We start from the raw sequence: 55,706 nt of genomic DNA on the forward strand, positions 1-55,706 counted from the left end.
GCAGCTCCCCGCGCATGCCGGGCAGGACGCGGAGCACGGGGCGTCCGCTGGGGTCGAGGGCGACGAGGGCGTGACGGCGGCGGCCGGCGAGCACCTCCTTGGTCGCGCTGCGCTCGTCGAGGACGTAGCGGTCGCGGCGAGGGGCGTCGCGCTTGGCCCCGGCGAACAGCGCGATCAGGCTGCCGCGCAGGCCCGGGGGCAAGGGGCGCAGTTGGACGTGAGCGCCGGGCTGCTCGGGATCGACGCCCTCGCGCACGACCACGACCTCGGGCGGCGGGATGTGTCCAGTGCCACGCGGGCCGTGACCTCCGCCCGCTTGGGGCGGCGCCTCGACCATGGTCCAGACCTCGATGTCCCCCTCCACTCAGGCCTCGTCGCCCGCGTGGGCTCGCTCGCGCCAGTGCTCGGTCAGCTCGCGCCACTTGAGCGGGGACTCGGTGGGCAGGACCAGCTCGTAGAGCTCGCTCTCGGTCCGGAAGGTCAGGCGCCGGCGCAGCTCGACGGAGGCGACCATGAGCTCGCGCAGGGGGATGGTCAGGCGCGGGCGCCCGGCGTCGTCGATGAACGCGACGGCCTCGCGGGTCAGCCGGGCCCGGACCATGCCCATGGGCTCGGCCTGGTCGCCGGAGATGTTCAGCAAGGGCGCGCGCTGGCTCTCGGCGACGAGGCCCTCGCGCTCGAAGCGGTGCTCGTTGACGAAGAAGTTGTCCGCCGTCGCCTCGCGGATCCGGGCGCGGGCCTCGACGATGGTCATCGAGCTCGCCCCGCCGCCCTCGGCGAGGAGCTCGTTGTGGGTGTTGACCCGCCAGCTCGCGCCGCAGCGCATGCAGCTGGCGACGTTGCGCTGGGGGCTCAGGGCGTCCCAGGCGAAGCAGTGGGGGCAGCGAAACAGGGGGTTCTCGATGCCCAGGGCCAGACGCACGCCGCGGACGGGGAAGTGGTTGGCCTCGTCGCGCTGGTCGATGCGCAGGCTCTGCTCGAGCCACGCGCGGACCTCCGCTGGCGGGGCCTTGCGCGGGAACTTGCGGGCCTCGCCAAACTGGATCTCGACCCGGCCGTGGCGGCGCACGGAGGCCCAGCGGGGCAGGACGCGGTCGGCGTTGAGGATGCGGACCGGGACGACCGGGAGCTTGAGCAGGCGGACCAGGGCCTCGATGCCCGGGAGCAGGGGCAGCAGCTCGCCGTCCCAGCTGCGCTCGCCCTCGGGGTAGGAGCCCACGGAGGCGCCGAGGTCGGCCCACTTCTTGAGCGCACGGATCGCCCCGGCGTCGACGGTGAACTTGCGCTTGGGCACGCTGCCCCAGGTGCGCAGGACGAAACCCATCACCGGCTGCTGCATCGCCGCGGCCGTCGCCAGGTAGTGGATGGGCTTGCCGGCGGCGGTGATCGTGAACCAGGGGTCGAACAGGCTGACGTGGTTGCTGAGGATGAGCACGGGCTCATCCGGCAGGGTCTCGCGCCCCGACCACGAAAGCGGCGCGACGCCCATGAGCGCGGCGCGGCTCGGGCCGAGCGCCCGCTGGGTCACGCGCTCGATCCAGACCTTGTTGTCTTCGGTCGGCTCGCGGTGCGGCAGACGCTTGCGTCGCATGCCTCGGAATGTGCCTTGGGCCGCTGGCCGGGTCCAGTGCGATGCGTCGTCGATGAATCCGGAACTCGGTTCGCGAAGACGGATTGCCCGACAGCGGCCATGGCTCGGGTGCGATGGCTGAGTCGAGGACGTGGGGCAGGGAGGGCGTGGCGTCGTCCACGACGGCTAAAACAGACAGAGGGTTGGCCAGGACTCGCTTTGGCCCACCCTCTGAAATGGCGTGGAGAAAAAGCGACGGGTGGCGTGGACCCGTGGGGAAGTTTGGGGCAGCCGGGCGGGGCGGCCCGGGGCGCGCGGGGTCGATCGTGCTCGGGTTGACACTCGTCAGTAGCGCGGGCTGTCCAACCGAGGACGGGGGCTCGGTCGGCGACGACGAGCTCGGGACGGAGGAGGGCGGCGACGAGGCGGACGCGGACACGGACGACACGGAGGGGAGCGCGGACACCGAGGGCGAGGCGGGCCTCGGCCCGGCGCTGGCGCTGGACTACGTACCCATCAAGGGTTTCGCGCTCAGCTGGCAGGCCGAGCCCGAGGTTGAGCCCGAGGTTGAGGTCGACACCTACGTCGTGTTCGAGCGCCTGTGGCCCGGGATGCCCTTCTTCCCCGTCGCCGAGCTCGCCGAGGACGGGAGCGCGGACTACCTCGTCGAGCTCGAGGTCCCGCTGCACCTGCGCGCCTCCGCGGGCTACTACCTGCGGGCGTGCGCCGACGGGGCCTGCGTCGACTCGGACATCGTCGACGTCGACGCGGACATCCGCGAGGCGGCGGGCTACGTCAAGGCCGTCAGCCCCGGGGAGAACGACGGCTTCGGGGCGCGGGCGGTGGTCTCCGGGGACGGGCAGACCCTGGCGGTCTCGGCCTGGTCTGAGGACGGGTCCTCGCAGGGCTTGGGCGGGGACCCCAACGACGACGCCGCCTCGCAGGCGGGGGCCGTGTACGTCTACCGCAAGGGCGCGCAGGGCTGGGCCTTCGACGCCTACATCAAGGCCTCGAACGCGGGGGCGGCCGACTCCTTTGGTCGTTCCCTGGCGGTCTCGGAAGACGGAGATGCTTGTGATCGGCACGCCTTTCGAGGACAGCGCGGCACCACCGTGGGCGGGGACGAGCTCGACGACTCGGCCGCGAACGCGGGGGCGGCCTACGTGTTTCAACGGATCCAGGGCGAGTGGCAGCAGCGGGCCTACCTCAAGGCCGCGGACGCCCACGCCGGGGACGAGTTCGGGGCCAGCGTCGACATCTCGGCCGACGGGGAGCGCGTCGTCGTGGGGGCCCCCTTCGCCGAGCTCGAGGACGCCTCGGGCACGACCTCGCCCGAGCAAGAAGACGCGGGGGCGGCCTACGTGTTCGAGCGCGAGGGGCTGGATTGGCACGAGCTCGCGCGCCTGGCCTCCCTCGCGCCCGAGGCCCACGCCCGCTTCGGCTCGGCCGTGAGCGTGGCCGGGGAGGGGAGCTTCGCGGCCGTGGGCGCCCCGCACAACCAAGCGGGCGGGTCCGTCGAGGTGTTCGCGGGGATGTTCGGCGCGTGGTCGACGAGCTCGCAGCTACAGCTCACGGCCCCCGAAGGCGGCGCGCGCTTTGGAGCCGCCCTCGACCTCGACGTGGCCGGCGAGACCCTCGTGGTTGGGGCGCCCCTGGCCGGCGGGCAGGGCTTCGAGGGCACGGGCAAGGCCCACGTGTTCGTGCGCGAGGACTGGAGCTGGTTGGCCCACTCCGTGCTCGAGGCCAACGCCGGCGAGGGCAGCAGCGGCGACGAATTTGGAGCCTCCGTCGCGCTCTCGGCCGACGGGGAGTTCGCGGCCGTCGGCGCGCCGGGGGACGACAGCGCCTTCCCCAGCGTGCTCCGGGGCACGGGCGCGGGCCTGGGCATGGGCTGCGTCGACTCCGGGGCGGTGCACCTGTTCGAGCACTCCATCCTCGACGACGGCTGGTCCCAGCGCAGCTACGTCAAGCCGGGGGTGCCCGGAGTCAGCGACGGCTTCGGGCGATGGGTGAGCCTGTCGGCCAGCGCCCTCGAGCTCGTGGTCGGGGCGCCCCAGGACGACGGCTCGGCCAGCGGCATGGAGGGCTTTAGCGACGACGAGCTCCCGGGCGCCGGCGCGGTGTGGATGTTCTGAGGTCGCGGGGAGCAGCTCAGGGACTGTGAACTTTTCACAGTCCCTGCCCACTCTAGCCGTCGCGGGCGACGCCACGCCCTCCCTGCCCCACGTCCGCGACTCAGCTTGAGGCGCGCTCGCGCCTCAAGCAGGTTGCGAGGGCCTCCCGCAGCGAGCGGACCGTGGTCGCCTCGCCGAGGTCCACGCCGAGGCCCACGAGGGTCTGGGCGATCTCGGGCCGGATCCCGCTGAGCACGCAAAAGGCCCCGAGCAGCGCCGTCGCCCGGACCATCTGCAAGAGCAGCTTGGCCGTCATCGTGTCGATGAATTCGATGCCGGTGAGGTCGAGGATCACCGAGTGGGTGTTGGCCGTGGACACGCGCTGGAGCAGGCGCTCGGTCAGCTCGACGCTGCGCTCGCTGTCGAGCAGGCCGACGAGGGGCACGGCGATCACCCCCTCCCAGACGTCGATGAGCGGGGCGGACAGGGCCGCGATCGCCTGGCGCTGGCGCTCGATGGTCTCGAGCCGTTGCTCGGCGACCTCGATGGTCTCGCGCAGCTCGAGCTCGGTGCGGCGACGCTGGTCGCTCTCCGTGGCCAGGGCGATGAAGTCGGCCAGGGCCCCCGCGAACTGGGTCTGAGAGGGCGTCCACGCCCGGCGACGACCCTCGTGCTTGAAGCAGATGACCCCGAACAGGCTCCCGGCCACGCGGATCGGGGCGTCGACCATCGCGGTCACGGTCTCCGGCGCGCCCTCGCCGAGCTCCGCGGTGCGCGGGTCCTCGCGCAGGTCGGGCGTGGCGATGAGCCGCGCTTGCTCGAGGGCCGCGAAGTAGCGCGGGTACTCGGCGCTGAGAAACTCGCGCCCGCCGCGGTGGAGGGCCTCGCCCGAGCTGTACTCGTCGAGGCAGAGCAATCCGCGGCGATCGTCGAGGTAGCGCCACACGCCGCAGTGCGGGACGCCGAGGATCGCCGCGCCGGTCTCGGTGATCTCGCGCAGCGCCTCGTCCATGGCGCCCTGGGTGATCGCCTCGGAGCGGGCGAGCTTCAAGAGCACGGCCTGATGGCTCTGGAGCTGGGTCTCGAGGGCGGCCTGCCGCCTGCGCGCGCGCAGCTCCTCGATCAGCGCGGCGATCTGTGGACCGTCTGCTCCATCGGCGGTGCGGAGCGCCAGGGCGTCGAGGGCAGGGTCATCGAGGGGGAGGTCCATCGGCGTCGAGCGAGCAATCCTGCAACCAGGATACTGGATGGGAGCGCTCGACGAGGCGGGGTCGAACCCGCCGAACGGGCCCCTTCCCCGGGGTTGGTGTCGGCGGCGGCCTCGGAGTCTGGAGGACCGCAGGATCCGAGTTCGGTCACGGGCGGCGCCCGAGCTCCGGACAGCGCGCTGAACCGGTGTTTCGATTGATCGATGGAGGTGGGCTGGGCGACCGTGGGTTCATGTCTGCTCGAACTTCCGGTGTGTTGCTCTCGTTCGCGCTCGTGTGCGCCTGTACCAGCGACGACGTCGCCGACGGCGTGGGCGACGAGGCGACGGACTCGGACGCGACGGCGGGGACCACGGACTCGACGGGCACGGACTCGTCGACGGACGGCACGGGCGAGACCGAGGACGCGGACAGCACGAGCACCGACGCGGACACGGAGACCACGGACACCGACGCCGACATGGGCGAGACCGAGGGGGAGACGGGGGGCGGCGACGAGCTCTACGAGCCCGACGACGGGCCCAGCCACGAGGGCGGGAACGTCGTCGAGGTGTGCAGCGAGGCCGAGATCCTCGCGGCGATCGCCGCCGCGACCAGCGGGGACGTGATCACGGTGTGCCCGGGCAGCTTCGACTTCAACCAGCTGATCTCGGTCACCGCCAACGGCACGGACTCGGGGCGGATCTTCCTGCGCGCCGAGGCGCCCGAGACCGTGACCTTCAACCTCTCGCACATCGAGAACTTCAAGGTCAGCGGGAAGTTCTGGATCTTCGAGAACATCACCTTCTTCGGCGACTGCGACAACGCCAGCGCCTGCGAGCACGCCTTTCACCTCGTCGGGGACGCCGACGACCTGATCTTCCGCCACAACGAGGTCGTGAACTTCGCCTCGCACGTCAAGCTCAACGGCGAGGTCGTCGGCGGGGGGCCGGCCAAGAGCTTCCCGGACCGGGTGTGGTTCATCGACAACTTCTGGCACAACACCAAGTACGTCGAGAACGACGCGCCGCACAACATCCTGAACCTCGACGGCGGCAAGGATCACGTCGTGCGCGGCAACATCTTCGCCGACTACAGCGCGCCGACCTCGCTGCCCAAGTCGGCCTCGGCGGTGTACCCGAAGGCCTCGACGGTGGGCATGCTGATCGAGCAGAACCTGATCGTCTGCGAGAAGTCCCGCCCCGAGGGCGAGACCAACCGGGGGATTCAGCTCGGCGACGGCGCGCCGGCCTCGATCTGCGACGGAGACGACGATCAGGACGGCAACGGCGACTGCATCGAGAACGGCCAGAACCAAGAGGCGCTCGTGCGCAACAACATCATCATGGGCTGCAACAACGGGGGCAGCTCGGGCGGGATCATGATCAACAGCGATCGGGAGTCCTGGGTCGCCCACAACACGGTCTACGACTCCGAGCCGCGCAGCGCCGTGTTCTATCAGGGGCACCCCGACTACACCACGCCGCATCGCTACAACATCCTCGAGAACGGCTTCAACACGGACTACGCCGACGGAGTCCTCGACGAGGCGGACAACTTCACGCCCGCGAAGAGCGAGCTCGACGCGGCCTTTGGCTCGCCGGGCACGGGCGACTTCTCGCTGGCCGATGGGGCCGCGATCGTCGAGCAGCACGCCGCTGATCTCGCCGTCCCCCACGACTTCTGCGGTTACCCGCGGGGGGAGATGGCCGACCTCGGCGCGATCGAGTACTCGACGACCTACGAGGGTACTCCGTGCTCCGAGATCGTCCAGGAGATGTACGACCGGATCCCCTGATGCTGAGGTCGTGACAGCCGAAGGGGGTGCTCATGGCAACGCCGACCGTGCCCGATGACCGCGGACTCCTGGGCCAACCATCCCCAACGATCGGTGAGGTCGGCCACGTCCATACGGACGCGACGCCCGACGGAACGCGGCGCTTCGACGACCACGCCGGCACCCGCAGCGCCGTCGCCTTCGCCGGCATGCTCTTTCGTGGTCAACGACGCGGCGACCTTGCCGGCGTCCCTGCCCGGGCACGCGTGGATCGAAGGGCGCGCCGAGGCCATCGAGCTGCGCCTGCTCGGCCCGGTGGGGGTGGACGAGGACCGGTGGCGGGCGGTGGTGTTCGGCGGCGGCGACTGGCGCGAGGACACGGACGAGCGCCCGGCACCGCCGCGCCTCGAGCTGGGCACGAACCTCGTCCTCGCGGGCGGCCTCGGGGCCCGGGTGCTCGAGCGCGCGTCGGCCAGCCCCCGGTTGATCGAGCTCGCCTTCGACCGCGCGGGCGCGTCGCTCTACGCCGCGCTCTACTCGGCGGGCCGGCCCATCCAGTACAGCCACCTCGAGCAGCCGGAGGAGCTGTGGTCCTTCCAGACCGTGTTCGCGGGGCGTCCGTGGGCGGCCGAGATGCCCTCGGCGGGCCGGGCCCTGAGCGCGTCGTTGCTGGGGAAGCTGCGGGCCAAGGGGGTCCTGGTCGAGCGCCTGACCCACGCCGCGGGGCTGAGCGCGACCGGGGACCCCGAGCTCGACGCGCAGCTGCCCCTGCCCGAGCGCTACGACATCCCCGCGCGGACCGTCGCGGCCATCACCGCCGCGCGGGCTCGGGGCGCGCGGATCATCGCCGTGGGCACGACGGTCGTGCGCGCCCTCGAGGGCGCGGCCCTCGAGCACGGCGACGGTGTCCTGCGCCCGGGTCCGGGAGAGACCGCGCTCGTCGTGACCGCGGCGACGCAGCTGCGCGTCGTCGATGCCCTGCTCACGGGCATGCACGCGCCGAGCGAGAGCCACTACCGCTTGCTCCGGGCCTTTTTGCCCGAGGCCCTGCTCGAGCGGGCCTGGGACGCGGCCCTGGGCGCGGGCTACCGCTCCCATGAGTTCGGTGACCTGGCGCTGCTGGTGCCGGGTTGAGGGGCTCAGCCGCCAGGCCGGATGCGGTAGACGGTCACCGCCTCGCGCACGCCCTTGAGCTGCACCCGCTCCGGCTCGAGGGCGAGGGCGTCGGCGTGCTCGAGGGCCTTGCGCAGGCTCGGGTCCTCGCGGACCTCTCGCCACACGGCCTCGGTCACGCACAGCTCGTCGCTGCCCGCCGCGCCCTGGACCCGGGCGGCGATGTTCACGGTCTGGCCGAAGTAGTCGACCATGTCGTTTTGGTTGACGACGATGCACGCGCCCCGGTGGACGCCGAGCTTGGGCTCGAGGCGGTCCTCGTCGGGCTGCTTGGGCGCGTGGTCGTCGAGGATGGCCAGGGCCGCTCGCGTCGCGTCGACGGGGCGGTTGAAGGAGGCCATGATCGCGTCGCCCATGGTCTTGACCACGACCCCGCCGCAGCGGGTGATGGTCTGGGCCATGGTCTCGAAGTGCTGGCTGACCAGGGCGAACGCGGCGCTGTCGCCGATGCGCTCGTACATCTCCGTGGACCCGCGCAGGTCCGTGAACAGCAAGGTGTTGTCCTTGATCGGGATGCCGGTGCCGGGGCGGACCACGTCGGTGCCGAGGCAGCGGCGGAACTCGCTGTCGTTGAGCAGGCGGTGGCCGCTGAGGTGGGGCAGGTAGTCGAAGAAGGTGACGATCGGGGTGAAGTAGAGGAACACCCGCACGCGCGCGTCGGTGGGGTTGCGCAGGGTCAGGCGCACGGGGCCGGGGGCCAAGGTGGTGCGCGGCAGGAAGGCCCGGGCGCCGTAGTCGAGGCTCAGCTCGCGGACCTGCGTGGTCGCCTCGCCCTCGATGGCGATCATCGTGCGCGGGTTGCCGACGACCCAGCCGATCTCTGGCAGGTCGAGCTCAAAGCGCTGCTCGCCGCCGGCCTCGAGCCAGGTCAGGACTTCCTTTTGCTCGCGCAGGAAGGGGATCAGGTCGCGGTCGATGCCGCGGATCGAGATGTTGCGGCTGAACCGGAAGTCGAAGAAGTAGTCGGCGAGGCTGAGGCTCTCGGGCTCGTGGAAGCGGATCGAGCGGAGCGCCGGGCTGATGGTGAAGCTGACCTCCACGCTCTCGTCGAGGGTCGTCGGTCGGCTGCGCGCGCACGAGTCACAGTAAAAGTCGTGCTCGAGCTGGTTGAGGCCGCCGGGCGTGGCGACGAGCTCCCCGCAGCCGCCGCAGCGCACGTTCCAGTGGATCTGCAGCAGGCCCACGCGGGTGGCGTGGAGGAACAGGGCGATGGTCTCGTCGGTCTCGAAGCCGCGCGCGCTGGCCCACGCGATCGGGTTGAGGAGGATCAGCTGGGCCTCGTCCTCGCCGTCGAGGGCGTCGACGAGGGCGTCGACGAGGCCAGCGGACCAGGCGCGGGCGCCCTCGAGCTGGGGGCGCAGCTGCGCCAGGCGATCACCATCGACTCGGTCAACCCCTGAGCTCGTGGACATCGAGGGTCAGCATATCACTCGGCGCGGTGTGCCAGGCCCCGGCGGCTCGCAAACCACACGCCCTCGGCGTCGGGGAGCACGACGGTCGCGTCTTCGAAGGGCGTCACGCCTTGGAGCGTGCGCCAGCGGCCGCCCTCGTGGGCGAGGACGCCCTTCATGGTCGCGGCGTGGAGGGTGCCGTCGACGAAGCTCAGCCCGCCGGGGTTGATGCGCCCGCCGCCGAGGGCCTCGCTGGTCCAGCCCTTCTCGGTCTGCACCAGGCGGTCGACTCCGCCGGCGTAGGTGCCGACGTAGAGCGATCCGTCCTCGCCCCAGGTCAGCGCGGTCACCCAGTTGTCGCGCAGGTGGTCCGAGAGCATGGACAGGTGGACCCAGCGCCCATTGGGGAGCCAGTGGATCAGGCCCTGGGTGGTGCCGAGCCAGTACTCGCCCTCCGCCTCGCCCTCGGCCACGGCCCACACCGCCCAGCGCCGAGACCGGGTGCCCAGGGAGCGGAGCTCGCCCGCGTCGTCGAGGAGCACGGCGCCCGCGTGGGTGCCGACGAGCAAGTTGCCGTCGCGCAGGGTCGTCAGGCTGAGCACGTTGTCGTGGGGCAGGCCGCGCTTTTTGGTCCAGCGCTCGGCCGCGTCCTTGGTCTTGGAGTCGTCGTCGACGCGGTAGAGGCCGCGGGCGGTGGCGACGAAGATCGAGCCGTCGTGGGCCGCGAGGGCGTTGGCCTGGGGGTCGATGGCGGCGGCGGTCCCCGGGCGGGGATCGAGGGCGCGCCAGCGGCCGTCTTCCAGGACGTGCACGCCGCGGTCGAAGGTCGAGACGTAGAGGCGCGCGTGCTCGCCGGAGCCGACGCGGAGCAGGTCGGTGACGTCGCCCGAGGGGAGCCCGGCGTCGAGCAGGCGGCGCCAGTCTCCGTCGGCCTCGCGCAGCCACAGGCCCTCGTCGGTCGCGACGCAGGTGCGGCCGCCGAGGGTGTCGAGGCCGTTGACGGCGCGCAGCTGCGGGGGGAGCTCGAGGGTGTCGTCCACGGGGTGCACGTCCGCGAGGCCGGCGTCGGGGCTGGCGACGAGCAGCCGGCCGTCGACGCTGGCGAGGGCGCGGGCGTCCTGGGTGCCGAAGGTCCGCGAGCGCGCGCCGTCGAGGCGGACGACGCCGACGAGGGTGCCGGCGTAGACGGCCCCGTCGTGGGTGGCGAGGCTCCACACCCAGTCGGTGCCGTGGCCGAGCTGCTCGAGGTCGGGGGCGAGGCTGCGCCGGCCGTCCTCGACCTGCCACACGCCGGCGCCGGCCGTGGCCGCGAGCAGGGCGTCGCCGCGGCTGAGCAGGGCGGTGACGCGCTGGGCCTGGGCGCCCCAGGGCTGTTGGGTGTCGGGGAGGGGGACGGGGCGCAGGGCGTCGCCGTCGACGACGAGCACGCCGGCGTCCCAGGTGCCGACGTAGGTCTCGCCCGCGTGCTCGACGACGCTGCGCACGGGCGCCGAGGCGAAGCGCTGGCGGACGCGGAGCCGCTGGCCGTCGACCTGGACCCGGGCGAGGCCGGTCTCGGTGCCGACCCACAGCTGGTCGGCGTGGCCGGCCCGAGGCGTGGCCACGCGGACGCGGGTGCCGGGCAGGCCGTCGAGCTCGGTGAGCGGGCGGGCGAGGGGGCGGCCGTCGTCGTCGAGGATGAGCAGCCCGCCCTCGGTCGCGGCGGCGAAGCGGGCCGGGGGGCCCTCGGATTGGGCCTCGGATTGGCCCTCGAAATTGGGCAGCGCGGCGCAGCCGTGGACCCGCCGCGTCGCGGTGTGGACCGCGTCGAGCTGGGGATTGGCCGCGAGGACCAGCAGCGCCGAGACGGCCGCGACGCTCATCGCTCGCTCCGTCCGGCGGTCTCGCTGACCGCGTCGATGACCAGCTCGACCCGGCGGCTGTTGAGGGCTCGGTCGGCGACCACGGCGGTGACGTCCATGGGGAAGCTCAGCCGCGCGTCCGCCCGCGGCTCCCAGCGACGGATGAAGCGGCCCTCGGTCCCCGGGCGCAGGGTCAGGGTCTGGCCGTCGGGCATCAGCACCTCGACGCGGCGGGCGTCGAGGGTCGAGGCCGGAGCGCCCGCGTCGACGCCCTCGATGGCTTCGCGGGCGGCGTCGGCATCGGTCAGCTCCTGGATGGCGAGCAGGTCGTAGGCGCCGTCGCTGCGCTGACGCAGCTCGAGGCGCATGGTCGGGGCCTCGACGTCGACGGTGTACTCGAGCTCGAGCAGCTCGACGCGGCCGTCGCCGTGGGTGACCCGGGCGAGGACCTGGTAGATGCCCGGCTCGACGTCGTCGTCGACCAAAAAGCGCACGGTCCACTGGCCCAGCTCTTCCTCCCAGCGCGCGCTCTGGACGTGGCCGTCGGGGAACAGGATGTCGACGCTGCGGGCGTCTCGGGGCGCGGGGATGTGGACCTCGGGGTCGCCGGGCTGGAGGTCGCCGGGGCCGAGGTAGGGGGCCGAGCCGTCGCCGTCGAGGTCGCGCCCGGTGATCTGCGGGTCTTGGCCATTGGCCGCCTTGGCGGCCGCTTCCCGGGCCTTCTTGGCCCGGCGCTCGATGGCGTAGCGCTCGTAGGCCTCCTCGCTCTCGAGCACGAGCAGGGCGGTGTGCTTGCTCAGCACCTGGTGCTCGACGCTCAGGGCCACGGCCGTGGGCTTGTCGCTGACGTGGCGGAGCATCTCGGCGATCCACTGCTGGCGCACGCCGGGGACGTCGCGGACCTCGCCCAGCTGCAGGCTGCGGGTGATGGTCTGCCCGCCCGCGAGGGTGCCCTGGACCTCGACCTGCTCGGGCAAGGGCGCGTCGGCGGCGAGGCGGAGGTGGACCACGGGGCGCTCGCCCTCGTACCAGGTGGTGTTGATGGGGGTCAGCAGGGTCGGGAGCTCGACGCGGGTCCCGTCGTTGTCGTCGCTCTCGTCGTCGTCCGCGTCGGTCTCGACGCCGAGGTCGAGCTCGAAGGCCGCGTTACCCTCGAGCCCGGGCACCGCGACCTGGACCCCCGCGAGGCGGCGCAGCTGGGGCGCGCGCTCGAGGAAGCTGGTGAAGCTGCGGACCTGGTCGAGGGTGCGCGGGCGCAGGGTCCGGCCGCCCGTGGCCCCGCTCATCGCCTCGAGCACGTCTCGGCTGTCGCGCTTGCCCAGGCTCAGGGCGTAGAGCGGCGCGTCGCCCAGGGCCGCGCGGGCGCGGGTCGCCAGGACCGGGGCCTCGGTCTGCCCCCAGGTCGGGGTGCCGTCGCCGATGTAGATGACCTGGTCGAGGGTGCCGTCCTTGGCCGGGGCCTGGGCGAGCAGGGCCTCGACGGCGTCGAGGGTCGCCCCGAGGTCGCTGGCGCCGTCGGGCTCGAGGAGTTCGAGGTGGGTCAGGGCGGCGGTCCGCTCGGCGACGCCGTTGCGCGCAAAGCCGGCGGCCGCGATGGCCTCGGCCCCGCGCTCCCCGGCGTAGCTGCGCGCCTCGAGGTCGGCGCTGAGGACCATGAAGGGCGCGCCCTCGTCGAGGCTGGCGAGCACGGCCGAGACCGCCTCGCGGGCCAGGGGCCAGGACTCGAGGGCGCTGCGCGAGCTGTCGACGACGATGACCGTGCGCCGAGCGGTCTTGGTGTCGGCCGCCGGGGCGGGGATCTGCGACCAGTCGAGCTCGAGGCGGGCGGCGAGGTAGCGCTGGCCGGCGTCGGCGTCGAGCTCCTGGACCACCGCGGGCACCGGCGCGTCGTCCAGGCCAATGCGCAGGTTGTCCGTGGCCGTGCGCCGGTCCTCCGCGAAGCGCTGCTCCCCGTCGACGCGCACGACCACGCGCTCGATGGCGTCTTGCATCGCGGGTCGGGCCGTGGGCACCTGGACCGCGAAGCCGCTGCTCGCCGCGGCGTCGGGGACCAGCGGCGCCATGTAGCGCATGACCACGCGCTTTTTCTCGCCGGGGGCGATGGGGAATACGCGCAGCTTGAAGGTCTGCCCGGCCTCCCACTCGAGCAGCGCCGGGTCGCGCATGCTGTCGACGATCTCCTCGTAGATTTCCCGGGCCTTGCTGCGCTCGAGGATCTCGCCGTCCATCATCTGGCCGTCGATCTCCATGGCCAGGCCGGTCACGATGGCGCCGTGGGGCAGGGGGAAGCGGAAGGTGCCCTCGAGGGTGGCGTCGCCGGGGTTCTCGAAGATGTGCTCGACCTCGTAGCGGGCCATGGAGCCGACGACCTGGGCGTCGACGCTGAGGGTGCGCAGGGCGAGGTAGTCCGCGCCCGCGTCCTGGCCGACCGCGATGGTGTCGGGGCTCGCGTCGAGCTCGGCGGTCCGGACCTCGAGGCTGCCGGCGCCCAGGGGCACGCCGCCGCTCTCCATGGCGTAGAGCCATCGCGCCGTCTCGGCGCCGGATTCGACCCCCGCGCCGGGGTGATTGGCGGCCTCGCGGGTGGCCGCGCTGGCGGGGGCTTGGGTCACGCACGCGCTCGCGCCGGCGAGGAGGGCGAGGCTGAGCAGCGAGGACAGGGTCAGGGGGGAGGTCTTCATGGCGGGGTCCAGGTGGGGGCCGGGTCGGGAAGGGGGGGTCACTCGGCGACGGCGATCTCGGCCACGCGGACCTTGTCGCCGCGCTTGGGCAGGACGTAGTGGAAGGTGTGCTGCTGCTCGTCGGGGCGGCCCTCGTTGGTGACGACGAGCACCTCGCCGCGGGCCTCCTTCATCGAGCCGCCGTTGTTGCCGAAGTAGTGGACCTCGACGGCGTAGGTGCCGGCGCGGGCGTCGTGCAGGGTGTAGCTCTCGGGCCCGTAGCCCGTGGTCACGTCGTGGAAGAGCACGCCGCCGAGGGAGCCGCGCTTGTGGCTGTAGAACACCTTCTCGCCCCGGGGGTTGATGACCCACAGGTCGACGTCGGTGCGGTCGGTGTCCCAGCTCAGGTAGACCTTGACGTCGTTCTCGGATCCGCCGGGGAGCTCGAGGGCGTCGACGCGCGCGGTCCACTCGGCGCGCTCGGTGGCGCCGGCGCTGGCCCGGCGGAAGTTGGAGTAGACCTGGGCCAGGCGCTGCTTGGCCGGGACCTCGAGGGCCTCGGGGACCTCGGGGTGGGCGACGATGGCCTCGAGCCCGGCCCGGGCCTCGTCGAGCTGCCCCCGCCGCAGGGCCAGGTCGGCGAGCTCGAAGGCCAGGCGCAGGTCCTTGGGCCGCAGCTGCGTGGCGACGCGCATGCGGGCGTAGGCGTTGTCGAGATCGCCCTGGACCTCCAGCACCGAGGCCAGGGCGCGCTGGGCCTCGGGGTCCTCGGGCAGCAGCTCGGTGACCGCGGAGTAGGTGCGCAGGGCCTCGCGCTGGTTGCCGAGCTCGCTGTGGATGTCGCCGATGAGGCGGACGACGATGAGGTTGTAGGCGTCGATCTCCCGCCAGGCCTCGGCTTCGACCAGGGCCTCGTCGAGCTCGCCCGCGTCCATCAGCGCGCGGATCAGGGCGTGCCGGTGGCGGCGCTCCCGGGGCTCGGCGGCGACGGTCTCGCGCAGCTCGGCGATCTGCGCGTCGAGGGCCTCGCTCGCCTCACGCTCGGGGCGTTCGGCGACGCCCGTGACCTCGAAGCTCGTTTCAGGCGCGCTCGCGCCCGCTTTGGGGGGAGCGAACACCAGGGCGAGGGACATCCACAGGGCGGGCCAGAGCGAGGGCGTCATGGTGCCGGGCTCACGCGCAGACCCCCCGGGCTATTCCGCCTTCACACCCCGGTGGCACCGAGCTTGCGCAGCAACCATCGCATTGCCACGCGCCGAGCTTTGGCGCGATGATTCGCCCGATGACCGACGCTCGCCAGTGGATCGACCTCGAGGATCGCTACGCCGCCCACAACTACCACCCCCTGGACGTGGTCCTGAGCCGGGCCGAGGGCCCCTGGGTGTGGGACGTGGAGGGCAAGCGCTACCTCGACTGCCTCGCGGCCTACTCGGCCGTCAACCAGGGCCACAACCACCCCAAGATCGTCGCCGCGCTGGTCGAGCAGGCCAAGGTCCTCGGGCTCACCTCCCGGGCCTTCCGCAACGACAAGTTCGGGCCCTTTTGCAAGAAGCTCAGCGAGCTGTCGGGCTACGAGCGCGTGCTGATGATGAACACCGGCGCCGAGGCGGTCGAGACCGCGATCAAGGCGGCGCGCAAGTGGGGCTACGAGGTCAAGGGCGTGCCCGCGGGCCAGGCCAAGATCCTCGTGTGCGACGGCAACTTCCACGGCCGGACCACGACCATCGTCGGCTTCTCCACGGACGAGGAGGCCCGCGGCAACTTCGGGCCGTTCACGCCGGGCTTCGAGGTGGTGGCCTACGGCGACCTCGAGTCGGCCAAGGCTGCGTTCGACGCCAACACCGTGGCCATCCTCGTCGAGCCCGTGCAGGGCGAGGGCGGGGTCATCATCCCGCCCGCCGCGTACCTCCAGGGCCTGCGCGCGCTGTGTGACGAGCACGACGCGCTGCTCATCTGCGACGAGATCCAGGCCGGCCTGGGCCGCTGCGGCTCGCTCTTCGCCCACACCCTGGCGGGCGTCCGGGCCGACGGCGTGACCATCGGCAAGGCCCTGTCCGGCGGCCTCTACCCCGTCTCGGCCTTCCTCGCCGACGGCAAGGTCATGGACGTGTTCACCCCCGGCACCCACGGCTCGACCTACGGCGGCAACCCCCTGGCCTGCGCGGTCTCGGACGCGGCCTTGGACGTGCTGGTGGACGAAAAATTGATCGAGCGCTCGGCCGAGCTGGGCGCGTGGATGAAGGGCGAGCTCGAGGGCATGAACTCCCCGCACGTCAAGGAGCTGCGCGGGGTCGGGCTGTGGTACGGCGTCGAGCTCCACCCCGAGGCTGGCGGCGCCCGGCGCTTTTGCGAGGCGCTCAAGGAGGAGGGCATGCTGGCCAAGGGCACCCACGAGCACACCATCCGCCTCGCGCCCCCGCTGGTGGTCGAGCAGGCGGACCTCGAGTGGGCGCTCGGGAAGATCAAGAAGGTCCTGGCTTGAGCGGCTCGGGTCCAGACGAGCCCGGCTTTCCCTTGGAGGCCCTCGGCGACGAGGGTCCTGGCCTCAACCCGGGCCTGGATATCGAGGCTCTGCTCGGCGGGATGGGCGAGCCCAGAGAGCACCACTACGTGTTCGCCCACGTCGCGCTGCCGAGCGTGGTGCACCGGGGCATGAACGCCAGCAGCGTCGACCTGCGCGAGCTCGCTAGCTCGGACATGTTCCGGGACTTGTGGGCGAAGGTCGGGGAGAACGTGGACAGCCAGCGCCTGTCCGAGGCTGGGCTGCGCGCGGAGTACATCGCCACGGACGACGGGAGCGTCGAGGGGATCTTGATCACCATGCCGGAGGTGACCCAGATCAGCGAGGCGATCGCCGCGGCGATCGTTCGGGTGACGCGCAAGCGCATGTTCGTGTTCAAGCGCTGCGAGCTGCGTTATTTGACGCTCGAGCTGGGCATGGACTTCGACGACCAGATGCAGGTGTCGGGGTCGCGGACGGTGCTGTGCGAGTGGACGGCCGACGGGGCGCACCACAACATGGGGACGGGGCCGGTCGTGGGGGAGTTCGGCGACTTCGCGTTGGCGCAGTGCGGGGCGGGGGGCTAGGACGCCGCGAGGGCCGAGGCGATCGCGATCTGCAGCGTCGCGTGGATGGTCGTGTCGCCGAGATCGAGGCCGAGCCCGACGAGGGTCTGCGCGACGGCGGGTTGGATGCCGGTCAGGATCGTCTGGGCTCCGATCAAGCGCAGCGCTCGCGCGGTCCGGATCAACGAGCCGGCGACCATCGTGTCGACCGAGGTCAGGCCCGTGATGTCGAGGATCACGACGCGGGCGCCGCTCGACTGGACCCCGTCGAGGGCGACCTGCATGATCTGCTCGGCCCGCTCCCCGTCCATCTGCCCGATCAGCGGCATGACGACGATCTCGCGGGTGATCGGGATGAAGGGCGTGGCCATGGCCTGGAGGGCGTCCGACAGGCGCTGGGTCCGTTCGCGCAGCTCGGCCTCGAGCTGCTTGGCGCCGCTGATGTCGCGGATGATCGTGCCGACGCCCCGGACCCCGCCCGACGCGTCGCGTAGACCCACGACCACCTGGCTGATCGGGAGCACCGTGCCGTCGCGGCGGAGCAGCTCGCCCTCGCTGCTCCACACGCCTCGCTCGAGGGCGTGGGGGATGCCCTCCTCGGCGAGGCGGCGCATGTACCTGGGCGGGTGGAGGTTGGTGACCGGGGCGTTGGCGATGTCCTCGCCCTCGCCCCAGCCGAGCATCCGCCGCCCCGCCCGGTTCATGTAGAGGACGCGCTTGTCTGGGGTCGCGAGGCCGACGAGATCCGTGGTCGCCTCCATCAGGTCGCGCAGACCCTTGAGCTCGGCGAGGGCCTCCTCGAGCTTTCGCTGGGCCTCGTACTGCTCGGTGATGTCGTGGGCCGAGGCGTAGACCAAGCGCGCGGAGGGGTCCGTGTCTGGGTCGACGCTCGAGATCCAGGCGATCCACTTGTACGAGCCGTCCTTGCAAGCGTAGCGGTTGACGAAGTGGGTGAGGTCGCTGCCCTGGGCGAGGGTTTGGGTCGCCTCGAGGGTCGCGGCGCGGTCGTCGGGGTGCACGAACTCGACGTAGGGTTTGGCGAGGAGCTCCTCGCGGGTCCAGCCCAGCACGCGCTCCCAGCCCTTCGACAGGTGCAAGAACATGCCGGTGTTGGGGTCGGCCGTGGCGATCAGCCCTTTCCAGGTGTCGAGAAAGCCCTGGGTGTCCATCGCTGGAATTGTCCCGTATTGGTCAGGCCCGCGTCCGTGATTCTGAAGGTGTCTACGAAACTGTGTTTGCGCGGTGGGCGCGCGGGCGTGTGGCGCTGCTTGGCCCGACGCCTCCCCAACCCACTGTGGCTTTCGCCACGCCTCGCCCTCGGGCCTCAGCTCCACCCGGCGGCGTGGGTCCAGCTCTAGCCTGCGCTCGGGGGGAGCTGGGCGAGGAGGTCGGCGTAGTGCTTGGCGCGGGCGAGGTCTCCGGCGTGCTCTTCGAGCTGTTGGAAGGCCGTGAGCACCCGGCGGACCTGGGCGGTGTCGGGGAGGTCGGTGATGCTCGGGGTGGGCCAGCCGAGGGCGACGAGGGCCTGGGAGAGGTGGGCGCGGGCCTGCCGGAGGTTGCCGTCGTCGAGCTCGACGTCGCTGAGGCGGATCAGGCTGTTGATCTGCTCGGGGATGAGCGCCGTGGCGGAGGGGTCGTGTTCGAGGGCGGCCTCGAGGATGCCCAGGGCCTCCTCGAGCCGGGCGCGGGCGCGGTCCAAGGCGCCACGTTTGAAGGCGACGGAGGCGATGAGCCGTAGGGCGAGCGCGAGCTGTGCTGGACCTTCGCTCATGGACAGCGCCCGCTCGAAGTGCTGCGTTGCGCGCTCGAGGTTGTCGGCGGACAGCTCGATCGTCCCGAGTCGAATCTCGAGCCCACGGGACTCGCCAAGGAGCGAGCGGACTTCATCACCGGTCCGTCGGGCGGTGGGAAGGTCGCCTCGGGACAAGGCGTCGAACATGGCCTCCGACGCCGCCAGGAAGTCGACGCGCCTCGGGTCTCCGGCCGCGAGCTGGTAGATGCGTGCCCACTCTTGTTCGCGTGGGGACGGTGCTCCGAGGGGGTGAGCGGAGCGTGATACGGGCGCCATGGGGACGGCCTCCCGCATCCCCCACCGCGGCACGGGCAGGTCGGCCGTGAAGCTGCGGATCGTCCACAGGTCGGGGGCGTCGACGAAGACCTGGCCGCGCAGCGACAAGGGCAGCACCAGGACGATCGGCAGCCTCAGCTCGTGCTCGAGCTTGCTGCGCGCTTCGTTGAGCCCGCGCAGCAACGCTGTCATCGCCTCGTCCCACCCTGGCCCGCCGCTGCCGCGCCACAGCTCGACCCAGATGGCGCCGACCCCTCGAGCTGGCGCCGTCTCCAACACGGGCCCGAGCCCTCGCAGCTCCTCGACCGTCGTCGGCACGTGCTCGCCCAACACCTCCCCGCGCTCGCGCATCAACGCGGCGACGCGTCCTTTCAAGAAGTCCACCGCCCACGGATGCGTGGCAAACAACACCGACAGCGCCAGCCCCTCGGGCCAGTCGATGTGCGGCTCGAGCTCGAGCCACAGCGCCTCGAGGGTCGGGTCCGTCTTCGCGGGCTCGGCGGGCGCGCTCACGCCAGGCCGAGCTCCTCGCGCAGCAGCGGGTGCACGGCGTACCAGTCGTCGCCGTTGCGGTACTGCAGCACGTACTTGCCCTGCTGCAGCCGGGCAAACTCGGGCAGCTGATCCAGGCTCGGCAGGCAGGGTCGGTGGCTGTGCTCGATCTTCGCCAGCCACGCCCGGTCGTCGTCGGCGATGGGCAGCATGTCGCGGCGCACGGCGTCCTCGGCCGCCTCGAGCACGGCGTGGGCGTGGTCCGTGCCGCGCCGGGCGATGCCGGTGATCGCCAGCCGCAGCATGCGGAAGTAGTCGCGCAGATCCCCGCCGGAGCGCTCGGCGAGGCGGCGCAGCTGGGCCTCGGTGAAGAACTCGGCGCGCCATTTGTAGCGGCGGTCGACGATCTCGACGAGCTTGCCCACGCCCTCGGCGGAGCTCACCGGCGGCTGGCCCTCGGCGGGCCGGCCCTCGTAGACGTGCACGCTCGGCAGGGCGTAGATGCGCCCGCCGGCGTAGAGCGAGCCCAGGCCCCCGGCGAGGGCCTGGAGGTAGGGCGGCACGGTGTAGACCGCGCTCAGCCCGACGAAGCGCAGCAGCTCGGCGTTGGAGGCGAACAGCTGCTCGGCGCTGTGGAACACGGCGCGGACCTCCTTGGGCGTGCCGTTGCCGCGCAGCCGCTCGACGGAGTCGACGATCATCACGACCTTGCGGTCGGGATCGCCCCGGCGCGCGCGCACGAGCTCGACGACCTCCAGGGCGAAGCCGCGGGCCTCGTCGACGAGCACCTGCACGTGGCTGCGGGTGCGCTTTTGCAGCTCTGCTTTGAAGCTGGGCGTGTGGACCAGGGCCGCTCGCAGGCCTGCGGGCCCGGCGGGCAGGCTCAGGCCCTCGAACTCGACCCCGGACTTCAGGAAGGACCAGGTCCGCTCGAAGAAGGTGGGCTTGCCGACCTCGCCCCCGAGGGTGCCGGGGAAGCGCTGGTTGACCTTCTCGGACAGGGCCCCGAGCACGCTGATGAGAAAGTCCGTGACCTCGACGCGCTGGGTGAGCATGAGGTAGCGCGAGAGGTCGACGTAGAAGACCTCGCAGCCGTAGCCGTCGAGGAGCTTGGCCAGGCGCATGAGCTCGGTGGTCTTGCCGGTGCCGCGGTTGCCGGTGAACAGGTAGGCCCCGGCGCTGAGCGAAAAGTCGATCTGGTCGGCGAGCTCGACCACGGGGTCGAGGCTGGGATCGACGCCGTGGATGGCCTCGACGTAGAGCCCCTCGGGCTGGGCGTCCTTGGCCGCGACGAGCTGATCGAGGCCGAAGGTGATCGGCTTGTCGAAGTCGAGGTGGTTGTAGAAGGCCTTGGCTTTGGAGCGCAGCTCGCTCATGGGGTGCTCGCGGCCATCCTAGCAGTTACCATCGCGGCATGAGGATCATCGGGGGCGCGGGGGTGCTGCTGGAAGAGCGCCTGGGGACGCAGCGCTGGTTGTGGTGGAGAGGCCCGCAGCTCGACGAGGCGCGCGCGCGTTGGGGGGCGCGGGCTCGCAGCCTCGAGGGGCCCGTCGCGGCGAGCGAGCTGGCGCGCTGGACTCGATCTAGACCGGAGCTCGGGGCGCGGGTGCGGGCCCACGTGGCGCGAGAGTGGGGCCCCTGGGCGGGGCGCGGGGCGGTCGAGGGGGCGCTGCGGCGGGGCAGCCTCGTGGTCGTCGAGGTCCGGGCGGCGCTGTCCGAGGGCGGCCACGCCCGGATCTTCGAGCTCGAGCTTCCTGCGCCGCCCGGGCCCGCGACGGACGACACGCCCATCGACGAGGGCCCAGGCCTGGCTCAGGCCGCTCCGCCGCCGACGCAGCTGCGCGTGCTCGATCGCTGGCACCGGCCCGTGGAGGCGCTGACCCTGGCCTTGCCTTCGACCCCCGAGGCGGCCAGCGACATGGGCGGCGGCGTGGCCCTGGGCAGCGACGAGCAGGGGGCCTGCAGCGCGAGCCTGGTGACCGTCGAGGACGCTCGCTGGGCGCCGGAGCCCGCCGAGGACGAGGCGCCCCAAGAGCCCCCCGAGGGGATCGCCGTGCAGACCCGGACGCTGCGACTGTCGGGAGCGAGCTGGGAGCCCGAGGCCGCCGTCGCGCTGCACCTCGCGCGGATGAACTGGCTGGTCCTCGAGCGGCCGGTGGTCGAGCGTCTGGTCCCGGCGCAGGCCCGCTCGGACCACGGCTCGGGGCTGAGCGTGCCGGGTCCGTGGACGCAGCTCGAGGGCGAGGACAACCCTCGCCACCCGCTCGCGCCCTTCGTCCACGGGCTGCGCCGCCTCCTCGACGAGCCCGGGGCGCAGCTGTTGGTCGTGGGTCACGCCAGCGCCGACGGCGGGGCCAAGGCGAATCAAGCCCTGAGCGAGGCCCGGGCCGCGGGCTTTCGCCATCTGCTCGAGGGCGCCCGGGAGGCCTGGGTCGAGCTGGCTCGGGACCACGGGAGCCTGCGCGACGTCGTCGCCTACCTCGACTACCTGGGCACCCGGCGGGCGTGGACCTGCGTGTGCGAGGAGCCCGTGGCCGAGCTGAGCGCCAAGCCCAGCCCGGCGTCCAAGGCGACGGTCTCGGCCTTCCAGAGCGACTACAACCAGCGCTTCGAAGCCAGCGAGGCCCTCGCGGTCGACGGCGTGTGCGGCGGGAAGACCCTCGGCGCGGTCTTCGACGTGCTCCGCGACGAGCTCGCGCGCTGGCTCGACAAGCTCGGCACGCACCCCGACGCCCTGCCCCGCGAGCGCATCGTCTATCTGGGACACGGGGCCGAGCTCGCGGGCCAGACCAAGGACGGCGAGGCCTCGGCCCACGAGGACGAGGCCGGCGACCGGGCCGTGGAGTTCCTGCTCTATTGGGGACTCGCGGCCGACGTGGACGAGGGCCTCGACGCCCCCGCCGTCTACACCAGCCCGGTCTTGCGCTGGCGCGAGTGGGCGTTGCCCGACGAGCCCGACGAGTGGACCACCGGGCCGTTCACCATCGTCTCCGACCTCACCCCGGAGGAGCCCGCCTTGCCCGAGACCTACCGCCTCGAGGGCGACGACGGGCTGCTCATCGAGCGCGTCCTGCCCGACGAGGGCGTGGTCGAGGCGGGCGAGCTGACCCTGCACTACGAGGCGCTGCCGACCCACCTGCGCTACACGCTGACGGTGATCGCCCACAGCGGGAACGAGAGCGTGATCTTCGCGGGGCTGCGCTACGGACAGCTGCACCCGAGCGCGCTCTAGGAGTTCGCAATGGCCAAACCCAAGCACCACCCACAGGCCCGAACGAGCCACGAGGCCAAGCCCGAGATCCCGCGCGGGGGCTACTCGGCGAGCACGCCGATCCACCCAAAGTGCCGCGTGGGCGACGATGGGCGCTCGCCAGAGGAGCGGGTGGACCTGCGGGTCACGCCGAACTTGACGGGGCAGTGGCGCGACACGAAGGACCGCTACCACCTGTTCATCAACCAGGCCGGGGAGCACATCGAGTTCATCTTGGCGCTGGTCGAGAGCAACTCGACCACGCCCTGGTCCAAGGACGACGACGACGCCTTTCGCTACCAAAACCGGGTGTTTCGCTACGGGGGAGACCGCATCGACGCGCAGACCAACGAGTACGCGCTCTACATCACCCAGGCGGTCCTCGACGACAAGAGCTTGGCGTGTGGGAGCCTGCGGGCCATCGCCCACGGCGGCTCCGCACAGGTTCAGCTCGAGCTCGACTACTCGGGGATCGCGGCGCCGGACGTCGAGGGGGAGATGAAGCTCGCCCGCCTCGCCCCGGTGATGTCGAGCACGGCCAAGCAGATCGGCGACGCCCCGAACCTGCTCGACAACTACATCGGCTACCAGCTGGGCTGGGTGCTGCCCGGCGTGCGCACGGATCAATGGTTCCCGCTGACGCCGACCCAGCGCGAGCGCCTGAAGGAGTGGATCTTCGAGGCCGAGGTGCGGGTCGATCCGGACAGCTACCTGATGCTCGAGTCGGGGGGGAAGATGTTCGATCTGCGCGCCCTGTTGCAGCACTACTGCGCGGTGCTCGGTGAGCGGAGCAAGTGGCTGGACGTCGAGAAGCTGCTCCATCGTCAGCACCTCGAGAACATCGGCGCGGCCGTCGACGCGCTCGTGCGCGTGGCGGCTGACACCGCGCGTGAGACCCCCAGCTCGAAGGGGGGCATCGATCATCACCAGCTCGGGTGGTGGCGGGTCGGGACCCTGGAGGCGCTGAACGACGAGCGGATCGACGTCGACCCCATCGCCCAGCGGACCTGCCTGACGCACCTGCAAGCGATGGTTGATCAGGTCGGCAGCGAGCGGGACAGCGAGAACCTGAGGCGATGGCTGGGGCTCCAGCGCGTGGGCGGCTACAAATACGAGCTGAAGGTCGGCATCTTTGGGCTGGGCAAGGACTGGCACGCCGCCGAGCAAGACATGGGCGAGACCGTCGACAAGATCGGGGAGGAGGTCGTCGATGGCGGAAAGGAGGCGGTCGAGGGGGTGATCGAGGAGGGCCAGACCCGCGCGATGAAGAAGCTCCGCAAGTGGCGCAAGCGCCTTCCCTTCGCCGGGATGGCGGGCGTGTTTGGGGTGTCGAGCATGGGCCCGCAGCCCTTCCAGGCCCTGTACGCGTTCGTGAGCGTTGGCGTGGGCTGGTCGCTCTCGGACAAGCACGGCTCGACCATCCCGACGACCGACGGCAAGGCGCCCAACACCTCGGGAATGGCCTGGCGGCCGGAGCACCTCCAGGGCTGGGTGACCATGGCCTTCGGGGACGCGGCCCTGCACTTCGACGAGCACGGGAAGGGGGCGTCGGGCGGGGTGGTCTCGTTCGCGGGGAGGGCGGGCGCGGCCAAGCCCCCCGGGAATCTGAGCTTTGGGCTCGCAGAGTGGACCTCGGAGGAGAAGAAGAAGTGGGTCCCTTCGAACAGCGCGGCGGTCGAGGGCAAGCTCCACCGTGGCTACGCGGAGCTCATCTCTTGGAACGGGGGCGACGTCGACCTGGTCGAGGGGCCCTTTCCCCAGGAGCGGACCTACGACTCGGCGCTCGAGGGGACGAAGCTGCACTTTTGTGTCAACAGCGCGAAGCTGCACCCGGTGGCGATGGAGGCCCTGGAGGTCATGGCGGCGTGCGAGCTGCCGGCGCTGACGCATCCGGAGGTCACGATGAAGCTGGTCGGGTACGCCGATCAGCCCCACGGCGAGGGCCCGAACATGGTGCTGTCGCGGAATCGGGCGATCAGCGTGTTCAACTACCTCAAGAACCTGCTCGGCCCTGCTCTTCCCATCGACGACATCGTCGTGGAGGCGAGTGAGGAGGACGATCGAGCGAGGTTTGATGCCGAAAAGAAAATTTGGATGCCGAAAGCGCCGCCGACGATCGAGGCGAAAGGGGAGCAGCCTGCCAAGGATGCAGGGGGGACTGAGGAGTATGATTTGGCGTTTCGCCGAGTGCAGCTGTCCATCGATGGGCGCTATTTGATCAGCCTGGGGCGTCGCTCAGAGACTGGTTGAGCTCGCTCAGTCCTTGACGAGAACTTCGACCAGCGCGTCCTGCTTGCCCTTGCGAACAACGGCAACGACGAGCCCCGTCGAGCTCACGGCCCCAGCGCGCCCCGTGAACTTGGCTCGAATCCCCGCCTTGGAGTCGACGAAGTCAAACCACAGCGGGTAGTGATGGGCTGTCTCGCAAGCGATGGCGAATACGGGGTGAAAGCCTTGGGTGCTGACAACAGGGCAGCGGTAATCGTCTCCGATCAGCCGACTGTGGCCGACGTTGGCATCGAAGATGCTCCGTTGCCCCTTGACCTGATTTGCGCCGAGGAAATGTACTTCCTCCCCTTGATCGCTCCACTCGATGTAGAGGGGTCGGTAGTCGTCAGCGGGAAGCAGCTTGGAGGGGACTCGCGCGACGCCTTCGGGAGACCACACGGCGAGGAAGTCGAACTCGTTGGAGCAGCGAAGCTCGAGGCGGGGTGGGGACTCCGAGCGGACCCGACCCGAGACGAGGCCCTCGCGCTCGCCATCACACAGGGAGTCGAGGTCTTGGTGAACCCCAAGCTCCTCGTTGTAGATTGTCTCGCCGCCCAGGGTGTAGCGCCAGCCATCGGACAGCAGCCTCCCCGGCCGTTTTCGACACTGGTAGCCCTCGCGGGTGAAGCTGACGACGTTGCACTTGCTCCACTCGTCTCCCCCGCGGGGCGCGTGGACCTCGGCGAGGATGTCGCCGTTGTCGGGGTGCACCCAATCGAGGTCCCCGTGGCGTGGATCAAACTCGACGGGGAAGGGCTCCTCGGGGATCGGGGGCGGGCGTTTGGCGTGGTCGGGCCACAGATAGAGGTAGCGCTCCCCCTCGGCGTCTTGGGCGGAGACCCACGCGAGCTTGCGGTCGGGGTGCAGGTGGATCCAGTAGTCCTCGGCGTAGCGCAGCTCGTCGCCGCCCTCGGGCACGGCGAGGGTCAGAGACTCGAGGGCAGAGTCGAGCAGGTAGGGCCGGTCGTCATCTTCGATCCACACGATGCCGAGCCCCGAGCGATCTTCGAGGTATCGGCCGTCGCGCATGCTCAGGACCACCTCGCCCGTGCGCACGTTGACGAGGCGGCTCTCGGTCAGCTTCCCCTCACCGATGTTCGACGGCCGCTCGCTGAAGTGGTTGACGATGACGTGCTCGGGCCCAAAAAAGCGTCCCTCGCCATAGCCGATGCCCAGGTACTTGCCGGTGTCGAGGGTCCGGCCGTAGCGCACGCGCTTGCGGGCGTAGCCGGGGCCCACGGGCACGGGGTCGTAGACGACGTCGAGGACCCCGACCTCGGAGGTCGGGATGGGGGCCGCCTCCGGCAAGGACGCGCTCGGGGGCTCTGGCGGCGGTGAGGCCTCGGGGGCTGGAGCGGGCGCGTCCGCGTCCGCGCCCTCGTCAGACCGCGCGCGCCAGGCTTCGGGCAGCTCGCAGGCGCTGAGCGTCAGCGCGACAGCGAGCCACGGGGCAGCTCTACCAAGCTCGCGTCGTGGCGGCCTCACGTCGCTCAACTTAGCGCATCACGCCGGCGTCGCGGAGCATGGCGATGACCCGGTCGCGCTCTTCGGTGAGCGCGCCGGCGCCCGCGGCCTGGTGCTCGGGGTTCTGGGGGACCTCGTAGGGCGCCGAGATGCCGGTGAAGTTCTTCAGCTCGCCCGAGCGCGCCCGGGCGTAGAGGCCCTTGACGTCGCGCTGCTCGCAGACTTCGAGGGAGGTGTCGACCCAGACCTGGAAGAAGTCGCCCTCGCCGAAGCGGGCGCGGGCGGCCTGGCGGTCGGCGGCGTAGGGGGCGATGACGGCGACGAGCACGACGAGGCCGGCGTCGACCATGAGCCGGCCGACCTCGCCGTTGCGGCGCACGTTCTCGCGCCGGTCCTCGGGGCTGAAGCCCAGGTCCGCGTTGAGGCCGTCGCGCATGACGTCGCCGTCGAGGCGGTAGGTGCGGACGCCGAGGCGGTTGAGCTCGCGCTCGACGGCGCGGGCCAGGGTGGTCTTGCCGGAGCCGCTCAGGCCCGTGAACCACACCAGGGCGCCCCGGTGCGGGTTGAGGGCCTCGCGGTCGGCACGGACGATGGGCTGCGGCTCGGTCATGGGGGAGGAGAGTACACGCCGTCGGGGGTTCGGGGATGGGCTGGGTGCGCGTGCGTTGCGTCGGGTAAGATCGGGGGGTGCGCGGGCCAGCTTCGAGGGCAGCTCTTGGGCGTCGGCGAGGGTCGAGGCCTGGTTGGGGCTGGGCGTGGGTGCTGGTGGCGAGCGGTCTGGGGCTCGGTTGCCAGCGAGCGGAGCGTCCCGGGGACCGCGAGGCCTCGGTCGAGGCGGGGGAGGCCCGCGGATCTGCCGCGGCGTCGAAGCCGAGCCTGCCCGCGCTCCCAGCTCCGGGGGAGTGGGTGGTGATCGCCGAGGAGGCGACGCTCTACACCGCCCCGGATCGTCGCGCCCCGAGCTTCCCGACCCCCGCAGGCGTGCTCGGGCCGGGAGCCGGCGACCCCAGACAGGGCCCCGGCGTCGTCATGGAGGTGGTCGAGGTGCTCCCGGCCAAGGCTGGCGAGGCGAGGGGCGACCGCTTCCTTCACCTGGTGTCCGTGTCGCCCGAGGAGGCCGCGGTGACCTGCGTGGGCGGCCTCGGCGTGGAGTCGGACTACGAGCTCCACGTCTACGCCCCGATGCTCTTTTTGCGCGAGGTCTCCCGCGGCGAGCAGAACTGGAACCTGGGCGAGGGCTCGCGCTTTGCCATCGCCCCCGGGACACCCGTGAGCGGGGAGCCAGGGGCGCGGAGCGTGCACGTGGGGGAGCTCAAGATTCCCATGCCGCTGCACGAAGACGCGCTCGGCTGGAGCTTTTCGCCAGCGCCCATCGAAGGGAGCGAAGGGCTGGAGGAGGAGGGGCCTGCGCTCGCGCCCTGGCCCATGGACGCGCCCCTACACTTCGGATCGGAGCAGCTGAAGCGACGCGGACCGAGCTTCGCGCGGCCCGTCGCCGAGCACCCAACCGAGGACGGCGAGCTCGAGCTGCACTTTCGCCACCCTTGTGGCTCGTTCGTCTTTCGCGGTCAGCAGCTCCCGGCCTCGGCCCGCGTCGACGCCGAGCCCGAGGCCCTGCCCCTCGATCCGAGCCTGGCCCTCGCGGCCGCCGGGGTCGAGCGTCTGGCGGACCGCCACGCCCTCGACCCCCAACCGGGCGCGGAGCTGCTGAGCGGCCCTGGCCCGTGGAAGCTCCCGGAAGGGGCGGAGTTGCGCTGGGCCGTGGGCGGCGAGCCCGGCTCGGCCGGCCGCACGCGCCGGGAGGTCGAGGTCGAGGGGGCCCTGCTGCTGCGCAAGCGGGAGGCCTGCCTCGAGCTGGCCGTGGGCCTGCTCGCGTGCGTGGACCGGGAGCTGCTCGGGGACTCACTCGGCGCGGAGTAGGGCCAGCCCACCCGCCGCCTCGGCGCCCGCGTCGACGAGCGCGGCCATGCACGCGCTCAAGGTCGCGCCGGTGGTGGTGACGTCGTCGACCACCAGCACGCGCCGGCCGGCGACGGCCTGGGCGTCTCGGACCCGAAAGGATCCGCGGAGGTTGTGCGCGCGCTCGAGGGCCGAGTCCTGGCGGGTCTGGGGCGGGGTCGCCCGCTGGCGGACGAGCAGGCGCGGGGCGAAGGCGGGTCCACCTCGGGCGTGGCGCAGGGCCCAGCGCAGCAGCTCCTCGCTCTGGTCAAAGCCCCGTCGCCAGCGCCGTCGCCAGTGCAGCGGAGCGGCGGTGGCCAGGTCCCAAGGCCGCTCTGATGCGTCGCTGCGAAGCCGCGGATCTTCGGCCAGGAGCCGGCCCAGGGGGCCTGCGAGGGCCAATCGGGCCGAGAACTTCAGGCCCAGGAGGGCGCGGCGGAGGGGGCCGTCGTAGGTCCAGCGCGCGTCGATCCAGCCTGTTCGCATCGTTTCGCCAGGTGAAGTGACAGGATCGAATGCGCTCTCGATTGCGCAGTCCGGCGCGGCACTGAATGCGTCTTGGGAGCTTGGCGACCAGGCTCGGGTGCGCGCGAGTTCGGGGGGCAAGAGGGTCTGCGCGGGGGCGCAGAGGCTGCAAAGGGCCAGCGGCCGGTGGTGACGGAGCAGCCGAGCGCAGCCGAGGCAGGTGGGTGGAAAGAGCTGAAAGGGCACCGATGAGTCGTCGGCCCGGGGTGCTGCGAATTGCGCTGTTTGGGTCCAAATTGGGGGAAACAAACTGGATCCATGCTCACTTGCGACCAGAGATCTCATTCGAGATCTGCATTTTTCGTTGCAAACACTACCTACACAAATGGATCAACAGTGGATCAAAACCTCGAATTTGGGCTTCTAGGTGGGTGTTAGATGGAAATCGCGAATTTCTTGCTTTCGCACAGAAAAGGGGTCTGTCCGCATGGCCTTTTCCCCAAAGGGAAGTCAGAACCAAATCAGGAGGTTCGAAACATGCGCAATCCCCTGAGCTTCGGTGTTGGTGAGTTGCTGTTTTCCCCGGCGTTTACGATCTCGCCCCAGGACGTCTGGGCGTGGGAGCGGGACATGGCCCTTGGCCGTCGGGACGATCATCCGGGCTTTCGCCCGCACTTCGAGCAGCCCGTCGCGGGCGCTCGCGTGCCGGACGGCCTGGTCATGAGCAAGATCCTGGATGCCCTCGCCCGCAGCGGCAATTTGGGCGGCTGCCAGGTCGAGCGCACGTCTGCGGGGCGCTTGCGCACGCTCGCGCCGATCGTCGTGGGGGAGTCCCTCACCGCCGTCGCGTCCGTCCGCTATCGCAGCCGGCGTGTGGGAGATCCCCGCACCTTCGTGACCCTGGCCGTCGAGCTCCGCAGCGGCCTGCGCAAGTTCGCCGAGGCCGAGGTCGGCGTGGAGATCCTCGCTCCCGAGGATCCCATGGGCCTCAACCAGGCCGCCTAGGCGCTCCGCCCCGTTCACCACCACCGAGCGCGGACCTCCCGTTCGCGTCAGGGCCCCCGTCTCTCCGCTCCGCGGAGGCGGGGGCTCTGTCGTTTTTTCTCCCGGGAATTCAGCGGTGGTGGTAGGGGTGCCCGGCGAGGATGGTCCCGGCCCGGTAGAGCTGCTCGACGAGCAGGACCTGGGCGAGGCGGTGGGGCAGGGTGAGCTTGGACAGGGCGAGGACCCGATCGGCGCCCTCGCGGTCGGCCGGGGTGAAGCCGTGGGCGTCGCCGATGAGGAAGTCGACCTCGCGGACGCCCTGGTCGCGCCAGCTCCCGAGCCAGCCGGCGAGGGCCTCGCTGTCGATCTGCTGGCCGCGCTCGTCGAGGACCACGCGCCGCCGCGGCCCAGACCCGCGCGATCCCGCCGGGCTCTTGGCGCGCAGACCATCCATGTCCCGGAGCCACTGCAGCTCGATGGGCAAGAGCGCGCGCGAGCGCTTGCGGTAGTCGTCGACCAGGGCCTCGAGCCCGGCCTGCTTGAGCTTGCCGACGGCGAGGAGTCGCAGGCGCATCAGCTCTCGAAGAGATCGGAGCCGTCGTCGTCTTCGCCCGCGGCCTCGTCCGAGCTGGGCGCGGGCGAGTCGTTGGCCGCGCTGGCCCCCGCGGGCGAGACGCGCTCGCTCTCGGGGCCGTCCTCGGGGCCGCCCTCGTTGGGGAAGCTCAGCGGGCGCGCGTCCTCGTCGTAGTCGTAGTCGTCGTCCTCGTCGTCGTAATCGTAGTCGTCGTCATCGACGAACTCGTCGGCGAAGCCGCCGAACTCGGCCTCGCCGCGGTAGTCGGGCATGACCTCGGGGGCGTCGAGGGCGTCGAGGTCGCTGGCGTCGAGGACGTCCTCGGGCAGGCCCAGCTCGACCCGCGGCGCGTCGGACCACATGCTCTCGAGGTCGTAGTGGCGACGGACGGGGTGATAGAACACGTGGATCAGGAAGTCGTCGTAGTCGAGCAGCGCCCACAGGTTGTGGTCGAGGCCGTCGGCGCCGAGCAGCCTGACGGGGTGGCCGGGCTCGCCCTCGGGCGTGGGCTCGGGCTCGACCTGAGCGAGGGCTTCGCGGACACCCTCGACCACGCCGCGGACCTGACGATCGGAGCGCGCCGACATCAGCAGGGCCCAGTCGGTGTAGCCCGCGACCTCGGTCAGGCGCAGGACCACTGGCGCACGCGCGCCGCGTTCGATGGCCGCCTCGATGGCCACGTTGAGGGCCGCGGGCAGCTCGCCCCGCGTCCATGTCCGCTGTTCCGGCATCGCGTGGCTATAGCGCGGGGTCTCAGGGGCCGGCAAGCCCGCCGAGCAAGCGTTGACGCAACAGCTCGGGGCGATCGCGCTCTGGGACGGGCTGGGCGTCCTCGGGCGGGGCGATGGTCGGCGGGGTCTCGAGGGTCTCGACGGCGCCGTCAAAACGCACGTGGCCAGCGACGGGGCGGTGCGCGCGGTCGTCAAAGGTCCAGCGCAGCTCGATCGTCGCCGAGAGCCACAGGCCCGTGGCGCGGTCCAGGAGGATCTCTCCGGAGACCAGCTCCATGGCTGCGCGGCCGCGCCAGGGGTCGAGGCCGTCGACGACGCGCTCGGGGTGAGTCTGGTCGCTGCTCCGGAGCCGTACGCGCAGCGCCGGGCGGCCGCGGTGCTCGGCGGCCGTGACCGCGTCGATGTCGCTCACAGGCCCGGCGAGCTCGAGCACGTCGAGGGCGCCGTGCTGGGCGTCGTCGAGCCACAGCTGCCACAGGTCGCTCTCGACGGGGCCGGTGGTCCACGGCCAGTGGTCGCGCACGGCCCAGCGCTGCTCGTCGAGGATGATGAGCTCGCGCCGCCGGGTCTCCGTGGTGTCGCCGTCCTTGCCGGGCTTGCCCCCGGGGGTCGCCAGCTGATCGTGCGCGAACTGGGCGAGGTGAAAGCGCGGCCCCTCGCCGGGGGCGGAGGCCCAGCGCAGCTCGAGCTCGTCGACGACGAAGAAGCGCTCGTGGACGGGCGCGTCGACCTCGACGGGGGGCAGGGGCTCGGCGCTGGTCTCGAGGCCCTTGGGGCCCGTGGACATCTCCGCGCGGTAGTGGAGGTGGTGGGGCCCGAGGTCCGCGCGGGCGGTGGCGTGGGGCTGGGCGGCGAAGGCCCGGAGCTCGGCCCAGCTCGGCGCCACGGCGAAGGTCTCGAGCCGAGCCGAGCGGGCGGCCGCGGGGTCCTCGGGGCTCGCTCCGTCGCGGGGGATGGCGAGGCCGCTGGCGCCCCCGCTCGACGGGCCGTCCCCGGTGCGGTCCTCGTCGTCGGCGCACGCCGGGAGTGACAGACTGACAAGCGCGGCGAGGCCGGTCGTGCGAATCGCCGACCTGGCGCGCTGACGTCCGATGGAGCTGCCCCGGAACATGCGCGCGGGAGAATAACAGGGTGACACCTCGTCAACGCCCCCGCGCGGCTGTGCCCGAGGGCGGATCATGTCACACTCCTTCGGTGTTCGGAGCTCCCGCAGCCTTGCCCGTGCCCGTGGATCCGACCCTGCTCGAGCTCCTGCTGAGCCCCGGCTTGCGGATCGCGGCCTTCTTTTGGGGCACGCTGTGGGGCTCCTTCGCCAACGTGGTCATCTACCGGGTGCCCCTGGGCCTGTCCGTGCTCCGCCCGCGCTCGCGCTGCCCGAGCTGTGAGACGCCCATCGCCTGGTACGACAACGTCCCGATCCTTTCCTACTTGTTGCTGCGTGGAAAGTGTAGGCACTGCGACGCTCCTTTCGCCTTGCGTTACCTGCTGGTCGAGCTGCTCGCCGGCTTGCTGAGCTTCGCTACCTACATGCTCTACGTGGTCACGCCGCTGCTCGAGGGCGGGGGCATCGAGGGGCTGCTGGCCTGGCAGGTGTGGTTCTTCTTTTGCCTCGCGCTGGTGGTCATCACGTTCACGGATCTGGACGTGTGGATCATTCCCAACGAGGTGGTGTTGCCGATGGCCGGCGTCGGCCTGGTGCTGGCTTGTTGGCAGCCCGAGCTGATCGGGGTCGAGACCGTGCCGGCCGTGATCGCGGGGCTGTCGGGGCTGGGCCTGGTCGCGGGAATTCGCTGGATCTACCTGAAGTGGCGGGACATCGAGGCCATCGGCCTGGGCGACGGGAAGCTGCTGCTCATGGTCGGCTTCTTCGGCGGCCCCATGGCCATCGCGTGGACCCTCGGCGCGGGCGCGCTGCAGGGTCTGATCGTCTCCGTGCCCATGCTCTTGCGCGGCGAGACCATCGCCAACACCGACCTCCAGGACGTCCACGGCGACGACCCGGAGCTCGGGGAGGAAGACCCCGACGCTGGGGTCATGGGACAGCGCGTCCCCTTTGGGCCCTTTTTGGCGCTCGCAGCCCTCGAATTCGTGCTCCTGCGCGGGCAGATCGACAAGATCTTCACCTGGCTGATCAGTCCAGGCTGAGCGGTGTGGCCTCTGCGCCACGCCCGCTGTGGTCGAGCCCTTGGGTGCACGGGGAGGCCCAAATGGGCCGAGAACCGTGCTCAAACGGCGATGGTGGCCCTCAGAGGCCGCAGCGCAGTCCTTTCGCAAGTTTGTGCGGCACGGCGGGGCGTTTCGGGTCATGATCTGGGCGGATGCGAGACCAGCGACACAGGGACCGCAACACCGACCGCCCCCCCGAAGACCGACCGCGTGTCTACGCGCCACCGCCACCGCCCCCGCGCTGGCAGACGGAGCGCCGCCGCGAAGAAGAACGACGCGGCACGACGGTGGTCGAGTTCGAACTCTGAGATAGAACGCACGAAGAGCGTGGACCTGGGTCCGCGCTCTTTCGCTTTTGGATCCTCACCAGTAGCCCGGGCCCGGCGGCTCGGCGGGGGCGGGGCCGTCCATGGCGGCTCGAAAGTTGGGGAAGCCGAAGGCGCCAAAGAAGGCGTCGAGGGCTCGCCGGGAGGGTCGCCAGCGCTCGAGCTCGTCGAGGGGCAGGGGCAGGGGCTCGCCGACCCGCAAGGCGGTGAGCTGGAGGCTGAGGCGGGCGTCGTCGCGGTGGGCCAGGATGCGTTCGCTGCGTTTGCGCTGGGGGATCAGCGCGGCGTTGTCGAGCACGCCTTCGAGGCTGCCGTAGGTGGCCAGGAGCTCGGTGGCGATCTTGGGCCCGATGCCCGGGATGCCGGGGACGCCGTCGCCCTTGCTCCCGGTGAGCGCGAACAGCTCGGCGAGGCGCTCGGGCGGGACGCCAAACTTGGCCTCGACCTGGACCGGCCCCACGCGCTTGCCGGTGAAGGCGTCGAGCTGGCGGACCGAGCCGGGGCCGCGGTCGGGGCCCCGGACCAGCTGCATCAGGTCGCTGTCGTTGGACACGATCGTGACCTCGAGCTCCGCCTCGACGCAGGCGTTGGCGTAGGCGCCGATCAGGTCGTCGGCCTCGAGCCCAGGCTGGTGCAGGGGGCTCAACCCGAGGGCCTGGGACAGGTGCCAGATCGGCTCCCACTGGCCGCGGAGCTCGTCGGGCTGGCCCTTGCGCTTGGCCTTGTAGTCGGGCGCCAGGGCGCGGCGCCAGCTGTCCCCGGGTCCGTCGAAGATGGGCAACAAAAAGGCCGGGTCGTGGCCGAGCCGCAGCGCTCGCATGCGCTGGCCCCAGGCGATCACGGCGTTGATCGGGGTGCTCTGGTCGTTGGGGGCGAAGCGCGGCGCGCTGGCGTGGTAGAGGCGGTGGACGAGGTTGTTGGCGTCGACGAGGAAGACGCGGTCGCCCGCTTGGGGGGTCGACGGCGGGGCAGAGCGGGCGGTCATGGGAAGCTTCGGGAGGGCTGACGGCCGGCTAAAACCGGAAGCCGATGTTGCCGGTGTAGAGCTGGGCCGAGGGGCCCTCGTCGGGGCCCTCGTAGCCGGTGAACACGAAGGCGAAGTCGACGGCGCCCTCGTCCTCGAACCACCACTGGATCCCGCCGCGGATGCGCAGCTCGTTGCGGATCTCGGGGAGGTCGCGGTTGAGGCGGACGGCGCGGCCGTAGAGCGCGAGCTGGTCGCCCAGGCGAAAGCCCAGGGTGCCGCCGAAGTGGTAGTAGGGCGCGTGGCCGACCCGCATGGCCTCGGTCAGCGGCGTGTCTCCGCCCGCGATGCCGTCGTAGCCGCCGCCGAACTCCGGGGTGATGAACACCTTGCGCAGATCGAAGTCGAGGCCCAGGGCCGCGTAGGCGTCGGTCTCCCACCGCTTGTCGCGGTTGCGGCCAAAGCGTCCGCCGCCGCCGAGCTGCATGCCGAACAGGCCGACGCGGAACAGGGTCCACTCGACCTCGAAGCCGAGGTTCCACATGTAGCCCTTGCGCCCCAGGTCGGGCTGGAAGCTGCCCAGGCCCAGATCGATGAGCGCCGCGGGGGTCGCGGAGCCGGCCTCGACCCCGGGGCGGTTGGGGCGGTCGGGGTCGACGGGCTCGGGCTCGACCTCGGGCTGGGGGCTGGGCGTCGGCTGGGGGCTGGGGCTGGGGCTGGAGGAGTTGATGTCGCCCTTGAGCGACTTGCTGCCCAGGGGCGTGCTCTGCTGCTGTTCGAGGATGTCGAGCCAGATGCTCTGGTAGAGCAGGGTGTCGTCGCTGCTGGCCTCTTCGACGCTGCCGCGGCTGCGGAACACGGCGGCCTCCTCGTTGAAGCCGCCGGCCTCGAGGAAGGCGACGAGGAAGCTGCGCACGACGATGGCGTCGTCAGACTCGGCGCCGTTGAGAATTTCGACGGCCTCGTAGGCGTCGATGACCTGGCCGAGGCCCTCGATGTTGCCGGCCTTGAGCGCGGTCAGGCCCTGCTCGAAGGCCGCGGCGGCCTCGTCGTAGGTCATGGCGGCGCCCCCGGGACCGCCCCCGCCGGCCGCGGCGCTCCCGCTCCCGCCCGCGGACGCGGCGGGGGTCGAGGGGAACCAGGTCGAGGGCATGACCGAGAGGGGGTGGTCGACGTAGGGCCCGCGGCTGCGCAGCTCGGCCGCCTCTTCGCTCATGCCGAGGGTGTCGAGGGCCTTGACCAGCCAGCTGCGCAGCTCCTTGACGCCCCGGGCCTCGGCGCCGTCGGTCTGCTCGAGGATGACGTAGGCCTCGAGCATCTTGGCGATGCCGTCGGCGAGGGTGCTCTCGTCGTTGAGCAAGGCCTCGCCCTGCTCGAGAAGTCGGAGGGCGGCGCTGCGGTCGGAGGCGGAGCTGGGACTCGAGGAGCTGGGCGAGGCGCCCTCTTTGGTCGAGCTCGGGGCGGCGTGGGCCGTGGAGCTGATCAGCGCCAGGGACAGCGCCGCGAGGGGAAGGGCGAGGCAGGAAATGCGCACCTCCCGAGAATCGGCGCTCAGTGCCCCCCCTGGCAAGCGTGGAGATCACCGGCGTTCCTGGGTATACCGGCGGTCCTCGTGGGCTCCGACGACGCCATCGCCCGGGCCATGCCGCCTGGACTCCGGGCTGCCCTGGCTCGCCGCGCGCTCGAGGTGCAGCGGCCCATCGTGGGCGGCCGCCACGGAGCGCACCGATCCCAGCGTCCCGGCGTGGGCCGAGACTTCCGCGACTACCGGGCCTACGTCCCCGGAGACGACCCGCGGCGCCTCGACTGGCGGGCGGCGGCCCGTTCTCAGCGCCTGGTGGTCCGCCAGACCGAGAGCGAGCGCGAGCTCGACCTGCACCTGCTCGTCGACGCCTCGGGGGCCATGGGCTACGGCGAGGGCGCGCTCGGGAGCAAGTGGGCGCTCGCCAGCGCGCTCGCCATGGGCCTGACCAGCCTGGCCACGCGGCAGGGCGATCGGGTGACCTGGGTGAGCGGTCGCCAGGGCGAGGTCGAGGGCGGGCTCTCGCGGCCCTCGGCGCGGCGCGATCGTCTGCGCGAGGTCGCCCTTCGCTGCGTCGAGAGCGAACACGCGCCTGCGGGAGATTGCCCCTGGGACGGGATGCTCGACACCCTGGCGACCGTGCTGTCGCCGCGCCGGCCCGCGCTGATCGTGGTCGTGTCGGACTTCCTCGACCCCAAGGCGGCGACCGAAGCCGAGCCCGAAGCGGGGGAGGGGGAGGGGGAGGGCGAAAGCGCGAAGGCTCCGGACGCGGCGCTGCTCCGGAGCCTCGGCGTGCTCCGGGCCGCGGGCCACGACCTCCTGCTCGCCCAGGTGCTGCACCGCGACGAGCTCGAATTTCCGTGGACCAGGCAGAGGGTCCGGCGCTTCGAAGACCTGCGCGGGCGTCGAGCCCTCGTCGAGGGGCCGGGGGCGAGCCTGCGCGCGCGCTACCTCGAGCGCCTCGAGGCGCACCTGCGCTGGCACGGGCGGCGCTGCGACCGAGAGGGCCTGGCCCTGGTCCGCCTCGTCGCGGGTCTGGGCGAGGACCCGGCCGAGCGCGAGCGGTCGATGGTCGATCAGATCGTCGGCGTGCTCGGGCGCCTCGCGGGTCAGCCCTTCGCGGCGGCGCCCGTGGGCGTGCTCGCCGAGCTCGAGGCGCATGTGGAGCGGTGAGCTTCCTGGCGCCCCTGGCCCTGCTCGGCCTGCTCGGCCTGAGCCTGCCGATGCTCGCCCCACCTGCTCGACAAGGAGCGCCCCGAGCCACTAACCTTCGCCGGGCTGCGCTTCCTCGAGGCGGCCGATCCGGTGGTCAGCCAGCGCCGGACCCTGCGCGAGCGGGGCCTGCTCGCCCTTCGCCTGCTGCTGCTCGCGGTCGTGGTCGCGGTCCTGGCCCGGCCGGCGCTGCGCTCGGAGACCGCCGTGGCCGTGCTCGCCGAGCCCCACGACGCCGTGGTGATCCTCGACGCGTCGGCGAGCATGGAGCTGCGCGACGCCGACGGGGTCAGCGTGGGCGAGCGCGCCCTCGAGCGCCTCGACACCTTGCTCGACTCGCTGCCCCCGGGCTCGCGCGTGGGCCTGTGCACCAACGACCCGCGCGGGCCCCAGGTCGAGCTCCAGCCCGTGGCCGAGGGGGCCGGGGCCATCCGCGGCGCCCTCGATGCCTGGGGCGAGGGCGGCCCCCGGCGCGGGGCGTGGACGCTCGCCGAGGCCCTCGCCCGGGCCTCGGCGATGCTCGACGAAGACCGCGGGCTGCCCCGGGTGGTCTACGCCCTCGGCGACGAGACGGCGCGGGGGTTGGGCTCGCTGCCGCCGGTGGTCGGCGGGGCGATCACGGTCATCCCCGTGCCCGTGGACGCGTCTGCGGGTGGGGCCCACGTGGGCATCGCGGAGCTGAGCTGGGAGCCGGCGCCAGAGCTCGATCCGCGCGCCGTTCGGGTCCGCGCGCTGATCCAGTCGCATCAGTCTGGGCCTGGGTCTGGGTCTGAGTCTGGGTCTGGGTCTGGATCTGGGTCTGGGTCGGACGCGGACGCGGAGCTGGAGATCGGCGCGGCCCTCGAGATCGACGGTGAGGTCGTGGCGACCACCCGCGTGCTCTTGCCCCCGGGCGACCGCGTCCTCGCCGAGTTCAACCACGTCCTCGCCGACGCGGACGAGGGGGCCGCGCGCGCTCGCGTGCGCCTGCTCGACCGCGAGGAGGACGCGCTGCGCATCGACGACCGCCGCCACCTGTGGCTCAGCGCGAGCGAGGTCGTCGACGTGATGGTCGTCAACGGCGACCCCAGCGAGACCCGGGTCAACGACGAGATCTTCTTCCTGGCCACGGCCCTGGGCCAGAGCGAGCTCGGCGAGCGCGTGGAGGTCCGGGCCCTCGCGCCGGAGCAGCTCGAGGGGCGCCTGCGCGAGGAGGGGGCGGCCGCGCTCGCCTCCGTCGATCTGCTGATCCTCGCCAACGTCCGCGCCCCGCCGGCCGAGCTCGCGCCGCTCCTCGTCGGGGCCGTGGACGCGGGCATGGGGCTGTGGATCACCGCGGGCGACCGGGTCAGCGCGGCCGACTACAACGCCCGCCTCGAGCCGGTGCTGCCCCTGCTGCTGCGCGAGGCGGTCTACGCCGGCACGGCGCCAGGGCGAACGGAAGCGCGCAGCGAGGCCCTCGCGCCCGTGGAGCTCTCGCACCCGATCTTCCAGGGCTCCGCGGGCGAGGCCGGACCCGGGGGCGACCTGGACCTGGGGGCGACCCGGACCCGGCGCATGTTCTTGCTCGAGCCCGACGCCGACAGCGGGGCGGACATCGCCGTCGCCTTCAGCAGCGGCGCGCCCGCGCTGATCTCCGCCGAGCACGGGCGCGGGCGCGTGGCCCTGTTGACGACCTCCATCGACCGCGACTGGGGCGACCTCCCCCTGCGCCCGGGCTTCGTGCCCCTGGTCACCCGGACGGTGCAGTGGCTGGCGGGGAGCCAGGGCGCGGGCGGGGCGGAGCAGGTGGCCGTGGGCGCAGCCAAGGTCCTCGGCGAGAGCGCGCCCTACGTCGTGACGACCCCCGAAGGCCGGAGCGTCCCGGTGGCGCCCAAGCCCGGCGAGCCGGCGGTGTTCGAGGACACGGACCTGCCCGGTCACTACCTCGCGCGGCTGCGGGCGAGCGAGGGCGCGGCTGGTTCAGCAGGGTCCGCGCCGACGGGAGAGGCCGTCGAGCGCTTCGTGGTCGTCGTCGATCCGCGGGAGAGCGACACCTCGGTCGTCGAGGTCGCCGAGGCCCCGGCGCTCGCCGAGGGGGAGCAGACTCGGGTCACGATCCACGAGCCACGCTGGCGCGAACTCGCGCTGGTGATGCTGCTGCTGCTCGGTCTCGAGAGCGCGCTGCGCATGCGTCGGCTTCGTTGAGCCCGTAAGATGGGGCGTGGCTTCGAGTGATCCGAGCGCGCGGACCATGTACATGGACCAGGTCCCGGGGGTCGCGGTGGTCATCGTGCACACCGACGAGCCGCCCTCTGACGAGGACTGGGACGCGCACCTGGAGCTGCTCGTCTCGCTCGCGGGGGCGGTCGATCGCGTGCTCGTGTACACGGGCGGGGCCGGCCCGAGCGTCGCTCAGCGGCGGCGCACGAACGAGGCCTTCGTGCGCGCGGGGGGGACCGGCGTGTCGGCGATCCTGACCCCTTCGCGGATGGTCCGCGGCATCGTCAAGGCCTTCAGCTGGGCCATGCAGGGGCAGATGCGTGCCTTCGCGCCCTCGGAGTTTCGCCGCGCCGTCGACTTCCTCGGCGTCCCCGCGGACGACATCGCACCCGTGCGCGCGCTGCTCGACGCCTTGCTCGAGCGAGCTGGCCAAGCGCCCTTGCCCCCCGAGTGAAGCGAGTCCGAGGCCTTCGAGAGGGGCGCGGCTCAGGGCATGGCCGGGGCCGCCTCGGAGGCGGGGCGCGGCTGGAACACCTCGATGCCGAACTCTTCGCGGATGCTCGCCAGGGGCACGTCGAGGTAGGCCTCGTGGCCATACCAGGGCCACTTCTTGGTCATCCGGCGACCGCGGCGGACGACCTCGATGACCGCCGGCACGGCCTTGACCGACTCCCACAGCGCGGTGCCCCAGCCGATGTCGTTGACCACGCCGATGGCCGCGGGCTCGTTGAGGTAGGCGATGAATTCACGCCACGGGATGTCCGTGCCGAACATGCTCCACGTGTCGGTCATCGCCTCCTGGCGAATCTCGGTGTTGGTCCCGAACACGACGTGCACGGCGTCGTGGCAGCGAAACAGCTCGGCGGCCTTGCCCTCGATGGTGTCGGGGTCGAGGAGCTGGGGGTTCTCGGCGAAGTAGGCCTTTAGGCCCTCGCGGAGGGTCAGGGTCGAGTCTTGGCGTTGGTAGTCGCTCTGCGCGGGGTTCATGGCGGCGCTCCTCTCGTGTGTGGGGGGTGTCGACTCACTCGGGGTCCGCTGACGCGCGCTCCGACATCGCCGCGGCCAGGTTGAAATCGGGGGCGCTCAGCATCTCGATGAACGCGCGGCTGCCATGGATCGCGCGGCGCATCTGTTCCACGCGCAGGCGCAGTTCGGCCGCCTCGTCGGCGCTGTACTCCTCGGCGCGCTCGGCCGCGAACAGGCCCTCGTCGAGGGTCCGCAGCAGCTCTTCGCTGAGCTCGAGCTCGGGGCGGATGAAGTGGCGGATCCAGTCCTGGATCATCGCCAGGGGATCGGTGACGGCCTCGTAGTAGTCCTTGCGGTCGTTGCCCCGCGGACGTCGACGCACGAAGCGGTACTGCTCGAGGCGGCGCATGGCCACGGAGGTCGAGCTCTTGGCCAGGCCGGCGGCCGCGGCCAGCTCGGCGAGGCTCAGGGGCTCCGGGCTCATGTAGAGGGTGGAGTAGAGGCGGCCGAGGTTGGCCGGGATGCCGTAGAGCTGGCAGAGCCGGGTGAACACCGCGCCCACTTCGCGCTCGAGGCGTTGTCGGCTGCTTTCGTCGCTCGGCATGGCTTTCAGGGCTCGTTCCTATCGTTCGGTATGTTCCGAACGGTGCGTCTGTGCAACAAAAAAACACCCTCGCGGGTGCGAGGGCGCCGGTAAATCCTGCAGCTGCTGGAGACGCTCAGTCGAGCCAGAACTCGGGGCGGATCAGCGGGCGAGCCGCCGGGGTGGGGGAGGACGCCCAGGCCTGGGCCCGAAGGTGGGCGAGGGCGTCGGGGGTGTCGAGGTACTGGCGCCGAAGCTCCGCGAGTGGGCGGGTCATCGAGTCGAGGAGTCGACGGGGGCTGCATCGGCTGCTTCGGCGGGTCATGGCGAGGCCTTTCTGTTCGGGGAAGAGTCGAGCCAAGACGGCTCGGGGTTCACCCGACAGACGTAGACGATTCGCTATTCCTTGCCGGCAACCTGGGGGCTTTGCGGAGCCTTTACGGCTTTGCTCTGGACGCGCGCGGCTTTGCGCGCGGCGTCGTTGGCGGTGCGCGTTAGCAAGCCCCGGCGGCGTCGGAGTTCGTCGCCTCGAGGATGCAGCGCAGCCGCGCGCTCGAAGCGTCGGGATCCTCCTCGGCGTTCTGCACCAGCGTGTCGACGCACTCGGCGAACAGCTCGCTGAAGTCGGCGATGTCCTCGGCGCGCAGCTCCGGGTTGGCCCCGAGCTCCTCGACGGTGGTCATCGACAGGACGTGGAGGCAGGTCTCGGCCTCGAGGGGGTGCTCGGCGTCGACGGCGAAGGGCGGGGGGTTTTGGGCCTCGCACGCGGCGATCGCCTCGGGCGTGTCGGTGGCCTCGAGGCAGGTGGCGAGCTCGCGCCAGGCCGGGACGCTGCGGAACACCCGGGCGCCGCGCAAACGCGCGCGGCAGCGGTGCGGGCTGACGGTCTCGAGCCGGTCCTGTGCCAGCGCGTCGTCGGCCTTGGCGTCGGGCTCGGGCTTGGCGTCGGCTGCACCCTCCGCGTCGCCGTCGACCGTCGCTGCGCTCGCCTCCTGGACGGCCCCGATGTGCTGGCACAGGCGGATGACCTCGGGGCTGAAGGGGGCGTCGTTGCCTGCGAACATCGAGGCGCCGGGGCGCGGGGGCGTCCAGGGCTGGGGCGCCTTGCGGGGCAGCATCGGCGCGGGGTCGTAGCGCGTCGAGATCGTGCGCGCCGAGCCGTAGCCGAGGCTCTCGGGATCCTCGGTGCCCGCGATGCTCGTGCACGCGACGCCCGCGAGCAGCGAGGCCGCGACAGCCACCGTTACGGGGCGCGCGCGCCCACGAGTGAGGCCGAGCACAGTCGACAGGGGAGCGAGGACGATGGCCCGCGAGGTCACGGCCGCAAGCATAGCCGATGCCGGCGAGGGCGGCCCGAGAGGGGCTGACGGCGCGGACCTGCGTGCTATGGTCCGCGCCCTCCAGGCCCGGCTCTGGCTCCGTACCGACTCCAACCGATGGCGCGCATCGTCTACGCACTGACCTCCCAAGGTCGCGGGCACAGCTCGCGGGTCACCGCCATGGCCGAGGCCCTCGAGGCGCGCGGGCACACCCTGTTGTTTTGCGCCGGCGGGGGGGCGGGCAAGCTCCTCGCCAGCACCGGCCGCGAGGTCATCGACGTCCCGGTGCTCCGCCACGAGATGCACGACAACCGCATCCGCCTGTGGAAGAGCCTGTTCATGATCCTGAGCAAGCAGTGGTCCACGCGCGGGGTCGTCGACGAGGTCATCGAGCGCTTTCGGGCCTTCGAGCCCGACCTGCTGATCACCGACTTCGAGAGCTACTCGATCCAGGCGGCCCAGCGCATGGGCTTGCCGCTGATGACCTTCAACCACCAGCAGGTCCTGACCCACACCCGCTTCGAGGTGCCCGGGCGCTACGCCTGGGACGCCTGGGTCGCGCGCCTGGTCATCAACAACGTCTCGCCCAACAACGCCGAGCGCGTGCTGATCAGCTCCTTCTTCTACCCGCCGCTGCGCCACCCCGAGCGGGCCGATCGGCGGGGCGGGGCGACCCTGGTCGCGCCGATCCTCCGCCGCGCGGTCCAAGACGTCGAGCCCACCCTCGGCGAGCACGTGCTGGTCTATCACAACGACCCCACGGGCATGGACGGGCTGATCGCGGCGCTGGCGGGCAACCCCGAGCAGCGCTTCATCGCCTACAACCTCGGCCGCCTAGCCGAGCGCCCCGGGTTCACGGCGCCGGCCAACGTGCAGCTCGAGGAGCCCAACGTCGAGGGCTTCCTCGCCCACCTCGCCAGCGCCAAGGCGGTGATCTGCAGCGCCGGCTTCACGCTGACCTCCGAGGCCCTGTTCCTCGGCAAGCCCATGCTCGTGCTGCCCAACGGCGGCATCTTCGAGCAGACCCTCAACGCCATCTACCTGGTCCGGGACGGCCTGGGCGAGGCGGTGATGAACGGGCGGCCGACGGCCGAGGACGTCGGCGGGTTCTTGAGTCGTCTGGATCGCTACGCCGTGCGCGACGCGTCGCGGCTGCGGTGCGGAAACGATGACGCCGTGGCGTGCATCGAGTCCGTGCTCGCGGACCTCGGCGCCGCCTGAGGAAGAGCGCTCACGGGTCGGCCCCCGTCGCCCCGGCCGAAGGGTCGGTTCGGGGGGAGGGCTCGGCCCCAGCTTGCCTTGGCCCACCGTCCCGGGGGATGCTCTCGCGCGTGACCGGTCCCGGCGAGCACGACGAAGACCCCCTCGAGTCTGGCTACGAGATCGTCGAGGATGATCCCGAGGTCGACGAGGCCGAGGAGGAGGTCCCGGACGTCTCTTACATGGACGCGATCCGGGTGTGGGCCTCGGCGGCCTGGGCCGACGGCGTCATCGTGCCCCAAGAGGCCGAGGCCATGAAGCGGATCATCCAGGGCTTCCCCCTCGAGGACGACGAGCGCGCGACGGCCATGGGCTGGATCGAGACCCGCGTCGAGCTCGACGGCAGCCCCATCGGCGAGTGGCCCTACCCCGTGCGCCTGCGCGTGTTTCAGGCCGCGGCCGAGATGGTCGCCTGCGACGACGAGGTGGTGGAGTCCGAGCAGGCCTTCATCGTGAAGCTGCGCTCGATCCTCCGCATCGGCATCGAGGACGCGGGCGCCTTCCTCGGGCCCGTCGGGTAGACCCAGGGTGCTCCACACCCTGGCGATCTCCAACTACCGGTCGATCCGCGAGCTCGCGCTGCCCTTCGGCGCGCTCACGGTGGTGTCCGGAGCCAACGGGGTCGGCAAGTCGAGCTTGTACCGCTGCCTGCGACTGCTCGCGGACACGGCCCGGGGTCAGCTCGTCGGCGGCCTCGCCCGGGAGGGCGGCCTGCGCTCGACGCTGTGGGCGGGCCCGGAGGTGATCAGCAAGGGCATGCGCCAGCGCGGGCAGGTCCAGGGGACCGTGCGCAAGCATCCGGTGCGCCTGCGCCTGGGCTTTCAGTCCGACGACTTCGGCTTCGCCATCGAGCTGGGCCTGCCGTCTCCGAGCGCGAACGCCTTCGCCCTGGACCCGGAGATCAAGCGGGAGGTCGTGTGGGTCGGGCCCGAGCTCAACCGGCGCACGACCCTGGTCGACCGCCGGCGCAACATCGTGCAGTTCGCGGGCGAGGCCGGGCTGAGCGAGGGCGCGAGCGCGGTGCCGCTGCACGAGAGCGTGCTGACCCACGTCGCCGATCCGCGCCGGGCCCCGGAGCTCATGGTGCTGCGCGAGCGCCTTCGGGGCTGGCGCTTTTACGATCACCTGCGCAGCGATCGAGACGCGCCCGCGCGCCGACCTCAGATCGGCACCTGGACCCCGACCATGGCCCACGACGGCAGCGACCTGGCCGCGGCCGTGGCCACGCTCTTCGCCATGGAGGGGCGCGAGGCCGTGTTCGACCGGGCGGTGGCCGACGCGTTTCCGGGGGCCAAGGTGCGCGTGCGCGGGGAGACGGCGATGGAGGTCGTGGTCGAGCAGCCCGGGATGCTGCGCCCGCTGGCGGCCGCGGAGCTGTCGGACGGGACGCTGCGCTACCTGATGCTGGTCGCGGCCTTGCAGAGCGTCGCGCCGCCGGAGCTGCTCGTGCTCAACGAGCCGGAGACGAGCCTGCACGCCGACCTGATCCCGGCCCTGGGTCGGCTGATCCTCGAGGCCGCGACGCGCAGCCAGGTCTGGGTGGTGACGCACTCGCGGGCCCTGGTGGCGGCGCTGGGCGCTGACGCGGACATCGAGCAGCACGTCCTCGACAAGGACATGGGCGAGACGGTACTGCTCGGGCAGACCCTGCTGACCACGCCGCGCTGGACCTGGCCAGCCCGATAGCAGGCGTCCCGTTTCAACGCGAGCGCGAGCCCAGGCGCGGGGCTCAGGCCGTATCGGACGGCGCCTGCTCGCGGAGCCACGCGGCCCCGTCGACGACGCGCTGCTTGGGCCCGTCGAAGGCCCCGAAGACCCGGCGGTGAACGGCGAGGGAGCACGCGTCGCTGCGCTCGTAGTAGCTGCGCACCCAGCTCTGCAGCATGGCCAGGTTGGCGTCCTGGTCCGCCTTCGAGCCGTACTTGTGGGGCTCCCAGGGCCGCGCCTGGTTGTGGGCGAGGCAGCGCTCGACCCCCGGGTCGAGGAACACCAGGAGGTCGCAGCGCGCCAGGGCGGCCTCGACCAGGTCGCCGTAGCAGCCCTCGGCCACCCAGCCCGAGGACGCGTGCTCGCTGGCGAAGGCGCGGAGCTTGGCGAGGCTGGCGTCGAGGGTGTCGCGGACGGCGGGCTCGGCGTAGGCGATGGTGTCGAGGTCGAGGTGCGCGAGGCCGCGGCGCTCGGCGAGGGCGCGCGCGAGGGTGCTCTTGCCGGAGCCGGAGTTGCCCATGATCAAGATCGCGCGCGCGTCCATGACCGGGAGTGTAGCGGCACCCGAAAGGCGCAGGGCTCTGGGCGCGCGGGCAAAACAAAGAGCGCCCCCGAGTGGAGGCGCTCTCGAGCGTGGCAGCTTGGCCGGGCTCAGCTGGGCTTCTTGAACTTGAGCGTCATGCGGTCGCTCTCGCCGATCTCGGCGTGCTTGGCCTTGTCCTCGTCGGACTGCTCGCCGCCGAGGCTGGGCGGGAGGGTCCAGACGCCGCCCTCGTAGTCCTTGGTGTCCTTGGGGTTGGCGTTGATCTCGGACTTCTCGACGAGCTCGAAGCCGGCCTGCTGCGCGGCCTCGATGACCTGGGCCTCGGGGAGGTAGCCCTTCTCGGAGGTCTCCTCGGGGTTGGCCCCCTCGGCGGCGCGGTGCTGGACGACGCCGAAGATGCCGCCGGGCTTGAGGGCGCGGAAGGCCGCGCCGTAGATTTGCTGGGTCTGGCCGCCGTTGTACCAGCCGTGGCTGTTGCGGAAGGTCACCACCACGTCGACGCTGCCCTCGGGGGCGAGCTCGAAGCTCTCGTTGGCGTCGATGGGCGCGGTCACGACGGTGGGCGTGCCGTAGACCTCGGGGTTGGCCCCGAGCTTGTCGGTGAACTTGGCCGCGTACTTGCCGTAGCGCTCGTGCTCGGCGGGCCAGTTGGTCACGATGTAGCTGCCCTCGTCGCGCAGGTAGGGCCCGAGGATCTCGGTGTACCAGCCGCCGCCGGGCCACAGCTCGGCCACGGTCATGTTCCGCTCGACGCCGAAGAAGGCGAGGGTCTCGGCGGGGTGACGGAAGGCGTCGCGGGCCTTGTTGTCGTCGCTGCGGTGGGCGCCCGCGATGGCGCTGGCGAGGTCGGGGAACTCGGGCCGCTCGGCGGTCTCGGCCGCGTCGGTGCTCGCGTCGCCCTCGGGGGTCGCGGCGTCGGCCGACACGGTGGCCTCTTTGTCCTTGTCGCAGGCCGTCAGGCTGAAGCCGCAGACCAGTAGAGTGGCGAGGGGAAGCAGGCGAGTCTTCGACATGGGCGGCATCCTACTCGCGCGGGGGGGCTCGTCCAGAGCTGACACCAGGGCGCCGCGCTGAGCGGCGCGAACGACTGCCCAGCTCGGGGGGCCAATTCGCAGAAACACCCAGGACCCGGCGGAGTTCGGCGCTTTGTGTCGAGAAAACGTGTGCGTTGCCCCATGTTCGGCCTCCGCGCCCGGAGCGGGTAGCCTCTCGCCATGTCGGACGGCGCGCCCGAGGCAGAGCGCTTCCCGGTGGATCGGGTCGCCGTGGCGATGATCGTCGGCGCGGGCGTGGTGCTCACGCCGGGCTGCATCTTTTTGACGGTCTACTGGCTCGCCCGCGGCGTGAGCTGGTCGCCCTTCGCGTTCGATCTTCAGGCGGCGGTCTACCTGGTCGTCGCCGCGCTCTCGCTGTGGGTCGGCGTCATCGCGCTGCGCACGACGACGCGGGAGCTGAGCGGCGCCTTGGGTGTTCGCTTTGACGCGCGCGGGGTGACGCGGGGGCGGACCCGCCTCGAGTGGTCCGCGGTCGAGGCCGTCGAGACGCCGCGCCACGGCGTGCTCGAGCTCGTCGCGGGCGACGAGCGGCTGCGCCTGTGTCCCTACTTGTTCGCGGACGCCAAGGCCGTGACCGCGCTGGTCGAGTCGAAGACTAGCTGAGCTCGACGCCGACGCGGGTCAGCCACGGGCCGATGTCGGCGTGGCCCTCGAGCTCGTCGGCGAAGCGGCTGGTCCGGACGAACTCGCCGACCTGGGCCGCGACGGCGATGTCGGCGATGGACAGGCGATCGCCCACGAGCCACTCGCGCCCGGCCAGCATGCCCGCGATGGCCTCGAAGTGCTCGCGCGCGCCCTCGACGAGCTCTCGCTCCGAGCGGCTGCCGAGGCCGAGGACGGCGAGCCGGCGCTTGTAGGTCAGCTCGCCCGCGCGCCGGAGGATCGTCCCCTCCCAGCCCGGTCGCCCGGCGCCGAGGTAGGCCGCGGCCTTGCGGCTGGCCACGGGGTCGAGGAGGCGAAAGTAGGCCTCGAACCAAAACAGCGACTCGTCGGCCCAGTCCTCGATGACGTGGGCGAGGCCGCGCTCGCGCGGGCCCTCGGGGTAGAGCGAGGGCTCGGGGTGCAGGCGCTCGAGGGCCGCGATGATCGCCGACGAGTCCTGGACCCGGGTGCGCTCGCCGCTGGCGTCGGTGTAGTCGAGGACCGGGAGCTTGCCCGCCGGGGTCAGGCGCTTGGCCTTGGCGGCCAGCAGCCCGTTGTACTCCTGGGTCTCGTAGGCCAGCCCCTTGACCGCGAGCGCCAGGCGGACCTTGGCGCAGAAGGGGGAGATCAGCCATTGGTGCAGGACGATGCGCGGCTCGGGCACGGGGCGATGGTGGCCCGCCCAGCGGCCGAGGGCGACCCCGACTCGAGGGAGGCGATCGGCCGGGCGAGGTGTGACTTCGATGCGAGAAATCGAGCCTGCGTGTGATGCGCACCGGCCCAAGGACAGGGAGCGGCGGATCCTGCAGCCCTGGAAACACGCGTGATTGGGACCAAGGGTCAGGTCAAATCGAGCGCTTTGGCGCAAAGCTGGGTGTTTTCGCGCTGACCCATTGCGTTGCGATCATGTCCAAAGGAACAAAAGTCATCGTGTGATCGCGCGATTTTGCATTCCGAGCGCCCAGACCAACGATTGGCGCGTTTTTTTGTTCTCTGGGGTTGCAGTCACGGGGTCAACAGTTCACGATTCAAACGTCTTTTGGACGACAGATTTTTCAGAGAGAAAAGCGCGATGAGCAACGACAAGAAGAACAACGAGTTGAAGGAGCTCTTCATCGAGGATCTTGGCCAGGTCACCGGCGGCTGCCGTCGCCCGCACCCCACGCCCGTCGGCGAGGGACCCGCGACCACCCTCGCCCTCGGCGAAGAGGAGCCCACGACCCTTTCGCTTCAGGCCGAGGAGCCCACGACCCTGTCCCTGCAGGCCGAGGAGCCCACGACCCTCAGCCTCAGCGCCGAGGACTGAGATCCGCTCGGGCGTTCCCGCCCAGCTCAAACCAACCAAAGAGGGAGTTCGCGCGCGCGAGCTCCCTTTTTGCGTCTGCAGGACAAAACGCTCGCCCTGTTAGCTTGAGCCACCCATGACCAATCTCGACACTTCGATCGTCGTCGTCGGCAGCCCGGACGACCTTCACGTGCAATCCGTGACCGAGGGGCTGCGCGCACGCGGCCACGAGCCCTACGTCTTCGATACCCAGCGCTTCCCCGAGGAGATGACCGTGAGCCTCGGAGAGCAGGGCGCGTCGATCTTCGTCGATGGCCAGCAGATCGCCCGGCCCGCGGCGGTCTACCTGCGCAGCCTCTACCAGAGCCCCGGGGCCTACGGGGTCGACGCGGACAAGGCCATGCAGGACAACTGGCGCCGGACCCTGCTCGCCTTCCGCGAGCGCTCGACCCTGATGAGCGCGGTCTTGCTGCGCTGGGAAGAGGCCGGGACGGCCGTCTACAACTCGCCGCGGGCGAGCGCGAACATCACCAAGCCCTTCCAGCTCGCGCTGCTGCGCGACGCCGGGCTGCCCGTCCCGCGCAGCTTGTGGACCAACGACCCCGAGGCCGTGCGCCGCTTCCACGCCGAGGTCGGCGACTGCATCTACAAGCCCGTGGCCGGCGGGGCGCGGACCCGCAAGCTCGAGGCCAAGGACCTCGAGGCCGATCGCATCGAGCGGCTCTCGGCCGCGCCGGTGTGCTTCCAGGAGCTGCTCACCGGCGACGACGTCCGCGTCTACGTCATCGACGATCAGGTCATCTGCGCCCTGCGCATCGTGACCGACGAGATCGACTTTCGGCAGGCCGAGGAGCGCATCGAGGCCATCGAGATCAGCGACGAGGTCAAGGACCAGTGCGTGCGGGCGGCCAAGCTGGTCGGGCTGCGCTACACCGGCATGGACATCAAGGCTGGGGCCGACGGCAACTACCGGGTCCTCGAGCTCAACGCCTCGGCGATGTTCCGCGGCTTCGAGGGGCGGGCCAACGTCGACATCTGCGGCCCGCTGTGTGACGCTCTGATCGCGCAGACCAAGCGCTGAGAGGTCCGACGAGTGAACGAGGGGAGCGAGCAGGCCGAGCCGCGGGCGTCGCAGTCCCTCGTGTTCCGGCGCGCGGCCATCGAGGCCCACGTGCGCGGCGGTCGGGAGGGCCGGCCCCTCCACATCGTCGACACCTGGACCCGCTGGGCCGTGCGCGTGTCGGTGATCGTGCTGGTCTTCGCGGTGGTGTTCGCGGGCACGGCCCGCGTCGGCGAGTACGCCACGGGCATCGCCGTGGTCCGCCACGAGGGTCGCATCGTCGTGACCACGCCGGTGTCCGGGACCATCCAGGCGATGTCCGTGAGCCCCGGGCAGCGGGTCCGCGCCGGCCAGGTCCTCGCTCACCTCGACGACGCGGCGCAGCGGGCCGAGCTCCAGCGGGTCCAGAACAACTACGAGCAGCGCCTGCTCGAGCTCCTGCGCGAGCCCGGGGACTCGGCGCGCCGCGATCGCCTCGCGGCCCTCGACAGCGAGCTGCAGCGCGCCCGCGCGGAGCTCGAGGCCCGGGCCGTGCTCGCGCCGGAGGACGGCCTGGTGTCCGACGTGCGCGTGCGCCCGGGCCAGCTGCTGAGCCCCGGCGACTCGGTGTGTTCGATCGAGCGCGACAGCCCGAGCACCGTGGTCATGGGCCTGTTCCCTGGGCACTACCGGCCGCTGCTCGAGGACGTCGAGCGCCGGGGCGACGTGCTCTTCCTCGAGCTCGAGGGCTTCCCCGACAGCCGCCACGCCGTGTTCGTGCGCTCCATCGCCGACGAGGTCGTCGGTCCCCAGGAGGCCATGCGCTACCTCGGCCGCGATCACCAGGGGACCCTCGAGCTGAGCGGGCCGGTGGTGGTCGTCGAGACCCTGATGGCGAGCGACACCTTCCGGGCGGAGGGGACGGAGTACCGGGTCTACGACGGCATGCAGGGCACGCTGGAGGCCCAGGTCCGGGCGCAGACCCTGCTCGAGGTGCTCTTCCCGGCGCTTCGGGAGCTTTGAGCGAGGGCACGCCTCGCCCCCTCGGTGCCGGTGGCGACGGTCCGGCGCGGGCGTCGGTGCGAGCGCCGGGCTGCGGTTTAGCGCCAGGGATTGGGCGCGCCGGTGAGCTCGAAGTCGGCGCTCGAGTCGTTCGTGTCGACAGAATGCCCGTCTTCCCGGCGGCGGACCACGGCCTCGCCGGTGTAGGTCCCCGAGGCGAAGGTGAAGCCCTGGTCGACGGTCGCGGGCAGCCGCTTGAAGGCCCCGCTCTCGCCGTCCTTGACGATGTCGACGGCGTCGACCACCGCGGCCACGGGGACCTGGACGAGGGTCCAGCCCTGGTGGTCGACGTAGGCCAGCGCCTCGCCCTCGCCGAGCGCGTCGAGGGAGAGGATGGCGACGCTGGGCCCGAACACGGTGATCAGCCAGTCGAAGCCGGCGTTGTAGTGCAGCGACTCGAGGTTGGCGACGGTCGGGTAGTCCTCGTCCTGGCCGCTCTCGGCGACGAAGGTCTCGAAGTCGGCCGCGCTGAGGTCGACGGTCGACAAGGGGCTGTGGTTGGTCCCGTCCTGGGCGATCACCAGGCGCTCGCCCGGCTCGATCACGACCTCCTCCGGCTCGCCGGGGATCAACCACAAGTTGTGCATGTAGACGTGCTCGCCGTCCTCGGCGAGGGCGTTGGGCTCGTCGCCCGGGTTGATCACGCCGGCGAGGCCGAACACGTCGCCGAGCAGCAGGCCGCCCGCGGCGACGGGCTCGTCGCTGATGTTGCGCACGGCGATGAACTGGTCGGAGAAGTAGTGGTCCGTGCCGCCCAGGGGCGGGCTGCCCGTGAAGTAGACCTCGTCGACGACGAGGCGCCCGCTCGGCGGCTGCGGCTCGGCGCCCGCTTCGTTGGTGTCGGTGCCGGTGCCGGCCTCGCCGTCCCCCGCCGGATCTGCCGGATCTGCCGGATCTGCCGGATCTGGGCTGCACGCGAGGGCGCTGCTGACCAGGGTGAGGGCGAGGAGCGCGGGGGCTTTTGTCATGCAAGTGACTTGCATTAGAGTCTCGCGGGTGTCAATCGCACCGTTCACGCGTGGGCTCAGCGTGCTCGCCCTCGTGGTTTTGTTCGCCGGCTGCGACCCCGAGCCGCCGAGCGTCGTGAGCGAGGACGCGCGGGTCGAGCTCGGGGCCGCGGGCGTCGAGTGGCGGCCGCTGGCCGAGGGCGACCCCGTCGAGCTCGTGGCGGGCCTGCAGGGCGGGTGGCACGTCGACGTGGCCGTGCGCGGGCGAGGCCTCGAGCCGAGCGGCGTGGCGCTCCGCTACGAGGCCCGCGCGCCGGGGTCCGAGGCCTCGATGAGCTTCGTGACCGAGGCGCTGCTCAACGAGGACAACGTGCTGTGGGTCGAGGGCGACTGGCTGCGCCCCGGCGGCCGCGTGGTGTTCGACATCGCGGGCCCCGAGGAGGTCGTGGGCGCCGAGGTCTGCCTGCTCGTGACGGCGAGCGCCGACGCCTGGATGGGCGAAGACTCTCGCTGCGTCACGGTCGTCGATGAGCTGCCCTAGCCCATCTCGAGCTCGGGGAAGGGGTTGGCCATCCCCGCCCAGGTCTTGCTGTCGGCGGCGGCGAGGGCCTCGTCGAGCAGGCAGGCGTCGAGCCGAGCCCGCATCGTCGGCTCGTCGAGGTCCTGGCCGATGAACACCAGCTGCTGGGAGCGGTCGCCGTAGCGGGGGTGCCAGTCGTCTTGCTGATCGGGGCGGTGACCCTCGGGGTGCTGCCAGCGATCGCGGGGGACGGCGGCCCACCACATCCCCATGGGGCGCACGTTGCTGACGCCGCCGGCCTGGCCCCACTCGTAGGCGACCCGGTGGTCCGCCGCGACCCAAAAGAAGCCCTTCGAGCGCAGCACGCCGCGCCAGCTGTCGTCGTCGTGCAGGTAAGCCCACAGCTTCTCGGCGTCGAAGGGCCGAGCGGTGCGGTAGGTGAAGCTCGAGATCCCGTACTCCTCGGTCTCGGGGGTGTGCTCGCCCTGGAGCTCGCGGATCCACCCGGCCGAGGCGGCGGCCTCGTCGTAGTCGAAGCTGCCGGTGTCGAGCACGGCCTCGAGGGGCACGTGGCCGAAGCTGGTCGCGGTGATCTTCGCGCCCGGGTTGAGGGCCCGGAGGATGCTCGCGACCTCGCGGGCCTGGTCCTCGGTGACCAGGTCGAGCTTGTTGAGCACGATGACGTTGGCGAACTCGATCTGCTCGATGAGCAGGTCGGTGACCGTGCGGTGGTCGTCCTCGCCGAGGGACTCGCCGCGCTCTTGGAGGCCGTCGGCGGTGGCGTAGTCGCGCAGGAAGTTGGCCGCGTCGACGACCGTGACCATGGTGTCGAGGCGCGCGACCTGAGCGAGGCTGACCCCCTCCTCGTCCTCGAAGGTGAAGGTCTGGGCGACGGGGATGGGCTCGGAGATGCCGGTCGACTCGATCAGCAGGTAGTCGAAGCGCCCCTCCTGGGCCAGGCGCGAGACCTCGGCGAGCAGGTCGTCGCGCAGGGTGCAGCAGATGCAGCCGTTGGACATCTCGACCAGGCGCTCCTCGGTCCGCGAGAGCTCGGCCCCGCCGCGCTCGACCAGGGCGGCGTCGATGTTGACCTCGCTCATGTCGTTGACGATCACGGCGACGCGTCGGCCCTCGCGGTTGTTGAGCACCTGGTTGAGGAGGGTGGTCTTGCCGGCGCCGAGGAATCCGGACAGCACGGTGACGGGGAGGCGTTCGGGGGGCGTGGTCAGTTGCATGGCGCGTCCAGGGGGAGGGGCGTCAATAGACCAACCGGAACTCGCTCGAACAAATGGTCAACTATTTCGTGGACGGAGCGTGACCTTCGCGGCGCCCGCTTGCGGATTCACGGCCATGAATGTACGCACAGTCCGCGGATGGTTCGCTCTCGACGTGTCTCCTTCACCCTGGTGGCTCTGGCGTGGCTCCCGGCCTGCACCCACGCCCATCCCAAGCTCACCGCGACGCTCTACGGCAACACCGCGGCGGAGCACCACGCGTCGACCCGGGCGATCTACATGGCCGCCAAGGCGCAGCTGCCGGCGGCGCTCGCGGACACCACCTGGACGGCGGCGCTCGAGCAGGGCGAGGGCGCCGGGGACAAGCCCGCGGCCATCATCCTCGACGTCGACGAGACCGTGCTGGACAACTCGCCCTACCAGGTTCAGGGGGTCCAGGGCGGTCCCGAGTACCCCGATGGCTGGGACGCGTGGTGCAAGATGGAGTCGGCCGAGCCCGTCGCGGGCGCCGTCGAGTTCACGCGCTTCGCGGCGAGCCAGGGGGTGACGGTCTTTTACGTCACGAACCGCGACAGCTCGCTCGAGTCCTGCACCCACGCCAACTTGGTGGCCGCGGGCTTCCCCATGGCCGAGGGCGTCGACGTGGTCCTGACCAAGAACGAGCGCCCCGAGTGGACCGGAGACAAGACGACGCGCCGCGCCTTCGTGGCCGAGGACTACCGGATCGTCATGCTGTTCGGGGACCAGCTCGGGGACTTCACCGGCGAGGACGAAGCGACGACGAATCCCAGTGAGCGCGACGCGGTCGTCGACGCCCACGCGCAGCGCTGGGGGAGCCAGTGGTTCGTGCTCCCCAACCCGCTCTACGGCGGGTGGGACTCGGTGACCTACGGCCACGACTTCGGCCTGTCCGAGGACGAGAAGAACGCCAGGCGGCTGCGCTCGATGCACGGGCCTCGTTGAATGCCGTTGAACGCGAGAGACCCTCGCCTCCGTGTGGAGGGCGAGGGTCTCGGCTCGTGTGGGGTGGAGGCTGGGAGCTCAGAGCTCCATGAGCAGCTGCTGCCCGCGCTCGCGGAGCTCGAGGCTGTCCTGGACCCACTTGATGAACAACGCGGCGATCTCCGCATCGAACTCGAAGGCCTCGGCGAGGGCGATGAGCGCGGTCCGCTCGTCGTCGACGAGGACGTTGTCGGCCATGGCGGCGCAGATGGCCTGGTAGAACAAGAAGACCCGGGCCTCGCGGTGCTTGACGTCGCGCGCGACGTCGACGATGTCGCTGGGCGAGTCGAACTCGCGGCGGACGCGGTCGCGCTCCTCGGGGAGGAGCATCATCTGGCCCATGAGCTCCTCGACGAAGTGGCGCTCGCTGTCGGCGACGTCGTCGTCTTTGGCGGCCATCACTGCCACGCAGCGGGCGACGGCGACCTGTTCCTCGGGAGTGATGAGCTCTGCGATGGGAAATTCGAACATGGCTCGGCGCGCAGCGTACCCCAAGAATCGGTCCCCTGACCAGAGGGGGGGCGGGACATGCGAGCGAGGCCGCGGGTGGGGGTCTGAAGGCCCAGGCGAGGCCACGGAGCGGACTTCGGGGGTCTGGGACAGCGCGGGGAGGGCCGCGGGGCGGCCTCTCGGCGGGGGGCGAGGTGAGACCTGTCTCCTCGGGTCGCAGCTCGGGATGCGAGAGATCCAGGGGTAGGCTCTGCGCGTGAGCGAGGGCGTCGACGAGTGGGCGGTGCCGACCCTGGAGGGGTCGTCGATCGCTGCCGGCGAGGCCAGGGCCGTCGAAGCCGGCGCGGCGACGGAGCCCGGGGTCGACACCCTGCCGGGCGACCTCGCGCCTGGGGCCGCTTTCGAACGCGACGAAGCCGCACCCGAAGGATCGCCGCGCCGCATCGATCGCTACCTGATCATCCGCGAGCTCGGGGCGGGGGCGATGGGCAAGGTCTTTTTGGCCTACGACGCCGAGCTCGATCGTCGGGTGGCGATCAAGCTGCTCCACGATCGCAAGGCCAACCAGCGCGCGGGTCGTCGGCTCCAGCGCGAGGCCCAGGCCATGGCGCAGCTCTCCCATCCCAACGTCGTCACGGTCTACGAGGTCGGACGTCAGGGGGAGGAGCTCTACGTGGTCATGGAGTACGTCCAGGGCTCGGACCTG

General features: G+C 71.5%; 51 protein-coding genes (1 of these 51 running past the window's edge). 23 read left to right on the plus strand and 28 right to left on the minus strand.

Going from position 1 to position 55,706, the window contains the following annotated elements; translation table 11 throughout:
- A partial coding sequence (locus PPSIR1_RS13055; RefSeq protein WP_006971543.1) for a hypothetical protein occupies positions 1–364 on the minus strand: 364 nt, incomplete at its 3' end.
- A complete protein-coding gene (locus PPSIR1_RS13060) occupies positions 365–1,591 on the minus strand; it encodes a lysophospholipid acyltransferase family protein (protein ID WP_006971544.1) in 1,227 nt (408 codons plus the stop codon).
- A 314-nt stretch (positions 1,592–1,905) separates the two neighbouring features.
- Here PPSIR1_RS13060 and PPSIR1_RS13065 point away from each other — a divergent pair, with 314 nt between their 5' ends.
- On the plus strand, positions 1,906–3,705 hold the full coding sequence (locus PPSIR1_RS13065; RefSeq protein ID WP_006971545.1) for an FG-GAP repeat protein: 1,800 nt from the start codon (positions 1,906–1,908) through the stop codon (positions 3,703–3,705).
- 100 nt (positions 3,706–3,805) lie between these two features.
- Here PPSIR1_RS13065 and PPSIR1_RS42590 read toward each other — a convergent pair whose 3' ends face one another.
- On the minus strand, positions 3,806–4,894 hold the full coding sequence (locus tag PPSIR1_RS42590) for a GAF domain-containing protein (RefSeq protein ID WP_006971546.1): 1,089 nt from the start codon (positions 4,892–4,894) through the stop codon (positions 3,806–3,808).
- Between the two features lie 230 nt (positions 4,895–5,124).
- On the opposite strand from PPSIR1_RS42590, the gene PPSIR1_RS13075 reads away from it, so the two are divergent.
- Positions 5,125–6,669 (plus strand): hypothetical protein, encoded by a 1,545-nt coding sequence (locus PPSIR1_RS13075; protein ID WP_157595500.1) that lies wholly within the window; start codon positions 5,125–5,127, stop codon positions 6,667–6,669.
- A 198-nt stretch (positions 6,670–6,867) separates the two neighbouring features.
- Positions 6,868–7,782, plus strand: coding sequence for an S-adenosylmethionine:tRNA ribosyltransferase-isomerase (locus tag PPSIR1_RS13080; protein WP_006971548.1), 915 nt, complete (start codon positions 6,868–6,870; stop codon positions 7,780–7,782).
- A 5-nt stretch (positions 7,783–7,787) separates the two neighbouring features.
- Here the strand turns inward: PPSIR1_RS13080 and PPSIR1_RS13085 are convergent, their stop codons facing one another.
- The 4 genes from PPSIR1_RS13085 to PPSIR1_RS42595 are packed head-to-tail and all read right to left on the minus strand — an operon-like array spanning position 7,788 to position 14,876.
- Complete coding sequence (locus tag PPSIR1_RS13085) at positions 7,788–9,233, minus strand: adenylate/guanylate cyclase domain-containing protein (protein ID WP_006971549.1); 1,446 nt, start codon at positions 9,231–9,233, stop codon at positions 7,788–7,790.
- A 14-nt stretch (positions 9,234–9,247) separates the two neighbouring features.
- Entirely contained in the window at positions 9,248–11,074 is a 1,827-nt protein-coding gene (locus PPSIR1_RS13090; RefSeq protein WP_006971550.1) for a ligand-binding sensor domain-containing protein, read from the minus strand.
- Complete coding sequence (locus PPSIR1_RS13095; RefSeq protein ID WP_006971551.1) at positions 11,071–13,734, minus strand: VIT and vWA domain-containing protein; 2,664 nt, start codon at positions 13,732–13,734, stop codon at positions 11,071–11,073. The genes PPSIR1_RS13090 and PPSIR1_RS13095 overlap by 4 nt, the downstream gene beginning before the upstream one ends.
- A gap of 38 nt (positions 13,735–13,772) precedes the next feature.
- The gene (locus PPSIR1_RS42595; RefSeq protein ID WP_006971552.1) at positions 13,773–14,876 is read right to left on the minus strand and encodes a tetratricopeptide repeat protein; all 1,104 of its coding nucleotides are present in this window, start codon (positions 14,874–14,876) and stop codon (positions 13,773–13,775) included.
- A 119-nt stretch (positions 14,877–14,995) separates the two neighbouring features.
- On the opposite strand from PPSIR1_RS42595, the gene rocD reads away from it, so the two are divergent.
- The gene (rocD, locus tag PPSIR1_RS13105; protein WP_006971553.1) at positions 14,996–16,195 is read left to right on the plus strand and encodes an ornithine--oxo-acid transaminase; all 1,200 of its coding nucleotides are present in this window, start codon (positions 14,996–14,998) and stop codon (positions 16,193–16,195) included.
- Positions 16,192–16,800 (plus strand): hypothetical protein, encoded by a 609-nt coding sequence (locus PPSIR1_RS13110; protein ID WP_006971554.1) that lies wholly within the window; start codon positions 16,192–16,194, stop codon positions 16,798–16,800. The genes rocD and PPSIR1_RS13110 overlap by 4 nt, the downstream gene beginning before the upstream one ends.
- On the opposite strand, the gene PPSIR1_RS13115 is transcribed toward PPSIR1_RS13110, so the two are convergent.
- The 3 genes from PPSIR1_RS13115 to PPSIR1_RS13125 form a co-directional block, all read right to left on the minus strand.
- Positions 16,797–17,948 (minus strand): PAS domain S-box protein, encoded by a 1,152-nt coding sequence (locus PPSIR1_RS13115; RefSeq protein ID WP_006971555.1) that lies wholly within the window; start codon positions 17,946–17,948, stop codon positions 16,797–16,799. The genes PPSIR1_RS13110 and PPSIR1_RS13115 overlap by 4 nt on opposite strands.
- Before the next feature lie 185 nt (positions 17,949–18,133).
- The gene (locus tag PPSIR1_RS13120; protein ID WP_006971556.1) at positions 18,134–19,360 is read right to left on the minus strand and encodes a tetratricopeptide repeat protein; all 1,227 of its coding nucleotides are present in this window, start codon (positions 19,358–19,360) and stop codon (positions 18,134–18,136) included.
- Entirely contained in the window at positions 19,357–20,715 is a 1,359-nt protein-coding gene (locus PPSIR1_RS13125) for a P-loop NTPase family protein (protein ID WP_006971557.1), read from the minus strand. The genes PPSIR1_RS13120 and PPSIR1_RS13125 overlap by 4 nt, the downstream gene beginning before the upstream one ends.
- A gap of 38 nt (positions 20,716–20,753) precedes the next feature.
- Here PPSIR1_RS13125 and PPSIR1_RS13130 point away from each other — a divergent pair, with 38 nt between their 5' ends.
- Both PPSIR1_RS13130 and PPSIR1_RS13135 read left to right on the plus strand, forming a co-directional pair.
- On the plus strand, positions 20,754–22,571 hold the full coding sequence (locus PPSIR1_RS13130) for an OmpA family protein (protein ID WP_006971558.1): 1,818 nt from the start codon (positions 20,754–20,756) through the stop codon (positions 22,569–22,571).
- A 9-nt stretch (positions 22,572–22,580) separates the two neighbouring features.
- A complete protein-coding gene (locus PPSIR1_RS13135) occupies positions 22,581–24,839 on the plus strand; it encodes an OmpA family protein (protein WP_006971559.1) in 2,259 nt (752 codons plus the stop codon).
- Positions 24,840–24,845: 6 nt separating this feature from the next.
- Here PPSIR1_RS13135 and PPSIR1_RS13140 read toward each other — a convergent pair whose 3' ends face one another.
- Positions 24,846–26,342, minus strand: a complete 1,497-nt coding sequence (locus tag PPSIR1_RS13140; RefSeq protein WP_157595501.1) for a hypothetical protein — start codon at positions 26,340–26,342, stop codon at positions 24,846–24,848.
- Between the two features lie 10 nt (positions 26,343–26,352).
- Positions 26,353–26,931: an adenylyl-sulfate kinase gene (gene cysC / locus PPSIR1_RS13145; protein ID WP_006971561.1), complete on the minus strand. Its 579-nt coding sequence runs from the start codon at positions 26,929–26,931 to the stop codon at positions 26,353–26,355.
- A gap of 149 nt (positions 26,932–27,080) precedes the next feature.
- Here cysC and PPSIR1_RS13150 point away from each other — a divergent pair, with 149 nt between their 5' ends.
- Positions 27,081–28,241, plus strand: a complete 1,161-nt coding sequence (locus PPSIR1_RS13150; RefSeq protein WP_006971562.1) for a hypothetical protein — start codon at positions 27,081–27,083, stop codon at positions 28,239–28,241.
- On the opposite strand, the gene PPSIR1_RS47760 is transcribed toward PPSIR1_RS13150, so the two are convergent.
- Positions 28,224–28,745, minus strand: coding sequence for a ComF family protein (locus PPSIR1_RS47760; protein ID WP_006971563.1), 522 nt, complete (start codon positions 28,743–28,745; stop codon positions 28,224–28,226). The genes PPSIR1_RS13150 and PPSIR1_RS47760 overlap by 18 nt on opposite strands.
- Positions 28,746–29,354: 609 nt before the next feature.
- On the opposite strand from PPSIR1_RS47760, the gene PPSIR1_RS13160 reads away from it, so the two are divergent.
- Positions 29,355–29,729 (plus strand): hypothetical protein, encoded by a 375-nt coding sequence (locus tag PPSIR1_RS13160; RefSeq protein WP_157595502.1) that lies wholly within the window; start codon positions 29,355–29,357, stop codon positions 29,727–29,729.
- Between the two features lie 109 nt (positions 29,730–29,838).
- Here the strand turns inward: PPSIR1_RS13160 and PPSIR1_RS13165 are convergent, their stop codons facing one another.
- From PPSIR1_RS13165 to PPSIR1_RS13175, 3 genes are read right to left on the minus strand one after another with little or no spacing between them, the layout of a single operon-like run.
- Positions 29,839–30,282 (minus strand): 23S rRNA (pseudouridine(1915)-N(3))-methyltransferase RlmH, encoded by a 444-nt coding sequence (locus PPSIR1_RS13165; protein WP_006971565.1) that lies wholly within the window; start codon positions 30,280–30,282, stop codon positions 29,839–29,841.
- Positions 30,282–31,013, minus strand: a complete 732-nt coding sequence (locus PPSIR1_RS13170) for an RsfS/YbeB/iojap family protein (protein ID WP_006971566.1) — start codon at positions 31,011–31,013, stop codon at positions 30,282–30,284. Before PPSIR1_RS13170 ends, PPSIR1_RS13165 begins: the two co-directional genes overlap by 1 nt.
- A gap of 22 nt (positions 31,014–31,035) precedes the next feature.
- Positions 31,036–32,124 carry a hypothetical protein gene (locus tag PPSIR1_RS13175; RefSeq protein ID WP_006971567.1) on the minus strand — a complete coding sequence of 363 codons (1,089 nt, stop codon included), beginning with the start codon at positions 32,122–32,124 and terminating at the stop codon, positions 31,036–31,038.
- A gap of 83 nt (positions 32,125–32,207) precedes the next feature.
- Between PPSIR1_RS13175 and PPSIR1_RS13180 the strand changes: the two genes are divergently transcribed.
- On the plus strand, positions 32,208–33,158 hold the full coding sequence (locus tag PPSIR1_RS13180; RefSeq protein WP_198154504.1) for a prepilin peptidase: 951 nt from the start codon (positions 32,208–32,210) through the stop codon (positions 33,156–33,158).
- A gap of 384 nt (positions 33,159–33,542) precedes the next feature.
- Here the strand turns inward: PPSIR1_RS13180 and PPSIR1_RS13185 are convergent, their stop codons facing one another.
- Positions 33,543–34,490: a 5'-3' exonuclease gene (locus PPSIR1_RS13185; RefSeq protein ID WP_006971569.1), complete on the minus strand. Its 948-nt coding sequence runs from the start codon at positions 34,488–34,490 to the stop codon at positions 33,543–33,545.
- A gap of 28 nt (positions 34,491–34,518) precedes the next feature.
- The gene (locus tag PPSIR1_RS47765) at positions 34,519–36,003 is read right to left on the minus strand and encodes a hypothetical protein (protein ID WP_006971570.1); all 1,485 of its coding nucleotides are present in this window, start codon (positions 36,001–36,003) and stop codon (positions 34,519–34,521) included.
- A 78-nt stretch (positions 36,004–36,081) separates the two neighbouring features.
- On the opposite strand from PPSIR1_RS47765, the gene PPSIR1_RS47770 reads away from it, so the two are divergent.
- The 3 genes from PPSIR1_RS47770 to PPSIR1_RS13205 all read left to right on the plus strand — a co-directional run bounded on the left by PPSIR1_RS47770 (position 36,082) and on the right by PPSIR1_RS13205 (position 39,838).
- On the plus strand, positions 36,082–37,164 hold the full coding sequence (locus tag PPSIR1_RS47770; RefSeq protein ID WP_006971571.1) for a DUF58 domain-containing protein: 1,083 nt from the start codon (positions 36,082–36,084) through the stop codon (positions 37,162–37,164).
- 63 nt (positions 37,165–37,227) lie between these two features.
- The gene (locus PPSIR1_RS13200; protein ID WP_269744708.1) at positions 37,228–39,369 is read left to right on the plus strand and encodes a VWA domain-containing protein; all 2,142 of its coding nucleotides are present in this window, start codon (positions 37,228–37,230) and stop codon (positions 39,367–39,369) included.
- Positions 39,370–39,385: 16 nt separating this feature from the next.
- Entirely contained in the window at positions 39,386–39,838 is a 453-nt protein-coding gene (locus tag PPSIR1_RS13205; RefSeq protein ID WP_157595503.1) for a hypothetical protein, read from the plus strand.
- Positions 39,839–39,870: 32 nt separating this feature from the next.
- Here PPSIR1_RS13205 and PPSIR1_RS13210 read toward each other — a convergent pair whose 3' ends face one another.
- The 4 genes from PPSIR1_RS13210 to PPSIR1_RS13220 form a co-directional block, all read right to left on the minus strand.
- Positions 39,871–40,371 (minus strand): hypothetical protein, encoded by a 501-nt coding sequence (locus PPSIR1_RS13210; RefSeq protein WP_006971574.1) that lies wholly within the window; start codon positions 40,369–40,371, stop codon positions 39,871–39,873.
- Between the two features lie 34 nt (positions 40,372–40,405).
- On the minus strand, positions 40,406–40,954 hold the full coding sequence (locus PPSIR1_RS42600; protein ID WP_006971575.1) for a helix-turn-helix domain-containing protein: 549 nt from the start codon (positions 40,952–40,954) through the stop codon (positions 40,406–40,408).
- 115 nt (positions 40,955–41,069) lie between these two features.
- On the minus strand, positions 41,070–41,210 hold the full coding sequence (locus PPSIR1_RS47775) for a hypothetical protein (RefSeq protein WP_006971576.1): 141 nt from the start codon (positions 41,208–41,210) through the stop codon (positions 41,070–41,072).
- Between the two features lie 217 nt (positions 41,211–41,427).
- Positions 41,428–42,174: a hypothetical protein gene (locus tag PPSIR1_RS13220; RefSeq protein ID WP_006971577.1), complete on the minus strand. Its 747-nt coding sequence runs from the start codon at positions 42,172–42,174 to the stop codon at positions 41,428–41,430.
- 195 nt (positions 42,175–42,369) lie between these two features.
- Between PPSIR1_RS13220 and PPSIR1_RS13225 the strand changes: the two genes are divergently transcribed.
- From PPSIR1_RS13225 to PPSIR1_RS13235, 3 genes are all read left to right on the plus strand, one after another.
- Positions 42,370–43,473, plus strand: a complete 1,104-nt coding sequence (locus tag PPSIR1_RS13225; RefSeq protein ID WP_006971578.1) for a glycosyltransferase family protein — start codon at positions 42,370–42,372, stop codon at positions 43,471–43,473.
- 110 nt (positions 43,474–43,583) lie between these two features.
- Complete coding sequence (locus PPSIR1_RS13230) at positions 43,584–44,033, plus strand: tellurite resistance TerB family protein (protein WP_157595504.1); 450 nt, start codon at positions 43,584–43,586, stop codon at positions 44,031–44,033.
- A gap of 7 nt (positions 44,034–44,040) precedes the next feature.
- Entirely contained in the window at positions 44,041–45,198 is a 1,158-nt protein-coding gene (locus PPSIR1_RS13235; protein ID WP_006971580.1) for an AAA family ATPase, read from the plus strand.
- A gap of 43 nt (positions 45,199–45,241) precedes the next feature.
- Here the strand turns inward: PPSIR1_RS13235 and PPSIR1_RS13240 are convergent, their stop codons facing one another.
- Positions 45,242–45,763 carry a P-loop NTPase family protein gene (locus PPSIR1_RS13240; protein WP_006971581.1) on the minus strand — a complete coding sequence of 174 codons (522 nt, stop codon included), beginning with the start codon at positions 45,761–45,763 and terminating at the stop codon, positions 45,242–45,244.
- A gap of 107 nt (positions 45,764–45,870) precedes the next feature.
- Positions 45,871–46,776, minus strand: a complete 906-nt coding sequence (locus PPSIR1_RS13245) for a class I SAM-dependent methyltransferase (protein WP_232296474.1) — start codon at positions 46,774–46,776, stop codon at positions 45,871–45,873.
- A gap of 201 nt (positions 46,777–46,977) precedes the next feature.
- On the opposite strand from PPSIR1_RS13245, the gene PPSIR1_RS13250 reads away from it, so the two are divergent.
- A complete protein-coding gene (locus PPSIR1_RS13250; protein ID WP_006971583.1) occupies positions 46,978–47,421 on the plus strand; it encodes a hypothetical protein in 444 nt (147 codons plus the stop codon).
- On the opposite strand, the gene PPSIR1_RS13255 is transcribed toward PPSIR1_RS13250, so the two are convergent.
- Positions 47,414–48,124, minus strand: coding sequence for a glutathione S-transferase family protein (locus PPSIR1_RS13255; protein WP_006971584.1), 711 nt, complete (start codon positions 48,122–48,124; stop codon positions 47,414–47,416). The genes PPSIR1_RS13250 and PPSIR1_RS13255 overlap by 8 nt on opposite strands.
- 408 nt (positions 48,125–48,532) lie before the next feature.
- On the opposite strand from PPSIR1_RS13255, the gene PPSIR1_RS42605 reads away from it, so the two are divergent.
- From PPSIR1_RS42605 to PPSIR1_RS13270, 3 genes are all read left to right on the plus strand, one after another.
- Positions 48,533–48,766: a hypothetical protein gene (locus tag PPSIR1_RS42605; protein WP_006971585.1), complete on the plus strand. Its 234-nt coding sequence runs from the start codon at positions 48,533–48,535 to the stop codon at positions 48,764–48,766.
- Between the two features lie 115 nt (positions 48,767–48,881).
- The gene (locus PPSIR1_RS13265) at positions 48,882–49,826 is read left to right on the plus strand and encodes an ATP-grasp domain-containing protein (RefSeq protein ID WP_006971586.1); all 945 of its coding nucleotides are present in this window, start codon (positions 48,882–48,884) and stop codon (positions 49,824–49,826) included.
- Between the two features lie 12 nt (positions 49,827–49,838).
- Positions 49,839–50,807 carry an efflux RND transporter periplasmic adaptor subunit gene (locus PPSIR1_RS13270; protein WP_006971587.1) on the plus strand — a complete coding sequence of 323 codons (969 nt, stop codon included), beginning with the start codon at positions 49,839–49,841 and terminating at the stop codon, positions 50,805–50,807.
- Between the two features lie 77 nt (positions 50,808–50,884).
- Here the strand turns inward: PPSIR1_RS13270 and PPSIR1_RS13275 are convergent, their stop codons facing one another.
- Entirely contained in the window at positions 50,885–51,814 is a 930-nt protein-coding gene (locus PPSIR1_RS13275; RefSeq protein ID WP_006971588.1) for a DUF4876 domain-containing protein, read from the minus strand.
- Between the two features lie 28 nt (positions 51,815–51,842).
- On the opposite strand from PPSIR1_RS13275, the gene PPSIR1_RS13280 reads away from it, so the two are divergent.
- Complete coding sequence (locus PPSIR1_RS13280; RefSeq protein WP_157595505.1) at positions 51,843–52,334, plus strand: hypothetical protein; 492 nt, start codon at positions 51,843–51,845, stop codon at positions 52,332–52,334.
- Here PPSIR1_RS13280 and zigA read toward each other — a convergent pair.
- Positions 52,331–53,548: a zinc metallochaperone GTPase ZigA gene (gene zigA / locus PPSIR1_RS13285; protein WP_006971590.1), complete on the minus strand. Its 1,218-nt coding sequence runs from the start codon at positions 53,546–53,548 to the stop codon at positions 52,331–52,333. The genes PPSIR1_RS13280 and zigA overlap by 4 nt on opposite strands.
- A gap of 138 nt (positions 53,549–53,686) precedes the next feature.
- Here zigA and PPSIR1_RS13290 point away from each other — a divergent pair, with 138 nt between their 5' ends.
- Positions 53,687–54,511 carry a 5'-nucleotidase, lipoprotein e(P4) family gene (locus PPSIR1_RS13290; RefSeq protein WP_086001292.1) on the plus strand — a complete coding sequence of 275 codons (825 nt, stop codon included), beginning with the start codon at positions 53,687–53,689 and terminating at the stop codon, positions 54,509–54,511.
- Positions 54,512–54,589: 78 nt separating this feature from the next.
- Here the strand turns inward: PPSIR1_RS13290 and PPSIR1_RS13295 are convergent, their stop codons facing one another.
- A complete protein-coding gene (locus tag PPSIR1_RS13295; protein WP_006971592.1) occupies positions 54,590–55,021 on the minus strand; it encodes a tellurite resistance TerB family protein in 432 nt (143 codons plus the stop codon).
- Between the two features lie 235 nt (positions 55,022–55,256).
- Here PPSIR1_RS13295 and PPSIR1_RS50140 point away from each other — a divergent pair, with 235 nt between their 5' ends.
- On the plus strand, positions 55,257–55,706 hold the 5' end (the start) of the coding sequence (locus PPSIR1_RS50140; protein ID WP_006971593.1) for a WD40 repeat domain-containing serine/threonine protein kinase. 3,333 nt of this gene lie beyond the right edge of the window; 450 of the gene's 3,783 nt are visible here — the first part of the coding sequence; the start codon lies at positions 55,257–55,259; the stop codon falls past the right edge of the window.

It is taken from the genome of Plesiocystis pacifica SIR-1 (genome assembly GCF_000170895.1).
Taxonomy (GTDB): domain Bacteria; phylum Myxococcota_A; class Polyangia; order Nannocystales; family Nannocystaceae; genus Plesiocystis; species Plesiocystis pacifica.

Coding starts and splice junctions, on each gene's coding strand:
- PPSIR1_RS13060 (WP_006971544.1), bottom strand. CDS start 1,591: ATGCGACGCAAGCGTCTGCCGCACCGCGAGCCGACCGAAGACAACAAG.
- PPSIR1_RS42590 (WP_006971546.1), bottom strand. CDS start 4,894: ATGGACCTCCCCCTCGATGACCCTGCCCTCGACGCCCTGGCGCTCCGC.
- PPSIR1_RS13075 (WP_157595500.1), top strand. CDS start 5,125: ATGTCTGCTCGAACTTCCGGTGTGTTGCTCTCGTTCGCGCTCGTGTGC.
- PPSIR1_RS13085 (WP_006971549.1), bottom strand. CDS start 9,233: ATGTCCACGAGCTCAGGGGTTGACCGAGTCGATGGTGATCGCCTGGCG.
- PPSIR1_RS13090 (WP_006971550.1), bottom strand. CDS start 11,074: ATGAGCGTCGCGGCCGTCTCGGCGCTGCTGGTCCTCGCGGCCAATCCC.
- PPSIR1_RS13095 (WP_006971551.1), bottom strand. CDS start 13,734: ATGAAGACCTCCCCCCTGACCCTGTCCTCGCTGCTCAGCCTCGCCCTC.
- PPSIR1_RS42595 (WP_006971552.1), bottom strand. CDS start 14,876: ATGACGCCCTCGCTCTGGCCCGCCCTGTGGATGTCCCTCGCCCTGGTG.
- rocD (WP_006971553.1), top strand. CDS start 14,996: ATGACCGACGCTCGCCAGTGGATCGACCTCGAGGATCGCTACGCCGCC.
- PPSIR1_RS13115 (WP_006971555.1), bottom strand. CDS start 17,948: ATGGACACCCAGGGCTTTCTCGACACCTGGAAAGGGCTGATCGCCACG.
- PPSIR1_RS13125 (WP_006971557.1), bottom strand. CDS start 20,715: ATGAGCGAGCTGCGCTCCAAAGCCAAGGCCTTCTACAACCACCTCGAC.
- PPSIR1_RS13130 (WP_006971558.1), top strand. CDS start 20,754: ATGAGGATCATCGGGGGCGCGGGGGTGCTGCTGGAAGAGCGCCTGGGG.
- PPSIR1_RS13135 (WP_006971559.1), top strand. CDS start 22,581: ATGGCCAAACCCAAGCACCACCCACAGGCCCGAACGAGCCACGAGGCC.
- cysC (WP_006971561.1), bottom strand. CDS start 26,931: ATGACCGAGCCGCAGCCCATCGTCCGTGCCGACCGCGAGGCCCTCAAC.
- PPSIR1_RS47760 (WP_006971563.1), bottom strand. CDS start 28,745: ATGCGAACAGGCTGGATCGACGCGCGCTGGACCTACGACGGCCCCCTC.
- PPSIR1_RS13160 (WP_157595502.1), top strand. CDS start 29,355: ATGGCCCTTGGCCGTCGGGACGATCATCCGGGCTTTCGCCCGCACTTC.
- PPSIR1_RS13165 (WP_006971565.1), bottom strand. CDS start 30,282: ATGCGCCTGCGACTCCTCGCCGTCGGCAAGCTCAAGCAGGCCGGGCTC.
- PPSIR1_RS13170 (WP_006971566.1), bottom strand. CDS start 31,013: ATGCCGGAACAGCGGACATGGACGCGGGGCGAGCTGCCCGCGGCCCTC.
- PPSIR1_RS13175 (WP_006971567.1), bottom strand. CDS start 32,124: ATGTTCCGGGGCAGCTCCATCGGACGTCAGCGCGCCAGGTCGGCGATT.
- PPSIR1_RS13185 (WP_006971569.1), bottom strand. CDS start 34,490: ATGACCGCCCGCTCTGCCCCGCCGTCGACCCCCCAAGCGGGCGACCGC.
- PPSIR1_RS13210 (WP_006971574.1), bottom strand. CDS start 40,371: ATGAACCCCGCGCAGAGCGACTACCAACGCCAAGACTCGACCCTGACC.
- PPSIR1_RS42600 (WP_006971575.1), bottom strand. CDS start 40,954: ATGCCGAGCGACGAAAGCAGCCGACAACGCCTCGAGCGCGAAGTGGGC.
- PPSIR1_RS47775 (WP_006971576.1), bottom strand. CDS start 41,210: ATGACCCGCCCACTCGCGGAGCTTCGGCGCCAGTACCTCGACACCCCC.
- PPSIR1_RS13225 (WP_006971578.1), top strand. CDS start 42,370: ATGGCGCGCATCGTCTACGCACTGACCTCCCAAGGTCGCGGGCACAGC.
- PPSIR1_RS13240 (WP_006971581.1), bottom strand. CDS start 45,763: ATGGACGCGCGCGCGATCTTGATCATGGGCAACTCCGGCTCCGGCAAG.
- PPSIR1_RS13245 (WP_232296474.1), bottom strand. CDS start 46,776: ATGTCGAAGACTCGCCTGCTTCCCCTCGCCACTCTACTGGTCTGCGGC.
- PPSIR1_RS13250 (WP_006971583.1), top strand. CDS start 46,978: ATGTCGGACGGCGCGCCCGAGGCAGAGCGCTTCCCGGTGGATCGGGTC.
- PPSIR1_RS42605 (WP_006971585.1), top strand. CDS start 48,533: ATGAGCAACGACAAGAAGAACAACGAGTTGAAGGAGCTCTTCATCGAG.
- PPSIR1_RS13265 (WP_006971586.1), top strand. CDS start 48,882: ATGACCAATCTCGACACTTCGATCGTCGTCGTCGGCAGCCCGGACGAC.
- PPSIR1_RS13275 (WP_006971588.1), bottom strand. CDS start 51,814: ATGACAAAAGCCCCCGCGCTCCTCGCCCTCACCCTGGTCAGCAGCGCC.
- zigA (WP_006971590.1), bottom strand. CDS start 53,548: ATGCAACTGACCACGCCCCCCGAACGCCTCCCCGTCACCGTGCTGTCC.
- PPSIR1_RS13290 (WP_086001292.1), top strand. CDS start 53,687: ATGGTTCGCTCTCGACGTGTCTCCTTCACCCTGGTGGCTCTGGCGTGG.
- PPSIR1_RS13295 (WP_006971592.1), bottom strand. CDS start 55,021: ATGTTCGAATTTCCCATCGCAGAGCTCATCACTCCCGAGGAACAGGTC.